At 59.8% G+C, this 57,671-nt stretch carries 44 protein-coding genes and 1 pseudogene (1 of these 45 running past the window's edge); 10 read left to right on the top strand and 35 right to left on the bottom strand.

All coding sequences use genetic code 11. The annotated features are described in order from the left end of the window. Both FFS21_RS13690 and FFS21_RS13685 read left to right on the top strand, forming a co-directional pair. A protein-coding gene (locus FFS21_RS13690; protein WP_137925359.1) for a DUF6538 domain-containing protein crosses the window boundary here: on the top strand, positions 1-298 show its end. 407 nt of this gene lie to the left of the window's left edge; only the last 298 of its 705 coding nucleotides appear in the window; the start codon falls outside the window, past its left edge; the stop codon is at positions 296-298. A 440-nt stretch (positions 299-738) separates the two neighbouring features. After that, a complete protein-coding gene (locus tag FFS21_RS13685; RefSeq protein ID WP_137925358.1) occupies positions 739-1,827 on the top strand; it encodes a hypothetical protein in 1,089 nt (362 codons plus the stop codon). Between the two features lie 45 nt (positions 1,828-1,872). Here FFS21_RS13685 and FFS21_RS13680 read toward each other — a convergent pair whose 3' ends face one another. The 3 genes from FFS21_RS13680 to FFS21_RS13670 all read right to left on the bottom strand — a co-directional run bounded on the left by FFS21_RS13680 (position 1,873) and on the right by FFS21_RS13670 (position 7,805). Next, positions 1,873-4,524, bottom strand: a complete 2,652-nt coding sequence (locus FFS21_RS13680) for a bifunctional diguanylate cyclase/phosphodiesterase (RefSeq protein WP_137925357.1) — start codon at positions 4,522-4,524, stop codon at positions 1,873-1,875. 69 nt (positions 4,525-4,593) lie between these two features. Continuing rightward, on the bottom strand, positions 4,594-7,107 hold the full coding sequence (locus FFS21_RS13675; protein ID WP_249359369.1) for an EAL domain-containing protein: 2,514 nt from the start codon (positions 7,105-7,107) through the stop codon (positions 4,594-4,596). 212 nt (positions 7,108-7,319) lie between these two features. Then, positions 7,320-7,805, bottom strand: coding sequence for a hypothetical protein (locus FFS21_RS13670; RefSeq protein WP_137925356.1), 486 nt, complete (start codon positions 7,803-7,805; stop codon positions 7,320-7,322). A 1,796-nt stretch (positions 7,806-9,601) separates the two neighbouring features. Between FFS21_RS13670 and FFS21_RS13665 the strand changes: the two genes are divergently transcribed. After that, positions 9,602-10,939: a replication initiation protein gene (locus FFS21_RS13665; RefSeq protein WP_137925355.1), complete on the top strand. Its 1,338-nt coding sequence runs from the start codon at positions 9,602-9,604 to the stop codon at positions 10,937-10,939. Positions 10,940-12,076: 1,137 nt separating this feature from the next. Here FFS21_RS13665 and FFS21_RS13660 read toward each other — a convergent pair. Beyond that, positions 12,077-12,868: a ParB/RepB/Spo0J family partition protein gene (locus FFS21_RS13660; RefSeq protein WP_225934791.1), complete on the bottom strand. Its 792-nt coding sequence runs from the start codon at positions 12,866-12,868 to the stop codon at positions 12,077-12,079. Positions 12,869-13,182: 314 nt separating this feature from the next. Continuing rightward, a complete protein-coding gene (locus FFS21_RS13655) occupies positions 13,183-14,307 on the bottom strand; it encodes an AAA family ATPase (RefSeq protein WP_137925353.1) in 1,125 nt (374 codons plus the stop codon). Positions 14,308-14,594: 287 nt separating this feature from the next. Here FFS21_RS13655 and FFS21_RS13650 point away from each other — a divergent pair, with 287 nt between their 5' ends. Next, on the top strand, positions 14,595-14,912 hold the full coding sequence (locus tag FFS21_RS13650) for an ECs_2282 family putative zinc-binding protein (RefSeq protein WP_225934790.1): 318 nt from the start codon (positions 14,595-14,597) through the stop codon (positions 14,910-14,912). After that, a complete protein-coding gene (locus tag FFS21_RS13645; RefSeq protein WP_137925352.1) occupies positions 14,909-15,370 on the top strand; it encodes a DUF8453 domain-containing protein in 462 nt (153 codons plus the stop codon). The genes FFS21_RS13650 and FFS21_RS13645 overlap by 4 nt, the downstream gene beginning before the upstream one ends. A 329-nt stretch (positions 15,371-15,699) precedes the next feature. Here FFS21_RS13645 and FFS21_RS13640 read toward each other — a convergent pair whose 3' ends face one another. From FFS21_RS13640 to imuA, 4 genes are read right to left on the bottom strand one after another with little or no spacing between them, the layout of a single operon-like run. Then, positions 15,700-16,386, bottom strand: a complete 687-nt coding sequence (locus tag FFS21_RS13640) for an SOS response-associated peptidase (protein WP_137925351.1) — start codon at positions 16,384-16,386, stop codon at positions 15,700-15,702. 55 nt (positions 16,387-16,441) lie between these two features. Next, positions 16,442-19,591 carry an error-prone DNA polymerase gene (locus FFS21_RS13635; protein WP_137925350.1) on the bottom strand — a complete coding sequence of 1,050 codons (3,150 nt, stop codon included), beginning with the start codon at positions 19,589-19,591 and terminating at the stop codon, positions 16,442-16,444. A 3-nt stretch (positions 19,592-19,594) separates the two neighbouring features. Further along, positions 19,595-21,058, bottom strand: coding sequence for a Y-family DNA polymerase (locus tag FFS21_RS13630; protein ID WP_137925349.1), 1,464 nt, complete (start codon positions 21,056-21,058; stop codon positions 19,595-19,597). After that, on the bottom strand, positions 20,985-21,689 hold the full coding sequence (imuA, locus tag FFS21_RS13625; protein ID WP_137925348.1) for a translesion DNA synthesis-associated protein ImuA: 705 nt from the start codon (positions 21,687-21,689) through the stop codon (positions 20,985-20,987). Before imuA ends, FFS21_RS13630 begins: the two co-directional genes overlap by 74 nt. 206 nt (positions 21,690-21,895) lie before the next feature. On the opposite strand from imuA, the gene FFS21_RS13620 reads away from it, so the two are divergent. Beyond that, the gene (locus FFS21_RS13620; protein ID WP_137925347.1) at positions 21,896-22,600 is read left to right on the top strand and encodes an endonuclease NucS domain-containing protein; all 705 of its coding nucleotides are present in this window, start codon (positions 21,896-21,898) and stop codon (positions 22,598-22,600) included. A gap of 325 nt (positions 22,601-22,925) precedes the next feature. On the opposite strand, the gene ligD is transcribed toward FFS21_RS13620, so the two are convergent. The 4 genes from ligD to FFS21_RS13600 all read right to left on the bottom strand — a co-directional run bounded on the left by ligD (position 22,926) and on the right by FFS21_RS13600 (position 27,505). Further along, positions 22,926-25,400, bottom strand: coding sequence for a DNA ligase D (gene ligD, locus FFS21_RS13615; protein WP_137925346.1), 2,475 nt, complete (start codon positions 25,398-25,400; stop codon positions 22,926-22,928). A gap of 17 nt (positions 25,401-25,417) precedes the next feature. Continuing rightward, positions 25,418-26,152, bottom strand: a complete 735-nt coding sequence (locus tag FFS21_RS13610) for a tetratricopeptide repeat protein (protein ID WP_171020409.1) — start codon at positions 26,150-26,152, stop codon at positions 25,418-25,420. Between the two features lie 59 nt (positions 26,153-26,211). Then, positions 26,212-27,114, bottom strand: coding sequence for a non-homologous end joining protein Ku (gene ku, locus FFS21_RS13605; RefSeq protein ID WP_137925345.1), 903 nt, complete (start codon positions 27,112-27,114; stop codon positions 26,212-26,214). A gap of 166 nt (positions 27,115-27,280) precedes the next feature. Next, entirely contained in the window at positions 27,281-27,505 is a 225-nt protein-coding gene (locus FFS21_RS13600) for a DUF2188 domain-containing protein (RefSeq protein ID WP_137925344.1), read from the bottom strand. Between the two features lie 170 nt (positions 27,506-27,675). On the opposite strand from FFS21_RS13600, the gene FFS21_RS13595 reads away from it, so the two are divergent. Further along, on the top strand, positions 27,676-28,392 hold the full coding sequence (locus FFS21_RS13595) for a DUF4145 domain-containing protein (protein ID WP_137925343.1): 717 nt from the start codon (positions 27,676-27,678) through the stop codon (positions 28,390-28,392). Between the two features lie 261 nt (positions 28,393-28,653). On the opposite strand, the gene FFS21_RS13590 is transcribed toward FFS21_RS13595, so the two are convergent. The 9 genes and pseudogenes from FFS21_RS13590 to FFS21_RS13555 form a co-directional block, all read right to left on the bottom strand. Further along, entirely contained in the window at positions 28,654-28,830 is a 177-nt protein-coding gene (locus tag FFS21_RS13590; protein ID WP_137925342.1) for a DUF1737 domain-containing protein, read from the bottom strand. A gap of 309 nt (positions 28,831-29,139) precedes the next feature. Further along, positions 29,140-29,270: pseudogene (locus FFS21_RS32915) on the bottom strand (IS3 family transposase); the annotation flags it as partial. A 593-nt stretch (positions 29,271-29,863) separates the two neighbouring features. Further along, positions 29,864-30,361 (bottom strand): hypothetical protein, encoded by a 498-nt coding sequence (locus tag FFS21_RS13585; RefSeq protein WP_137925341.1) that lies wholly within the window; start codon positions 30,359-30,361, stop codon positions 29,864-29,866. Positions 30,362-30,426: 65 nt separating this feature from the next. After that, positions 30,427-30,657: a hypothetical protein gene (locus FFS21_RS13580; RefSeq protein ID WP_137925340.1), complete on the bottom strand. Its 231-nt coding sequence runs from the start codon at positions 30,655-30,657 to the stop codon at positions 30,427-30,429. 169 nt (positions 30,658-30,826) lie between these two features. Continuing rightward, the gene (locus tag FFS21_RS13575; RefSeq protein WP_137925339.1) at positions 30,827-31,354 is read right to left on the bottom strand and encodes a hypothetical protein; all 528 of its coding nucleotides are present in this window, start codon (positions 31,352-31,354) and stop codon (positions 30,827-30,829) included. After that, on the bottom strand, positions 31,351-33,507 hold the full coding sequence (locus tag FFS21_RS13570) for a site-specific integrase (protein WP_137925338.1): 2,157 nt from the start codon (positions 33,505-33,507) through the stop codon (positions 31,351-31,353). The genes FFS21_RS13575 and FFS21_RS13570 overlap by 4 nt, the downstream gene beginning before the upstream one ends. Before the next feature lie 7 nt (positions 33,508-33,514). After that, positions 33,515-34,843 (bottom strand): HNH endonuclease, encoded by a 1,329-nt coding sequence (locus FFS21_RS13565; protein WP_137925337.1) that lies wholly within the window; start codon positions 34,841-34,843, stop codon positions 33,515-33,517. Positions 34,844-34,885: 42 nt separating this feature from the next. Continuing rightward, positions 34,886-36,310, bottom strand: a complete 1,425-nt coding sequence (locus FFS21_RS13560) for a KAP family P-loop NTPase fold protein (RefSeq protein WP_137925336.1) — start codon at positions 36,308-36,310, stop codon at positions 34,886-34,888. A gap of 372 nt (positions 36,311-36,682) precedes the next feature. Next, a complete protein-coding gene (locus FFS21_RS13555; protein WP_225934860.1) occupies positions 36,683-36,994 on the bottom strand; it encodes a hypothetical protein in 312 nt (103 codons plus the stop codon). Positions 36,995-37,379: 385 nt separating this feature from the next. Here FFS21_RS13555 and FFS21_RS32475 point away from each other — a divergent pair, with 385 nt between their 5' ends. Next, positions 37,380-37,544, top strand: a complete 165-nt coding sequence (locus FFS21_RS32475; protein ID WP_225934859.1) for a hypothetical protein — start codon at positions 37,380-37,382, stop codon at positions 37,542-37,544. Between the two features lie 639 nt (positions 37,545-38,183). Here FFS21_RS32475 and FFS21_RS13545 read toward each other — a convergent pair. The 7 genes from FFS21_RS13545 to FFS21_RS13515 form a co-directional block, all read right to left on the bottom strand. Beyond that, a complete protein-coding gene (locus FFS21_RS13545; RefSeq protein ID WP_011514853.1) occupies positions 38,184-38,627 on the bottom strand; it encodes an HU family DNA-binding protein in 444 nt (147 codons plus the stop codon). Positions 38,628-38,650: 23 nt separating this feature from the next. Further along, complete coding sequence (locus FFS21_RS32010) at positions 38,651-38,875, bottom strand: hypothetical protein (protein WP_104670302.1); 225 nt, start codon at positions 38,873-38,875, stop codon at positions 38,651-38,653. 296 nt (positions 38,876-39,171) lie between these two features. Next, the gene (locus FFS21_RS13535) at positions 39,172-40,878 is read right to left on the bottom strand and encodes a M30 family zinc metallopeptidase (RefSeq protein ID WP_104670301.1); all 1,707 of its coding nucleotides are present in this window, start codon (positions 40,876-40,878) and stop codon (positions 39,172-39,174) included. Between the two features lie 191 nt (positions 40,879-41,069). Then, complete coding sequence (locus tag FFS21_RS13530) at positions 41,070-41,366, bottom strand: hypothetical protein (RefSeq protein ID WP_104670300.1); 297 nt, start codon at positions 41,364-41,366, stop codon at positions 41,070-41,072. 3 nt (positions 41,367-41,369) lie between these two features. Further along, on the bottom strand, positions 41,370-43,817 hold the full coding sequence (locus FFS21_RS13525) for a hypothetical protein (protein ID WP_104670299.1): 2,448 nt from the start codon (positions 43,815-43,817) through the stop codon (positions 41,370-41,372). Continuing rightward, positions 43,814-46,483, bottom strand: a complete 2,670-nt coding sequence (locus FFS21_RS13520) for a DNA topoisomerase (RefSeq protein WP_104670298.1) — start codon at positions 46,481-46,483, stop codon at positions 43,814-43,816. Before FFS21_RS13520 ends, FFS21_RS13525 begins: the two co-directional genes overlap by 4 nt. Before the next feature lie 205 nt (positions 46,484-46,688). Continuing rightward, a complete protein-coding gene (locus FFS21_RS13515) occupies positions 46,689-47,651 on the bottom strand; it encodes a hypothetical protein (RefSeq protein WP_104670297.1) in 963 nt (320 codons plus the stop codon). A 787-nt stretch (positions 47,652-48,438) separates the two neighbouring features. Here FFS21_RS13515 and FFS21_RS13510 point away from each other — a divergent pair. Beyond that, a complete protein-coding gene (locus FFS21_RS13510) occupies positions 48,439-50,040 on the top strand; it encodes an ATP-dependent nuclease (protein WP_024569973.1) in 1,602 nt (533 codons plus the stop codon). Further along, the gene (locus FFS21_RS13505; protein ID WP_017513706.1) at positions 50,033-51,103 is read left to right on the top strand and encodes a UvrD-helicase domain-containing protein; all 1,071 of its coding nucleotides are present in this window, start codon (positions 50,033-50,035) and stop codon (positions 51,101-51,103) included. The genes FFS21_RS13510 and FFS21_RS13505 overlap by 8 nt, the downstream gene beginning before the upstream one ends. A 246-nt stretch (positions 51,104-51,349) precedes the next feature. On the opposite strand, the gene FFS21_RS32690 is transcribed toward FFS21_RS13505, so the two are convergent. The 6 genes from FFS21_RS32690 to FFS21_RS13480 all read right to left on the bottom strand — a co-directional run. Further along, entirely contained in the window at positions 51,350-51,481 is a 132-nt protein-coding gene (locus tag FFS21_RS32690) for a hypothetical protein (RefSeq protein ID WP_017513707.1), read from the bottom strand. Between the two features lie 9 nt (positions 51,482-51,490). Then, positions 51,491-52,849 carry a TniQ family protein gene (locus tag FFS21_RS13500; protein ID WP_111733677.1) on the bottom strand — a complete coding sequence of 453 codons (1,359 nt, stop codon included), beginning with the start codon at positions 52,847-52,849 and terminating at the stop codon, positions 51,491-51,493. A 9-nt stretch (positions 52,850-52,858) separates the two neighbouring features. Next, a complete protein-coding gene (locus FFS21_RS13495; protein WP_017513709.1) occupies positions 52,859-53,824 on the bottom strand; it encodes a TniB family NTP-binding protein in 966 nt (321 codons plus the stop codon). Then, positions 53,821-55,782 carry a TnsB C-terminal domain-containing protein gene (locus tag FFS21_RS13490; protein WP_017513710.1) on the bottom strand — a complete coding sequence of 654 codons (1,962 nt, stop codon included), beginning with the start codon at positions 55,780-55,782 and terminating at the stop codon, positions 53,821-53,823. Before FFS21_RS13490 ends, FFS21_RS13495 begins: the two co-directional genes overlap by 4 nt. Positions 55,783-55,971: 189 nt before the next feature. Next, complete coding sequence (locus FFS21_RS13485; protein WP_133258068.1) at positions 55,972-56,649, bottom strand: hypothetical protein; 678 nt, start codon at positions 56,647-56,649, stop codon at positions 55,972-55,974. 516 nt (positions 56,650-57,165) lie between these two features. Beyond that, on the bottom strand, positions 57,166-57,671 hold a 506-nt coding region (locus tag FFS21_RS13480; protein WP_137925334.1), incomplete at its 5' end, for a tyrosine-type recombinase/integrase.

Here is a 57,671-nt window from a genome sequence, read left to right as displayed (position 1 = left end):
CGAATGGTGGAAGTTGTTTCTCGACGAAATCGTGCAACATTCGGGTGCTGCGAGCCACGATCGGCGGGTTCCCTGCCCGCTTTGTGGGCGCGGCGCGGAGACCTCCCTTTCCTCAGCGTCGTCCGGCTTCGTTAATCCAGACGGGATACTGAGGCACCTAATGGGCTATGGAAATGCACACCAATGCCCAGTGACGAAGGCCCTGGAAGATCACGCGAAGACCGATTGGAACGAGAGATTTGCTGCGGTCGACCGAGCTGCAGTGGAAGCGGAACTTCAAGCGCACGTGAACCGTTAGAGACGGAACCTCGCTTTTGTCGATTCGCCTGACGGCACGCCACGCATCTTGGGCGAGATGTCCCCTCATACGATACGGCTCGCGCCCGCGAAGATATCGGTCGCGTCGAGGACCAGCTAAGGGCCATAGGATTTGCTCGGCGGGAGTAAGGTACCCAGTTTTCCTGGGTCTTTGAGGACAACGTTTCCATTGTTTACGCGAATCCCTACTACAGTGCCAAGGTCTTGTTCTCTGTCTATCACTAGCCCAATACCAGGCACGCTTTGATTTTCGAGATGCCTGGACCGACTGGCCTACCAAGTTCGGGGTGCGCCTAGCAAAGGTTGCAGCGTCCTACGGGGGAACGCTTCAGAATTAACTAGACGCTATAACACGTATTGATAAACTAACTGTATCTTTGCTATAGTCAAGTCAATGTACGACTCGACGGAGAAACGGAAATGTCACTGGATACCGCGGCGTTGTGTGCGGACTTGCAGCAACTCAAGATCCCTGCGCCCGATGTCCGCATGCTCATGTCCGTCTACGACATCGAGGGAGACCGCATCACGCAAGCCGTTGCAGATGTAAAGCACGGCAATGAGCAAGCACTGAAGTTCCTTCAAGGCATCTTCTTCTCGATTACACCGAAGCTGAAGCAACGACTACAGCGCCTGAACGTCCGCATCCCTTCCCTACGCGTGTTGATCGAGATCGGCAAGCGCGAAGGTCCCCAATTTGCGGCTCGACTCAAGCGATGGGATGAGACCGGTAACGAGGGGGATGACTCCCGTTACGTCAGGCTGACCATGGCCGAGTTTCTCGAGCTGGAGCGCTCAGGTTTTCGTCGGCGCCGCCAGGAGTCTAGCCCTACTCGACCCTCCGGCACCGGCGCTGAGGCTATCCCGGCTGGGCGGCCGATGGAACCGAGCAGGAGGGAGAGCATTCCCCCGCCGATGAGCTCTCCCTCTCTGTCCGAGGAGCCGGGCGTGGAAGAACCGGCAAGGCAGTCTGGCCAAGGCAAAGAGATCATCAGCCAGCACGTATATGGCGGAAGTGCCGCGGCATGCTTCTCCACTGACGTATCCCGCGCCGGCCAAGCAACTGTTCGTATCGAGGTGGCTCAAACCAGTGGCAATTCTCGGCAATACAACTGGGCAGACAAGGTATCGATTCAGCTGTCGCAGCGAGAATTGCCGCTTGTCCTGGCGACGCTCATGCAATGGGTACCGAAGTTTGAGGGCAAGGGGCATGGTGCCGCAAACGAGAAGTGGTTCACCCTGGAGAATCAGGGCTCCAAGGTCTTCTTGTCGGTCAACTGCAAGGGCAAGGCAGTACGAGGGGTGCCAATTATGGCCGGGGACACCTATTCACTCAGCACGTTGCTCATGCGGCAGATGCTACGGAATGACCCATTCTTGACCCCTGAGTCACTCCTCATGCTTGTGAGAACGCAAGGAGAGATGTTTTGCCGAGTGGCCGATACCGACTCGAGCGGCCGGCACGGCGTGGCAGCAGGCACCACAGGTGCCGCGCGAGGACTGCGATAGGACCCCACGGGCTCCAATGCTTCGACGATACGCAGTCTTCGTAACTTACCCCCAACTCGGATTCAGGATTGCCGACGGCTCTGCCGGTCGCCCATAGAGATAACCTTGCTGGAGATCACACCCGTAGGCGATCAGAACTCTTGCTTGGTCGGCCGTCTCGACGCCCTCGGCAACTAGCTGAAGGTCCAGGCTCTTTGCCAGAGCGATGATCGCCTTTGTCAGGTTCTGAGTCTGCGAATCTTCCGCCAGGCCACTGACGAACGCTCGATCGATCTTGATAGTGTTCAGAGGGAATCTGGTCAAGTAACTCAGTGACGAGTAGCCAGTGCCAAAATCGTCCAGCGACAGGCCGACACCCATCTCTCGCAGCGCAGCGATCGTTTCGAATGCGGTCTCATCGTCTGAGATCAGAATACGTTCCGTGAGCTCCAACTCCAACAGATGAGCTGGAAGCCCGGATTCATCAAGTGCCGAGAAGACGCTGTCGACAAATCTCGGATCGTTGAACTGCTTTGCGCTGACGTTCACGCTGACGGCGATCGGCTCAGGCAAGTCCCTGGCCCATAAGGCGGCAGTCCTGCAAGCCTCGGACAAGACCCAATCACCGATTTGCGCGATCGTGCCGTTCTCTTCGGCCGCAGGAATGAATTTGTCGGGAGACACGGACCCGAGACGCGTGGACTCCCATCGCGCAAGAGCCTCTGCCTTAACAACTTTGCGGGCAATAGGATCAACGATCGGCTGGTACAAGACGCGCATCTCATTGCGCTCCAGTGCGCATCGAATTTCACCGTCAATCTGCAGCATCTCGTGAACGCGTACGTTCATCTCATTGTTGAAGAACCGGAAACCGCTCCTGCCGCCAGATTTCGCCTCGTACATTGCGGTATCAGCGTGCTGCAGCAGCAGATCTGGCTCGGCTCCATCCCCCGGAGCTACGGCTACACCAACCGACGCTGTAACAGAGACCCGCCGGCCTGCCAGCTCGAACGGCGTCCGGAACTCCTCGACGATGCGCTCAGCGAGCAAACGACATTCCAGCGGTGAGGTGACCTCTGCAAGCAAAACAACGAACTCATCGCCCCCGAAGCGGGCAATCGTATCGCCATCGCGCACAAGGGACGTAAGCCGCTCGGCCGCGGCAACGAGGAGCTGGTCGCCGGTGCGGTGGCCCAGCGTGTCGTTCACTCTCTTGAAATGGTCGAGGTCAACGAACATTACGGCCACGTTCCGACCATCGCGCTTCGCACGGTGCAGGGCATTCGAGAGTCGATCCATGTACAGCCGGCGATTCGGCAAACCGGTGATCTCGTCAAACGTCGCTTGCTTTACCAGTCGGCTCTCGTACTGGCGCCGTGCAGTGATGTCGCGCATCTGGCCAAGTATGTAGTCGACGCCACCAATCTCTACGGCACTCAGCGTGTACTCCATCGGCACCATTCGCCCATCATGGGTTTCCGTCTCCAACTCAAGGATGTAGGGTTTCCCACGCGACGAGAACACCTGATCATTGAGGCGTGCGATGGACTTTGAAGTAGCTTGGGGGTTGATTGTCGCCAGGTCGGCACCGACCAGCGCCCTTTCGTCAGACGCGCCGAAGAACGTCGCGAACTGCCGATTGGCCACGAGAAGCTTCCCTGCCTTGTCGCGTACATAGAGGCCATCGGTAAGACGCTGAACAACGCGGTCGAAGCGCTGCTCACTTTCGGTTACCGCTTCTGTCCGGTGCATGAGCTGTCTCAGCTGGCGATGCATTACAACCAGGAGTAGTGCAATCACGCTTAGTGAAGCGTAACCGATACCTATGATTCGCTTCGCATCAGCGTGCCATTCGCTATTGACGACTTGCTCGTCCATCGAGGTAACGACCAAAAGTGGGTAGTCCTTGACACGCTCGAATGCCATCAGCCGTCGGACACCGTCAACAGCGCTCGCGCCAACTGCCACCCCCGAGTGCTTGCCCGCCATCTGCGGACTGATCTCCGTCTCCGTGTACTGTTTCAAGTAACGGAGGACGCCGGGATCTGGTAGGCGCGCAACTAGGTTTCCCCTCTCGGCTCCCAGCACCGCGACGGTCACACCATCTTTGCGAAGAGCCTCCTTGCCAACAAGTGCGATCGAGGAAATATCAAGGGGTGTCAGTACAGCCCCGAGAAACGCGCCTGTTTGGTCGTTGATTCGCTTTACCGCATACACCTTAACCCGGTCGCCCGAGTCTGACAGTATCGGGCCAACGATCTCTGTGCCCGCAGTGCTCTGATACTCAAGCTTCTGCACGGCGAGTTGACCTGGCAGAAATGAGGCCGGAACCGGATCGTCGTACGTATGCAGCACAGGGACGCCGGCCTTCCCAACAACCACGATACCTTCGATTGCGGTGCCGACTGCGGCTGCACGAACTTGACTGAGCGCGTTGTCCGCGCCTCCAGGGCCCGCCGTCAGCAGTGATTGACTCGCCAAGCCCGCCGCCGATAGCACTTCACCTATCGAGTCCAGATAGCTCTTTAGCTGTGCTGCAGAAGCAGACGAAAGGACAGTTAGATCCCTGGACGCATCATTCAGCGCCTGCGTTCGACTGTCGTTGATCTCGTACGCTACGAGGCCAGTCACTAGTGTGCCGATGACGGCGCCAACATAGACGAGCGGCAAGAAGACCCGCGTGGTGGCCTTTTTGCTTCGACCGTGTCGTTCTGTCATGGAAACACTGGGCATGTCGATTCGAGGGTGAAAGTTTGCGAAGGATATTACAAGTACGTGTTATGAATTCTAACGCGCATTCGTCGTTTGTGACTCTCGAATCGCAGGTTCGGGTAGGACTGGTGCCGTGTAGCTGGTCCCATAAAGGGGACCGCAGGCGTACGACACTCCCATTTTTGCTAGCATCGAAGCGACTTCAGCGTCCTTGACGCCCGTGGCCACGAGCTTGATGCCGAGATTAGCCGCAACGGCCGTGGCGGCGGTAACGAAGGCGAAGGCATCGTCCTGCCCAGCCATAAACGGCGCTTGGGATCGGTCGAGGATTGCGCCTTGTACTCCGGAAGCAATGAGGCGCGACAATGACGCTAAGCCGTTGCCATAGTCAGATAGGAACACCTGGACGCCGAACGTCGCGAGATCACTGATCGCTACCGTGGCCTGTGTCCAGTGTTCTGATTCAACGGGTTCCAGAATGCTGACGCCGAGCGCCCATTTCGTCGGAAGAGCGTCGACCGCTTCTCGCAATGTGTTGAGAAATCCGGGCCTCGTGAAGCTATCGCGGTGGACAGGCACGATCAGCAAGCGTGGGGCGGGAATAGCTTGGCAGGCGCGAAGATCTGCGAGCAACGATCTCAGCACGCACCCGTCGGCCAGGGCAGAGATGCGCGTCTCTTCAAGTATGGCGCTCTGACGAGCGAGTGGGATGTACCGCCCATTGCTGCTGACCAGTGGCGTTACGATAGCGCCGACGATGACGTTACTCTTCAGACAGACCATCGGGGCGTAGTTCAGCTTCAAGTTGTCGGCGCCGAACGACGTTCTCAGGGCATCGGCTTGCTCGCGCAAACTTTCGAGTTGCCGTGAACAAGCTTCATTCGCATAGACAAAATGCTCGGCGTTTGCTGTTGCCGCGGCCTTCTTAGCCGAAGCGACCAAGGCGTCACTGGTTTCCGCATCGACGGGGAACAGCGCGATGCCTGTCCGTGCGCGAAGCCGCAGCGTCTCTCCGCCTGGCGTAAGCGGCGCTTCATAGCATGCAGCTATCCGACGTGCAATGATCGCAACGTCAATCGGCTCGGACACATTTCTTGCCAGTACAAAGAAGCGACCGCCGCCCTCCGAAGCGACTGAGTCGGAATCGCGAATGCTCGTGGTCAATCGATCTGCCGCCAATGCGCAAATCGAGTCATCAAGCGGTGCACCTTGAGGAGCGGAGAGCTGCACCGCCAAAACGGCGTGGAATTGGTCGCGATCGCTCTCGGACAAGAATAGTCGATCAAGTCTGTCGCGAAACGCGTGCATGTTTGAGACGTTCGTGACCGGATCGATGGTAGCCGCCTCAACAACTCGAGCCTCGAAGGCCTTTCTCTCGCTGGCGTCATGAATTGTAATTACGAGACCATCGGTTCCGTGGAGGCCGTTGCCGCAGATGCGGACTTCGGCATCGAACGAAGATCCTGCAAGGGTTGGCAAGGAGCCCGCCCACTCGTGTGATGCCTCTTGGCGTGGATTTCCGCCCGTGCCTAAAGGCGAGCCCTTCCATACCTCAGGAGGGAGCAAGGTCTGAATCTGCTGGCCAATCAATTGATGCTTTGAGGTGGCAGCTAGAGCAATAAAGGCATTCGAGTTCGCAAAGCGAATCGTGCCCTTTGTGTCGGTAGCAATGACGGCATCACGTAGCCGCGACAAGACGTCGACGAACATGGCTTCGCCGCGTTCCGCGGACTCGGCGACACGTTCTGTTTGCTTAACCTGGCGGAGGATTGTCGCAATGATAAGCCAGATCAGGCCCATGCCGGCTGTTGAAAGTACAGCGAGGTACGATGCGCGGCGCCGCCAGGCCGTGTCCACTGTCTGCGTCGGCAATGCGATCTGTAAAGCAAGCGGTGCGCCCTCGATCCGTGTTATGACGCTCTCAACGCCTGCGCCGGCGGGAAGCTCGCGACTCGGAGCGTGGCTCGCGGCTTTGCCCCATGCATCGAACGCTCCTTGGCGAATCTCCTGGGAATCAAAGCGAGCGGACTCTGGAAAGCGATAGAGGATGCGACCGTCTTCAGTGGCAAGTGCGACTTGGTAACCGGTATCGCGTGTGATCGCGGCCACTGTCTGCGCGAAGGGGTCGAAGTCAATCCAGGATGTTGCGAGCCAGCGGTATTGGCCGTTGCCGCCAAGTAGGCCTTCAGAGATTGAGATTTGGTACGGCAGACCCGGAACTGGTCCATCGACGATGTAGCTGACTGCTTGAGTCAGGAGCTCTTTGCTCGGCCCGAGAGGAGCTTGTGGCTCGGGAGTGCCTGAGGTATCGAGCTCAAGTGCACCAGTCAAGGTGTATAGGAAGAGTCGGGCAACGCAGGTGTTCGCCGTTGTGGCCCTTGCGATTGCAATGCGCTCGTGGACGTTGGAAGCATTGCTGTCGCCATTCAACGTACGAGCCACCTGCCTAACTACTGTTTTTTGGCTCCGCAGGATTTCTGCCGCCTGTCGGGTCAGGGCGGATGAAAAGACGGCCAGGCTCTCTCGTGCTTCAGCGTATTCCCGCCGCCTGAAGTCGATCACTTCGTGGACGGAGATGCTCGTAATCAATAGGCTCGACAGGACGCCTGTAGCAATGGCAAGGCGTCGCGCCGATCGGCCGTACCTGCCTTGTGATGGTCTCTTCTCCTCCACTGTCCGCTCTCGGACCTCTGGCCCGCCCTCAAATGGTGAACGCGCGATTATAGGTATGGGCTGCTTCGTTCGATCCGTGGAAAAGGGGAAAAAAAAAGCCCCACGAAATGTCGTGGGGCATGTTGCGGTTAGATGAAGTCAAATCCAGGGTGTCCGGTTGCTTCTTGCGACGGGGCCGGTTGCCTGGGGGGAGCCTTTTGCTCCTTGGCGGCTGCCGGCGCTTGCGCAGGTTCACTGTTCGCGGCGGCCTTCTTCTCGACTACCGAGATGCTGATGTAAGGGTTGTCGCCCTCCTTCGTTTTCTTGCGCCAGCCGGCGATTCGCATCTCTCGGCCGAAGCCAAAGCTGCCGGCGTAGTCAGGGCAGCTTTCCGGCCTGTCCTGCTTCTCTTCCTTGAAGAGGGTGGCAGGAATACCGCCGATGGACAGCGAGTAGAAGTCTTTGCCGCCGTTACTTTTCCGCCAGACAGCGACATCGAGGCGGAGGGAGTTTTTCTTCTGTTCGTCGAGGGGAAACTCCATCCACCCAAGGAACAGCGGGTCCTTGTCGGACGTCTTTGCGTGGTTCGGGAAGATGGAGCCTTCGCCGGCTTTGAGGATCAATGCGATTGACATGAGGTTCTCCTGGGAGCTCTAAGGTTGGCTGTCCGAGGCAAACTTGCGGGTTGCCCTGGTACTTCGATATGGCTGACAACAACGTGTATCACTGATTACAGTTCCGCGGCCGGCATACCGTGGTAGCTTCACTTTTCACAGTGAAAACGAAGACGCGTTCATAGGTGAATACCCAATGCGCATTGCGCATTGGGTATTGAGCACTGCCCAGGGCGCATTACCTATTGCGCAGTGCTTCGGCCAGTAAGACCCGCAGGAACGCTGCCGAACAAGGCGGTTGGTGCAATGCGCATAGCACGTTCGAGAAACGTGTTTCGCCCCCTCGTTCAGTCGGTAGGCAAGCGAAGATCCGATCCCGAACTCGCCTTCCCCCCCCGCACTGATGCTCGGGGCTGTCCAAGCCTCGTGGCTGCGATGAAAGGTGTAACCATTTGGCCCGCAGACCCGCAAAAGTTTGCGGAGGTGCGCCATGAAGCACTACCTAGGGTGATGCGTTTTGGGCCGCAAACGTGCTCTCGCGGGCAAGGTGCATCGGTTTGGTGGACCGTAGCGCAATTGCGGAGATTTAGTGAGTGCTTCCTATCGCTGCATCTCTTTTGTTTTTGTCAGAGCCCTGCCCGCTGCCACCCGCTGTGAAGAATTGCGGGCCAACTCATTGCACCTTTGCGGAGGGCAGGTGCTGTAAGAGGTACGGAAAACTTGTGGCCAAGCTTTGCGGACCAATTCATTGCACCTTTCGAGGCGAGTGCATATTTTTCGTCACATTTTGCGGACCAACACCTGCCACCTTTTCGCATTTGACCCTAGGCAGAGCTGCTAACGGCGTTGATTCGACATGGTTGCGGACCAATCCACCGCACCATAGCCGGCGTTCGCGCGGTTGCGGACCAATCAGTTACACCATATTGCCTGAGCGATAGTCGGGGACGCACTAGCGTTTCTGCGGACTAACGAACTGCGCTGCTAGGTTCTGGCGTCTTGCGGACCAATTCGTTGCACCATAGAAGGTCGCGTTGCGGACCAATCGACTACACCATCGCGTGAGATATCTTCTGCGGACCAATCAACTGCACCATGCGCCTAGCCAACTTGCAGACCAGTGCGTTGTACAAGGGCGGTAAGCGATCGGCGAATTGCGGGCCAACCAATGGCACCGTTCCGCTGGGCTTTGCGGGCCAATGCATTGCGCCACGAGATCATGGAGGAACGTTTGCGTCGAGTTGATGCATCTCCGTGTGCGGGACCCTATGCGGCCCAACTGATTACACGGTACTGCGATATGGGTCGGGGTGACAAAGTCGCAAGTGCCGATGGCTGTGGATAAGTATCGGTGGTTCTGACGTTCCGCATTTTTCTGCGGAGAGCTAGCAGCTTTGTTTACGTAAACAACCCACGTATACGGGCCTCGTTTTACCCAAATAATTCAATGACTTACGAGCAGCAAAGTGTTAACTGTTGGTGCCAAGGTGATATCTGTTGGGGGATTGGTGTACCGCATTGGGCCGCAAAGGTGTAAGAAATTGGCTCCGTATGGTGCAATTCATTGGTGCCAAGGTGCAATGAATTGGTGGAAGGTGTTAACCGTTGGCCTGATGTGCGCATATCCCAGAAAGCCGCGCCCAATATACGTTTCCGGGGAGAGGCACTCAGTTATGGTGGCATCAGTTGGTCCGGCGGTGTCATTGATTGGTGCCTCGTGGCAACGGTGTTCCGCAAAGGTGCAATCGTATACTTGACTCGTTACACCATTACGGAGATATTACGCCAGTCTCTTAGTGCATTGGGCGCACTCTGCCATGTCTAACCTCCCAAAAAACATCCAGGAGCAGCTGGGTTTCGATATCTTCAACGCTGTCCGCGAGGAGCTCGGGCCTAATACCGCAATAACGGAATCCACGCGCGACATTGGGTACCGCAAAACCAATGTTCTGATTGACGTCACCCCTATGTCCCTCGTGGCAAGGCGGGCCATCAACGCGTTGTGGCTCACGGTGTCGGAGAACCCGGATCTTGAGCATTACGATATCGAGCTCGGCTATTTCAAATGGCTTGCTAAGTTCGAAACATCGAACAACGTCGCGCACCTAAAGAAGGCCCTGCGCGAGTGCCAGAGCTCATCGGTTCAAGTCTCGGTTGAGCGCGATGGCGGCGGCGACCCGCAATGGGTGTCAGTGCCGCTTCTTGGTTCCGTAGGGATCGCAGGCGGGCGCGTTGTGTTCAAGGTCGACGAGATGATCCGTCGACAGCTCAAAGATCCGAAGCGCTATACCTATCTATCCTTGCGCATGTCTGCAGCACTCAGCCACTACGCGTACATCCTGTATGAGCGTTTGGGCGCTCTTCGATTCATGGGTACTACGAATTGGCTTCCGATCGAAGACGTCAGGAAGTGGGTCAATGCTGACGCTGTCAAATCACTCACCGAGTACAAGCAGTTCAAGCGGTTGGTCCTGGATAAGAACATTGCCCAAATCAATGAACTGACCGATCTCTACGTTGAGTACGAAACGAAGACCGCGCAGGGCTCGCGACGCGTCGCAGCGATTCGATTCAAGCTTAGGGACAACGCAGAGGGCAAGCTCGTTTTGGATTTTGCGCAACCACATGAGCTGAAGGATCTGTATGAGACTCTCGTGAAGGGCTTTGGGCTGAGCACCAGGCAGATCAATGAGATCATCAGCAATCGCGAAGTGAACACGGATGAGCGAATCCGTGCGGCGATTGAGCTGGTGAGGTATCGGGTCAAAGTTGGAGGCGTGAAGTCGCCCGGTGCCTACCTCATGACCGCAATCAAAGAGGGCTGGGCACTTAGCGAAATGGAGCGCGAGGCGGCGTTAGGTAGCCCAACCGAAGCGGTCCGGAGTAAGCCAATGGTTTCAGTCGCTGAGATCGAGTTTCAGCGCAATCTTGAGCGCGACATTGAACAGGGTCTGGCTATCTTCGCCTCGATGACGGACGAGGAGCGACTTGCGGTCCTTGATGGACTGTACAAGGAGACGACGTTCCAAATGGCTGCGCGGCGGCAGAAGGTAAAGGCTAGGCCGGATGAGGCGGCAATTATGGCGCGTAAGGCATTGAAGGTCGAACTGGCCCAGTACGTGAAGCGACAGGCAGAGGAACAGAACGCTGCCTGACCTCCCCTCCTCACGCATGCGAAAGACCGCCGCCAGAGTGCGCGCAGTTAGTTCGTCGAGCTTGCTAGTGCTTCCCTACGCGAGGCCCGAAACCTCCCGCCTCTTTCTCGATATGCCAGGTGTTCACTCTTGGTGTCCTTGTTAAGTGCAACCTTGGCAGGCCGACATCTAATCTCGAGCGGATCACGCTTGACCGACTAGGCTAAGGTGGTCGGAGTAGCGAGCGAGAAGTTACTCCCGGCATTCGCGAACCGCGCTGCGCCTTGCAATTGCATAATCACTACACAACACGTAGCAATACGTTGGATGTATGCCCGTTGCGCGAGCCCGAGCGTTTTCACCGTGAAAAATAATGAAGCCGTCGATTTCACCGTGAAAACGCAGTGTCGCCAGAGTGACGCAATGTGTAACTATTGTGAAGTGAGCTGCGTGCAGAGCGATGGCGTGCTCAAAGTGGGCGCTGGAGTTCGATTGCTGCGCGACTCAGTGCTATGAACGGTTTCGTCTGAAACGGTAGGAGTTTTCGGGGTCGCTTTGACCTGCTTGCGGGAACGCTCCGAAGAATCCGCTGCAATCAATTCGCCGTTCCTGAAATGCTTCCCTGGCCACGGGGACATGTTTGCTCTGTTGCCTTTTGACTTTTCACCGTGAAAACAACACTGTTCGCACCGAAGGTTGGCGATGGTTTCAGACGCTGAGGCGCAATTCACAGCGATGGTTTTCACCGTGAAATCCGCTCCAATGGACGACTGGCCCTCGAGGACGAGGCTGTTCACCCGGCGAAGTATTAGTCGGAAATCCGGGTTCAACCAGTGTTCTGAGGCTCCTCGTTACTGTGTTTGAGGCTTCCGCTCGCGGCACCGTCGCGGCAGATTTCACCGTGAAAAGCGCTCGGTGGAGCGAGCGGCACGAATGGATACCCGCACCAGCCAGTTTTCACGGTGAAAAGTCTCGCGAATCCCACGGCGTGTTACCGTGAGTTCACCGCTGCGCTTTCCCCTGGGCGCTCGGGATAGTCTTAGTCCGTTCTAGCCCAGGATTTCGGAAATGCACTCGTGCTCTAGTCACCCTGCGGAGTTAGTCGAGAGCAAAAAAAAGCCCGCATGCGCGGGCTTTTCACGGTGAAATCGAGCCAGGCTATGCCGCCTCTTCAAGGTCATCCGCAGCAGCTTCGGAGAGGAACTTCTCGATCGTGCGAAGTAGCAGCTCCGGATTGACGTCTTTCGGACACTTCAGAATGAGGTTACGCCCGTCGATCTTGGCGTCAGCGACTGGTTTCCCGGACATCTGCAGGCGGCGTGGTATCACGACAGCCGCCGGGTTCTTGAGCTTCCGGGCCTCGGCCTTCAGCCAGTTCAGGGCGTTCTCTTGGGACAAGCCCTTTTCTATCTTAACAACGGCCGCGGTCACCAGTTCAGTGCATCCCTGTTCATGGAACGCGACGAAATCGGCCACAACCTTTGTGCCAATCAGCCGTGGGTTTTGCGTGAGCATGTCGATCACTACCTGCGGCAACTTGAAGTAAGCCAAGCACCGACTGACGGTGGCCATGCTTCGACCGACGCACCGGGAGATGTCCATTTGGTTGAGGCAATGCCCCAACTTCAGTAGCCGCTGATAACCCAGGGCGCGTTCGAAATCAGACAGGTCTTCCCGGGCATCGTTGTCTGTCATTGCGAGGATCGCGGCTTCCTTCTCGCTAAGGTCACGGACAAAGCCCGGAATATATGACTCGTGCTTCAGTTGGAAAGCCCTGAAACGACGCTCGCCGGCAATGAGCTCAAAACGACCGCCTTCCTTGCGTCGGACGGTAATCGGATTGTTCAGCCCAACGAGATCAATGGTGCTTGTCAGCGAAGCTAGGGCGTCTTGATCAAAGACTAGCCGAGGCTGATGTGGGCCGACATCAATCTTGTCCATCGGCAGCATCTGCTGAGATCCGATGGGGATGTGCAGAGCCTTCTGGGGGGTGGTTACGCCCACGGCACCCCCGGAGAGGGGGGGCGTCTGAGGCGAAGGACCCGGAGCGGGTGCAGCGGATGGTGCCGGCTTGCTCTGCAGCGGGGAAGGGGGGGCAAGGGGATCTTCGTCCAAGATTCCCTGTTCGCGCAGAATCTCTGCCATCGGCCGATTCAGATTGGCCGATGGCATCTCCGCGGGTACAACAACCCCCTGGATGTGCTGAGGCTGGGCCTCAGCGGCTGGCGGCCGCGCTGCATCGTGGCCGAGGCGTCGGGATTGTTTCATTTAGCGACCTCCGTAACTGCGCGGATGCGCGCGACCAACTCCTCGAAGACTTCCCGCATTGCCCCGAGCGAATTTTCAGTGCCGGGGCGCCAGAGCGACAGCGGAACGCCGTCCTCGAGGCTCTTGGAATAGTCCTCCGAATGGTACAAGCGGCTCTCAGTGACCTTACCGGGAAACAGGCTGATGAGGCTGGCCATGTTCCGCTCAACACGCGGCCGGTTGCGAACGTACATTGTGGGGATCGCGACAATCTCCGGCGCACGCTTGAAATCCTTGGCGAACTCACCCAGCCGGAATGCCAGACGGGAGAGTGCCCGGAATGAGAACTTGTCCATGCGAATCGGGCAGATCAAGAAGTCCGCAGCCACCATCGAGTTTCGGGAGAGCAGCGAACCCGCCGGCGCGTTGTCCATGATGATCACGTCATAGCTAGACAAGTTGCAGTGGGGCAGGGTGCCAGTGCGAGCCTGCTCGAAGAACAGCGAATAGCGGAAGTCCGAGCCATTGGCGCTGCGCAGAGCAGAGTCCATATCGTCCAACGAGTCTTCCGCGGGGATTAGGTGCGGGCCGTGCTCACCAAAGGGCTTCTTGACCACCTCTTCAAGGGACATCGGTTGGTAGAAGTTGCCAACGCGCATCAGGTTGCCGATGTGCCCATTGATGGACCTATCGCCAGGGATACCCATGTCAATGAGTTCTTCAGCCGTGAGGTCAGGGTCATAGCCCATCATGGTCGACACGTCAGCTTGCTGATCATTGTCGATCACCAGCACCTTCAAACCCATCAGGGAAAACTGAATGGCCAGGTTGCAAGTGGTGGTGGTTTTCGCGGTACCGCCCTTCGGGACGAAGACCGAAATGGTGATGGGCCGCGCGAAGCCCTTGATGTGCTTGCTCTCTCGCCGGATTCGGGCGATCTGAAAGATATCGTTCAGCGAATAATTGCGGACTTCGACCGACCCCCGGGGCACCCGAGAAATCTTCAGGTCGTTGTCGCGCTCGATGATCTTGAGTGTTTGTGGGCTAACCCCTAGTGCTTCGGCAGCAAACTGAGGCGGGTATGTCAGGCTCGCAAAGTCCGTATAGGGATAGGGATCGATTTCTACCTCAGTTGCGGTCATAGGCAACCCTCCTAGTATGAAACGTCACAAAATGCAGCTTGAGCCGATTCTAGGGGCTAGATGGTAGCGGTGCAAGGAAAAACGTCACTTTCTATATGGTTTGAGCGGAAAAAACTATGCAATACCATATAGAGCAGGTCGCCCAGCTGGCTACCAAGTGAAAAAGAGGGCACTTGACGAGCCGCACTGGTTTTGATCTAGGCAGGTGGATCTGACGAGGCGACCATAAAGCAGAAGCAACGCGGTCAGGTCGCTGTCGAGCAAGTGTCTGCCACGGACCTTCTGGTATGGTTGTAGTGCCGTGCAGGCCGACGAACTACACCACAGAGGGATCAGAAATGTTGCAAGAGGGAAAATACGACAGGACAGTCCAACTGCAGTGCCCCACATGTGGCGGCACTGACTTCGCTAACGTTGAGAACGCGCCAGTTCCGGAGCTGCTGAAGTGCACGCGTTGCGGACGCGAGATTTCCCGCGAGAACCTTGTCAGTGAGAACGGTGCTCACATACAAGCCCATGTTGATGAAGTGAAGGCAGAGGTAGTGGCTGACATCAAGAAAGAGATCGCCAATATCTTCAAGGGGTCGGGGTTCAAGCTGAAATGACTGAGAGCGACTTCATCGCAGCCGCGGCGCTGATCGTTTCCGTTGTCGGTACCGGCGCGTCGGTGCTCTTCAACCATCGGCAGAAGGCCGTCAATCAGAGCCAGAAGATGCTGAACGAGCGCCTGCTGGCCAGAGAGGAGGCGGAAGCAGCGGCAGAGAAAAAGGCTGACGTCAGCACTGCGTTTGCCATGCGCGGTGCCAACGAAAGGCGCTTCAAGGTCTTCAACCGGGGCCGGGCCGCTGCCAGGAACGTGCGCATCGAGTTCGTGGACGGCAATAGCATTCTGGTCGAGTCACAGGTGCGCAGCACCTTCCCGCTGGAGCGGCTGGAACCGCAGTGCGCGGTGGACCTGATTGCAACTGCCCACCTAGGGCTCGCGGAACGGAAATTCCAGGTGAAGATCTCCTGGGAGGACGAGACTGGACCCCAAGAGAAAATCGAGTGGCCCACGCTCTAGGCGTCGACGGCTTTCTTCCGAGTGGGTACCGGCGCAGTCTCCGCCGCCTTGGCATCGGCAGGATAGAGGCGAAGGAAGGTACGCGCCTACTCCGGATCGCGGCAGGTCAGCCAATCGTCCCACTCGAGTTGCGCGGTTGATCGCATCGGTACCGAAAGATGAGCAAAGCTCTACGAGCGCTTGTACGTCGACGAGCGTGTCTTGCGCCTTGAAGCGGACGTCAGGCTTGGTATAGCTGCCTTCGCCATACTTGGCCTCAACCGACGCGGCATGCAGATTCTCAAAGTCCTAGTAAGGCGCGACGAATCACCCGTTCCCTTTGTCTTCGTTCATGTGCCGGTTTTCGAATTGTCTGTTTCGCGACCAGATGGTGGCGCGATAGCTGATTTGGGTGGAATTGGGGCGGGCTGTGCAACTAGCAGGTCGGAGGGCATGAGTCGCAGGAGCGTCCTAGCTACCTCTGGGTCTCTGCAATGCAGCCATTCATCCCAATCGCCTTTAGGCAATACAACCACGGCGCGCTTCTCGCTTCCTGGCTTATGGAATCGGCGAAGCAACGGGTGGCTATCGGCATTGAGCGTTGGCATCGTGAACGACACCGCGCCATCGGGCCACTTGCGCCAGAGCCCGGCAATAGCGAATGGTTCACCGCCAGGAACACTAATCTTCCACCGAACCGCTTTGCCAGTCTCCCAGTTGGGCTCGAAGAACGCAGTTGCTGGAATGAGGGCGAATTGACACGCACGCCAGTGCGACGCGAACGAGCGTAGCTGGCCGATCGTCTCCACTCTCGCATTGGCGGTCGGGAAATAGCGAGTGCCTGATGGGATCGCCTTCTTTGGCACCATGCTGAAGGACGCCAGCACGCTCTCCCACGCATCCGAGTCATTGGCCCGGCGGATGATGGGTGCTGGATAGTCAGGCCAGGCTTCGGATCGCCACTCGCCCGGCGGCGGCTCGACCCCGAAGATATCGCGAAGGATCTGCCTTTGGACGGGGGCGTAGTTCACACACATGTGGGTCTCCGTTGTGCGCCATCCTATCAAGGCGCATGGGTATTGATTCGCCGCTTCAGCAGAAATTGCGGCTGCGGGTATCCAGCGCACCGAGCATGGGAGAAAGGTCGACGGCGTATTGCGCCACCAGATGCCGGACATCCCCATCGGCTTGCCATTGGCCGTAGACGCCCAGCAGAGAGGCGTTGAGAATCTGCTTCCTAAACTTTTCGAGGACTGACGGCCACACGATGACGTTCACGTTGCCGGTCTCGTCTTCGATTGTCAGGAACAACACGCCTTTGGCGGTACCGGGCCGTTGCCGAACCGTCACAATGCCGGCGCCGCGTGCGAGTTGCCGATCGGCGTAGCTAGCAAGCGTCGCAGCGGTCTCGAACCGTCTACTGGCCAGCTGGCGGCGCAGTAGCGCGAGGGGATGCCGTTGCAGCGTGAGTCCCATAGATCGGTAGTCGCCGAGAATGGTCTCGCCTTCGGTCGGCGGTACCAAAGCGGGAGATTCCTCCGCCAAGTCGGCGACCTTGAGCAGATCTTTGTCTGGTACGGCTGCCGACGCTTCCCACAATGCCTGACGCCGATTCCCAGAGAGGGTGCGCAGTGCGTCGCTGGCGGCGAGTACCTGCATGTCGTGGCGGTCCAGCTCGGCTCGACGCGCCAGATCGGTGACGCTGTCGAAGTTGCGCACCGCGCGGCATGTCTCGATGCGACGCGCGGATTCTTCCCGCATGCCGCGCACCAACGACAGCCCGAGGCGCACGCGAGGTCCTGTTTCGTTTGACTCCAGCGAAGAATCCCAGCCACTTACAGCGACGTCTGCCGGCAGCACGGTGACGCCATGGCGCTTGGCATCCTGCACCAGCTGCGACGGGCTGTAAAACCCCATCGGCTGGCTGTTGAGCAAGGCGCAGAGGAACGCGGCAGGCTCGTGGCATTTGAGCCAGGCACTGGCATAGACAAGAAGGGCGAAACTCGCGGCATGGCTCTCGGGAAATCCATACTCGCCGAAGCCCTGGATCTGCTGGAAGATCGATTCGGCGAACTCCCGCTCGTAGCCGCGCTCGAGCATCCCGCTGACAATGCGATCGTAGTATCGCTCCAGCCCGCCCTTGCGCTTCCACGCGGCCATCGCACGGCGTAACTGGTCAGCTTCGCCGGCAGAGAAGCCGGCCGCGAGCATCGCTACCTGCATGACCTGCTCCTGAAAGATCGGCACGCCAAGCGTCCGAGACAGGGCCACCTCCATTTCCGGACTGGGATAGCTTACCGGTTCCTTGCCCTGCCGGCGCCGCAGGTAGGGATGCACCATGCCGCCCTGTACCGGGCCGGGGCGCACGATCGCGACCTCGATGACGAGATCGTAGAAGGTTTGCGGGCGCAGGCGCGGAAGCATCGACATCTGCGCGCGGGATTCGACCTGAAATACGCCTACGCTATCGGCGCGGCACAGCATTTCGTAGGTCTCCGGATCTTCGGCCGGGATGTCCTGCAACTCGAACACCTCGCCGCGTTGCTCGGACACAAGGTCGAGGGCCCGATGGATCGCAGAGAGCATGCCGAGGGCAAGCACGTCGACCTTCAGTAGTCCCACGGCATCCAGGTCGTCCTTGTCCCACTGGATGACGCTGCGGTCTGGCATCGCGGCATTCTCGATGGGGACGAGCCGTGACAGCTTGCCCCGGGCAATGACGAATCCGCCGCTGTGCTGCGACAAGTGGCGCGGGAAGCCGAGCAGCTGCGTGGCCATGCTTGCCCAGCGCTGTGTGAGTTCGCTCTCTGTGTCGACGCCGCTCTCTTCAAACCGTTTCAGCAGATCCGCCTTGCTATCGAACCAGTGATGCGCCTTGGCCACCATGTCCACGATCGCGGGATCGACGCCGAGCGCCTTGCCTGACTCGCGCAGCGCACCACGTGGCCGGTATGTCGATACCGCGGCGGCCAACGCGGCCCGGTCGCGGCCGTACTTCGAGTAGAGATACTGGATGACCTCTTCGCGTCGCTGGTGTTCAAAGTCCACGTCGATGTCGGGCGGCTCGCCACGCTCTTTCGAGATGAACCGCTCGAACAGCAGATTGCCCCGCGCCGGATCCACTTCGGTGATGCCCAGGCAATAGCACACCGCCGAGTTTGCGGCCGAGCCGCGGCCCTGACACAGAATCCCGTTGGAGCGGGCGAAGCGTACCAGGTCGTACACGGTCAGGAAATACCGCTCGTAGTCCATGTCGCGCACGAGCGCGAGCTCATGCTCGATCTGCGCCTGCACATTGTGCGGGATGCCTTTTGGGAAGCGCCGGTGCGCGCCGATGTAGGTTTCACTGCGTAGATAGTCCGCCGGCGATACTCCGTCCGGCACGACTTCCTCCGGGTATTCGTAGCGCAGCTCGTCCAGGGAGAACTGGCAGAGATTCGCAATATGGAGCGACTCGGTCAGGAGCCGGTGCGGGTAAATGTTGGCCAAACGAAGACGCGATCGCAGATGTCGTTCAGCGTTCGGCGAGAGCTCATAGCCGCATGCCGGTACCGGCTTGCCAAGCCGGATTGCAGTCATGACGTCCTGCAGAGGCTTGCGTGACCGGACGTGCATGGCCACATGGCCAGCGGCGACGAGGCGCAGATGGTTCGCCGCCGCTGCCTGCTCGACGGCTGCGCGATGCAGATCGTCGTAGGGCCGATAGTGCAGCGTCAATGCCATCCACGCGCGCCCGGAGAACGTGCGGGACACCCACGCCGCCTGCGCGGCGATCATTTCGGCTGGGGCGGCGTACTCGGGCACAAACAGCACGAGGCAGTCGGGCATCCCACGAAGATGGGCGTATGGCTCGTCAGGGGCTTCCAGATCGCGAGGCGTCAGCCAGTACGCGCCTTTCGACGCGCGCATTCTGGCAAGCGTGATGAGCTCGCAGAGGTTGCCATAGCCCTCACGGTTGCGGGCCAGTATGACGATGGAAAGGGCAGGGGAGCCATCCGCGTTGACCAGACGGAAGGAGGCGCCGACGACGAGTTTCAGTCCGTGGGCCTTCGCTTCCGTGTGCGCGCGGACAATACCCGCGAGGGAGCACTCATCTGTGATGGCGATCGCGCTATAGCCGAGTGCGGCCGCGCGCTCCACGAGTTCTTCGGCGCGGGACGCGCCCTCCAGGAACGTAAAGTTCGAGAGGCAATGAAGCTCGGCATATTCGGGCAGTACGCCGCCGGCGAGTGGGCTCGACATGGCTCATCCAAAGAGGCCGTGCAGATACCATCGCGACTCGTCGCCCTCGCGGCTGCCCATGCGCTCCTGATAGATCCAGTAGAAGCTATGGTCGCGGCCTTCCGCAACGTAGTAATCGCGGGTCTGCAATTGCCCGTCCCACCAGCCTGCCTCGATGCGCTCGGGCGGCGACACGATGCGCAGCGGCGAGCCGTAGAACGGTCGGTGGTCACGCATGAGCAGAGCGATGGGCTTGTCCAGCAGCCACGTAGGGCGGGGCAGGGGCGGCAACGCCGTTGGCCGCGGGGGCTTGCCAACTGCCGGCACCCAGCTGTTGGCGACCTCTGGCCGATAATCCGGTACCGGCTCCGGGCGAAGGATATTGTCTGCGCCCAGGCGCGCCGTCAGCAGTTCCATGACGCGGGCATGATCCTCGGGATTGCCGCCGGGCTCGGGAAAAAGCGATTCGCTGGGGGGAGCCAGTGGCTGCACATCCGTCACCGTGAGTCGGACAGCGATCGTCGGTGCAACGAGCTCCAGCCGACCTAGTCGCTCGCGCAACAGACGGACGAGGTGCCCATCGCTCCAGCTCGGTTCTGCGAGCGAAACATCCATGACCGTCGGCGCGATCGCCTCTCGTCCTCGCTCGTGCTCGAGCTCGAACTGCAGACGGGTGACCGCAAGGTGCTGTGACACCAGCCACCCGATCAGTTGGGCAATCAGACTTTGACCATAGGCGAGGATGGTGTCTGCGTGCTCGATCCGGTCGGGTAATTCCACCCGTGCGGTGAAGGTCGGTGGCGCTTCCAGCCAGTCGAACACCTCGGCGGCTTCGCCGAGGGCGCGGTCGAGCGTTTCGTTGAGAGCTTTGCCGCATCGGCGCTGCAGGCCAGCTCGGGGCAGCCGCCGCAGCTGCGCGAGCGTGCGACAGCCGAGCCCGTCGAGCCATTCTGCGATGGGGCGGGCCGGAGGAAGCAATCCGACAGGCAGCTTGTCCATCCTCCGCGCGAAGCGATCAATCTTCAGCGATGTGCCGCCGCCCGCCCGCGCATGCAGCCAGGCGGCTTGTGCCGTCGGTGCGCAGCCGATGTCCGCCGAGAATCCCATGGTGTGCGCGGTATCGCGAATACGCGATCGCAGTCGCCGAACACCGCCGAACAGGCGCAGACTCGTCGATACCTCGACCAGAACCGATTCCTCCTCCGCCTCAATCAAGTTCGGGGAGAACTGCAGCAAGGCGATCGCAACACGCCGAAGCGCCTCCGCTTCTTTTTCTGGTGCCCGATCAAGCATCAGGGTGTGGGGCGCAACCGTTTGCACGCCACCGCGCCGCATGTTCATCCGCACGCCAGCGGAAGCAGCGAGGGAAGTGGCAGCGTAGACGCGCTCTTTTTCCATGACCGCGACGGCCAGCTCAGTGGACCAGCTCGGCCGGAACACTTCGAGGGACAAGCGGGGCAGGCGCAGGCAGATCCACAGGTACGGCATGGCGATGAAGCAGGATCGGCGACGGTGTCAGGGGGACGAAAAGCGGCTCGTCTCGTTGCGGGCCGCGGCGTTTGATGAAGGTGAGCTCGACGCCACCGGCAGCGGGAGCAACGGCGACACGTAGTGGGGCAGGTGAAGCATCGCGGGCGCAGGCTAGCGGCCGCACCATGCAGAAGAACGTTTCACCGGACTGCGCTGCGAGGTTGAGTCGGCGCAGCGCGTCGTTGCGGACGTGCTGCTGCCAGAGAAGAACGGCGCTACAGGTTCCGGCGCGAAGCAGCTGCTCAGTCGCCCACAACACATCGGCAGTGCGCTGCGCGCGAATCCACATCAGACGCTCTGGCGCGATGCCCCAGTTCGCGAGCGCGTGTGCTTGCGGAGTATGAGGCGGCATCACGAGCGCGATCGGCCGCGTGACGCTAGCCAGCAGAGCAGGGCGCAGCAGACTCAGTTCTCCGATGCCCGGCTGCTGGACCAGCATTTCGACCAGCGTTCCGATCGGCCAGCCGCCACCGGGCAGTTCCAACGACAGGGATTTGTCGCCGGCAGGCACTGTGCGTACGGAACTGCGAGCCAACTGAGCGGCTCGCCAAAGTGCAGGGTGGATTGCTTCGGGTTCGACGGTTAGCATGATGGTCTCCGTCCGGATAAGTGTACTGTATATCCATACAGTATTTCCACCTCTTTTGATAGAAGAGACTGACTGGACACGTCTCGGTAAGCCCGAGTGCGGCCGCCTTAACAATTCGCGGCTCGAGCCGATGACACCATTAGGTGCCGTGCGGCTCTTAGATTTTGATCACCCTTCTGACAACTTCGAACGAATCAGGAATTCCCATGACCACCATGGCAGGTGCTGTCCGCCACTTCGTTGAATCCTCGCCCACCGGTGTCACGTCGCGCGAGATTCGCGACCATATCAACGCTGCATACCCGGACAAATGGACACCCGGCACGCTAACCGCGCATCTCTATGGCTGCGCCGTGAATCAGCCGAGGGCATATCTGCATCACAAGTCGGCAGAGAAGTTTCTCTATCGCGCCGACGATGGGCGCTTCTTTATCTACGACGAGAGCAAGCACGGTCCCAACGTGTGGGCACCGGTTGGTGAAGACCCGTTGATCGAACAGGAAGTCGAAACCGTCGATGCGATCGAACAGCGCATCGAGGCTTCTATAAGCTTCGAGCGGGATGTGGAAGAACATTTGATTCGCAATCTTGGCACGCTCGAGAAGGGATTGCGATTCGTGGAGCGGCAAGTTGTGATCGATGTCGGCCGCGTGGACATCCTTGCGGAAGATGCAAACGGCCGCCGCGTCGTCATCGAATTAAAGGTGGGGGATGCCAAAGACGCCGCGGTGGGGCAGATCGCCCGCTACCTTGGCTGGTACGCTCGCCAAGACAAGAAGCCGCCTCGCGGGATGCTCATCGCCGGCGACTTTCCGGAGCCGGTTCGCTACGCGGCGGAGGCCGTGAAAAATCTTGAGCTGGTCCGGTATCGCGTCCAGTTTGCTTTTGATTCCATTGCTGTCGACGATTAAACACCCGGCGTCTTCTTCGTCGTGGCAATCACCAGCAACGGGTGGAGCATTAACAATGGATCATGTCAAGCAAGTTCGCCGTGTGTCCGTGCTTCCAATTAGAGAGAACTGGCACGCCACGCCGCTGTTCGCGGACGGCACTGCTGGCAGAAGTCAGCGCTTCACCGAGGCAAGTGCGGCGTGGGATTGGGCTGTCACCATCTACCCCGGTGTACCGGTCTCGTTTCAGACCGCGATGCGCCGCAGAGTCTCGGCGGCACGGCAGAAGTAGGCTGCCAGCAGAAAGGACCGCCGAGGGGAAGCCGCCTCAGAATGCGACGCGCCCTCAGCGCAACAGCTTGATACCTCTCGCCACCGATTGTCTTGTCGACCAAAAGTCTCGCCAAGGGTCCTCGCGCTCGAAGCTCAGATACTCACGGGCGTTGCGAATATTCCAGTTGGCTCCGCTTTTGATGTCTTGCAGCCCTTCCCACGGTATAGGTATCGATACGCCCATGCCGGGCCTAGCCCGTGCGGAGAACGCAGCGGCCGTCGTCTGAGCATGGCCATTCCGCAAGTAGTCGACGAAGATCTTGCCCTTGCGGTTGGCCGGCCCCGATTTCGAGCTAAAGCGCTCCGGTAGAACAGACGCGATGTGCAGCACGATGGCGCGAGAGAAATCCTTCACCGTTTCGTAGTTCTGCCGCCCCGTCAAAGGGACGACCACATGCAGGCCTTTGCCACCGCTGGTCTTCAGCCAGGAACGCAGGCCCAGCTCGTCGAGCAGCGTCTTAACGAGCAGCGCGGCTTCCTGCATCGTGAGCCAGGAGACCCCTTCGCCCGGGTCTAGGTCGAGAATGAAGCGGTCAGGGGTATCGATGCGACGTGCAACGGAGTTCCAGGTGTGGAATTCGATCACGTTCATCTGCGCGGCTGCGACAATCGCTTCCGGGGAGTTCGCAGCGAGCAGCGAGCCGTGGCCGGGCCACAAGGACGCCGGCAGCTCCGTCAGTCCGGGAATAGCGGTCTCTGCGTGCTTCTGGAAAAACTGTGGTTTTCCGATGCCTTCAGGCGCGCGCACCAGTGAAAGTGGGCGGTCCTTCAAGTGCGGCAGCATTCTTTCCGAAATGCTCTCGTAGTAGCGCACCAGCTCGAGCTTCGTGATCCCGCTGCTTTCGTCAATGACACGGCCGGGACTTGTGACCTTCACCGAAGTCACACCCTGCGGCGCCACCGCGGTCTGAATGGCCTCGCGGCGGATCTGCATCGGTGGCTTGTCCTTGCGAACACCCTTGAAGGACGCGTGACGGACGTGACCCTCGGGAGTCCACTCGGAGAATTCGACCTCCACCACCATCTTTGGCTTTACCCAGTGGACCGGGCCATCGCCGCCACGGCCCCAGCGCTTGGCTTTCGTGTAAATGTCGAACGGCATGTCCGGTACCACAGACTTTTCCAGACTCCGACGCAGCTCTGCTGCAGTCGCGCCGTCCCATCCAGTACCAACTCCACCGACGTAGCGAAGCTCCCTGCCGTCGTACACGCCCAGGTAAAGCTTGCCCACTTCGTCGCCCCCGCCTGACCTTTCGGAGTAGCCCCCCACGACGAACTCCTGCCGGAGCTTGCACTTAGCCTTGAGCCAGGTGGGTGTGCGGGCAGATACGTATGGCGCGTCGGCGCGCTTGAACATTAGTCCCTCAAGTTGCAGTTCGCAGGCAGCCTTGAACATTTGCGGCGCGGGCGCATCGAAAGCATCGCTGAACCGTAGCCTACTGGGGCACTCAGCAAGAATCGTCGCAAGGTGTGCCCGTCGGGCGTCTAGGCGCAGCTGCCGAAGGTCGCGGCCGTTCCAGTATGGAATGTCGAACAGGAAATAGACGATCTCGTCGTTGCGGTTCGCGTTGATCGCGTTCTGGAGGGCGTTGAAGTCAGGCAGGTCGTTTCGTAGCACCACTATTTCGCCGTCCAGCCACGCCTCCTCGATATGCAGCGTCGACAGATCCCGCGCGAGCGTCCGGAACTTGCTGGTCCAATCGTGACCGTTTCGCGTGAAAAGTCTCACTACCCCATGCTGTATGCGGGCCAAAAGACGATAGCCGTCGAACTTTGTCTCGATGATCCATTCAGGCCCGACCGGTACGGTGGGCGAAAGCGTTGCAAGCTGCGGCGCGAGCTGGGCAGGAAGCCCGGAACGCGGTGCGTTCTGGACGCTGTTGCTCGTGTCGCCATTCGCTAACAGCGTGAGGGAGGCGAGATCTGGCTCCGCCGACACGCTATCGGGCATGGCGGTCAGTACGTCGAAATCCGATAAGGGGCGCGCCCAGGCGTCGCGTTTCTTGAACAGGATCCATTGCTCGGATTTGTCGCCGGGCTTCGCGATGCGCACCAGTTCCCACCGCCCAGCCAGCTTGCGGCCATGCAAGTCGAAAAGGAGCTTGCCGTCCACGAGACCTTGGTGCGGATCGCCGACTGGCTGCCACGTTCCGCGGTCCCAGACGATGACCGAGCCGGCGCCATATTGGCCGCGAGGAATGTCACCCTCGAACGTCGCGTAATCCAGTGGGTGGTCCTCGACATGGATCGCGATGCGCTTCTCCGCGGGGTCGAAGCTGGGCCCCTTGGGTACTGCCCAACTGAGCAATACGCCGTCAAGCTCTAGCCGGAAATCGTAGTGAAGGCGTCGAGCCCAGTGTTTCTGGATAACGAAGGTTAGGGCGCGTGCCTCGCTTCGGGTGCGCCTGGCGCGACCGGACGGCTCGGGCGTGATTGAGAAGTCGCGCTTTTGGTCGTATCGGTCGAGGGTACGCGTGCGGGATGTCATGCCCTCGACTCCCTGTCTCAGTTCGTGATCATCCGATACTGGTTATAGTGGCGCAAAGCCTCCTGAGGGCGACCCGCGCAGTCGTACAGTCGGCCCAGGTTGAAATGGGCATCGGCATTCAATGGGTCTAGACGCAGGCAATCGTGGTAGGCATGCTGCGCGCCAATGCAATCACCGAGGTCTTCCAATGCCAGTGCCTGATTGAAGAGCAGTGCGGTACTTTCCGGAAATCGAATACGTGCCTCTGCCAGCAGCCTTAATGCTTCTCCACAATTGCCATGGTCGCAAAGCAAAGCACTGAGGTCTACCCACGCCGCGTGCAATGAGGGATCGAGCTTAAGCGCCTTGCGGTAAGCGTCCTCAGCCTCCGCATGCCGCGCTTGCCGTTCGAATAGCCTGCCGGCCTCGTAGAGCCGGTATGCTTCTGTCGCGTCGTTATCCCGATGCGTGACGACGTCAGCGGGTTCCCGTGTTTGCGATAGCTGAAACCGCATTTGCCCGGAGTCTGCCAGCCACTCGTCGCCTCTGGCGCGGGCTACGATGTTTCGACCTTCGGCACGCAACGACGCAGCAGACGCGCTGTCGGTGATAGCTTTGGTACGAAGCAACGACTCCTTGATGCGGCCTGCGGAGATATGCGATTTCCGTAACGCCGCGGCGGTCCGCAACACAACCAGATCGCGGAAGCCAAAACAATACTCGCCATGTCCGCCTCGCTCAGGCGCGACCACTCCGGCGGCGACGAGGCCCATTACAGCGCTTCGCGGTATGCCGATAAGGTCAAGGACCTCGCGTAAGGAGTAGGTACGCATCACGCTTGCTTCCTTGTCTTCTTTGCCGGTGCAACTGGCGCGGGCTCCGCACGCTTCGCGCTTCGACGCGCCGGGGCCTTAGTGGTTTCCTTAGCCTCGCTCTTCGCGGCAGGCGCCGCCTTAGTGGAGCCAATGCTCTTTCGAAGCGCATCCATCAGATCGATGACCTCGGCGCCGGTAGCGGCCCCGGGCGCTTCGGATGCCACCGTGATGTCCTGGCCTGCAATCTTTTTGTCGATTTGCGCGAGGATGCGTTGCTTTTCCTCGTCGGTGTACTCGGACGGCTCGTATCCGGCGACCGAGTTTTGCTCAATCAGTTGTTCGGCGAGCGAAAGTTCTGCCTTGGACACGCCGACGGTTTCAACGTGCAGATCCGCCATCGAGCGAACTTCGTCTGCGTAAAGGAGCTGCTGCAGGATCAGACCATCGTCGCCGACGCGGATTTGCACCATGTATTGCTTGCCCTTCCAGTTCCATTTAGCCAACGCGCATTTGCCAGTCGCGCGCAGCGCTTCCGATAGCAGGCTGTAAGGCTTGCCGCCGCGTTTGTCTGGCCCCAGGTAGTACGCCTTGTCGTAGTAGATTGGGTCGATCGCAGCCAACGGCATGAAGGCAATGATGTCGATGGTGTGCTGAGTGGCTTCTTCGAGGGCTTTCAGTTCATCGGGCTCGAAGATGACGTACTTGTCCTTCTCGAACTCGTAACCTTTCACCATGTCAGCTCGATCGACCACCACACCTTCGCGCTGGCAGATGTACTGTTGCCGCAACCTAGATCCACACCCTTTGTGCAGGAGGTTGAACCCGATCGCAGCTTTGCTCTCGGTTGCGGAGAACACCTTTACTGGTATCGAAACGAGACCGAAGCTGATCGACAGCGAGGCGATAGAGCGCGCAGCCATCTTGCACTCCTGAAATGGGGGGATACCAGCAGAGTAGTCAATCCAACTGTCGCCGACAGTAGGCGAAAAGCGCATTACCTTACCCGCCACCCACCGACGTAGCGCATCCGCAGAGGCGGGCCGCCGGGGAACTCACCGGCAGAAAAGTGTTGATCAAGGGCTTAGGTTAGCCCGGGATATTACGCGGGTCGTTGCCGAAGGAGTTGCGCTCTCGAATCTGGCCGTCGCGGCCGTGGATAAGCAGTTCAACCTTGTCGGCCTTGGCGCGCTCGGTGCCGGCCTGAATCGCGGCTTCCTGTGTATCAAAAGTCTCACGCCTTCCGCCCCCAGCGGCCTCGACGGCCCAACCTTGTTCACCGGCGGGTACTACATGGATGTTTTTTCCGGACATGATCGCCTCCGCTGTCTTGATAATGGAATCTTCGGCGTCTGAAAGGGCTCGCGGTATCGGCGCTGGTCCTACGGTGGATGTGATCTGTGCGACGCGGTGTCTATAATGTTCGCCGATCCGAACGTCGCGTGCACCCAGGCTTCGTCTAGAAACACTAGAGAGAAAAACTAATGTCCGTCGTAGAAACGATAATCAAGGGACACTGTCCTGAATGCGGGGCAGGGAAGAATGCCGAGATCGTCGCCACTTATCAACATAAATGGCAGGACGATGAACATCCCATCTGGGGGCAAATTGACTATCGCATTCTGAAATGCCGGGGTTGCGACAGTGTTTACTTTCAGAGTGCTGAGGTCTTCTCCGAGAACGTCAATTATCACTACGATGCCGCCGGCCATCTACAGGAAGTTTACGAGGCCGAATATTCGTACTGGCCATCTCCCTTGAAACGCATCCGTCCTTCGTGGCTGGACGAGCTAGGCGCCATCGACAATGTCCTGCACAGCATCCTACAGGAGGTGTATTCCGGCTTGGACGCTGATCTGCCGGTTCTCTCTGCTACAGGAATGAGAACAGCTTTCGACCGCGCGACAGAGCTTTTGGGCATCGACCCAGCTAAGACTTTTCAAGAGAAACTAAACGCTCTTTACGTCTCCGGAAAAGTGGGGGAGGCGGAGAAAGAGGCGTTGGCTATTCTTGCCGATGCCGGCGGTGCAGCAGCACATCGGGGTTGGAAGCCGCGGCCAGAGCAACTAGCGACGATGATGGAGATCGTTGAAGCTTTCTGCCACCGGAACTTTATCCTCGACGGCCAGGTTGGCAAGCTGAAGCCGCAGATCCCTGTAAGGCAAAAGCGCCGAGGTGCTGAAGGCGGTGCACCGGCTTGACCCGCGGAGGGCAGCTTAATAGCGCACAGCCCCAGAGCAAAGGTGGCAGGCGGCGATGCAGGCAAAGGCGTTGACCGGCGTTGCAGTCTACAAAGCGTAAGCACAGATATTATTTAACATAAGCTCTCACAGCCTGGAAAAGCGTGTTTGCCGCCATGCCGATAAGCACAGTTATCGGCAGGGGCGCGTGTCGTAAAAAAAGCCGCCTTACGGGCGGCCCTACCGTGACGCTCGCTGCTGGCGTCAATTGTGGCGGTTTGCTCAGTCCTCGCGGACCATTGCTTGGCAGCCGACTGTGACACCGCCAACCATCGTGATAGAAACGCCGCCTGTAGGCTTCCAGCCGTTGGCAGTCGCGGCATTTACGAGCTTCATCAACTCGGTAATAGCTGCATTCACACCCATTGGCTCGCCCACCTTCACGATCTGGTACTCCATGCTGCTCCTTTGTGTCTTCCGGCTTGCCGGCCGGTGCGGGACGCGCATGCGCCGGTGTTGTTGTCAGCGCGGGTCGCGCTGGATGACGTAGCCGCAGTGGTCTTGCACCGCCACTACGGCTTCAAGATAAAACATGCAATCCCCGTGAACCCCACCACGGCCATGGTACTTTGAACAATGCGGGCGGATTTGGTATCGGTAAGCACCGCTCCAAATGCACACAGTGCAAACGCTAGCAACATCATCAGTCCGAAAAACCAGTTTGGAATGACTGGAGTTGCCCCTGTACCTCAGGACACGCAGACACCGCTAGGTTGATGACACTGCAGTCCGTCTGAACTCGCGCGGTGAGCGATATTTCAGGGCTTTGTGCGGGTGGCGCTCATTGTAGGTTCAAACGCAACGGCCAGGCGAGAGAGTGCCGTTGGCACGTCGGCCTCGTCCTCGAATTTAACGTAATAAATGTTATGTATCCAACAACTTGTAGGGGCTAAATCAGGAAGTCCGCTTGGACATTTCAACTTAGCCTAGACAACAACAATAGATCACATGAGGATGCCGGGCTTCATGGTCCAAGTTGAAGCTTCTACAAGCACAAGGAAGCCTCGATTTCAGTGCGAAGAGCGTCAATCGACGCCGGGCCGTCCGTGGACCGGCCGAGGGGCTAGCGGCGGGTCCGCCTACTAAAAAGCGTAGTCGGCGATGGCCACACACGAGGCGAGGCAGCTGAGGACGACTAGGACGTTGCCGCCCCGCCTCTTGATCGCCCTGGCGGCGAACCGCACTGTCCTAGCAGTCCAGTGATACTCCCTATACGCTGATGGCCAGATGGGAGACGCCGTGTCGCCGACTAAGGTACCCGGTTCAATAATCCACTCACCTACGTACCAGCGCTTGATTCGTTTGAGCATTGGGTGCTTCCGTTGTTTGTTGGATCTCCATTTTCAGCCCTTGATCTTCTTCCTCAAGAGACGGTTTTCCTAACGCGTGACGTCGTCTGGCCGGTGAACTTATACACAGTTAAGGGCGCTGCTTAGTCAAGCGGGCGGTGAGCGGTATCGTGTTTGGCGATGAATGTTTCCATGCCAGGAGACAACGGCCTTTGGATGAGGAAGTCTCCGTATCGCTGACGGAGAAACGGCCAGACTTTGGCCAGGTGGCCGCGATGCCGGAAAAACGGGTGCAGCCATACCCATTGCATTTCCCACCGGGGCTCGGTTTCGTTCTCGAAGGTGGCGTGTCGTAGTCCACATGCGCCGAATACGCGATTAGAAACGGGACCGTCTTCCTCTAGGAGGTCGTACGCGGTCTCGTGAAAGAGGTAGATCTCGTATGGCGCAAAGCTGGAATGCCCCCTTCGTTCGCTGGCTTCCATCGGAGGAAAATCGAACCCCAGTTCGCGCTTGAAATAGTAGCCCAATTGCTCTGACGCGTTCCTCGCCCACTCGGGCGAGTCGACCGTTACCAGCATCGGGGATGATGTGGTGGCGAGCTCCTGGAAAACGGGAAGTTCGAGCGAGTAAAAAGACATGATCGGGAGAGAGGCTTCAGCACCGCCCTATCTTGCCGCGTGGTGGTAGAGCGGTTGTTTTCGACTTAGCGAACTACGAAGACGGCGATGCCGATAACGCCTTCGCCGAGCTTTTCCAGGTTCATGGACACTCGATCGACGAGCCAGGCAACTGGTGCGTTCTTGGGGCGCACCGTATTGCCCTTGTCCAGGTGAGGTACCGGCACGTCCGTGGTGATCTGAAGGAGCATGGTGGCGGTTTCGGGTTCGCCCTCGACAGCGTGGGTCATGTCCATAAAGGTGTATTCGTATTTCATAGGTTTCCCTGTAGTTAAAGAAGGTCAATCCTAGCCGGTTTCCTCGCAAGGTTCCACGCTAAGTAAACGGCTTGCCTAAGCCCGTGCGCGATCCCATCTACCTATTCGAGGTGGGGAAGCTCTAGCGTGCTGGACACGGATGACCGTTCACGTTGTCGAGGTGGCGAACTTATAGCTTATGTTGCAAGAGATTGATATCAGCCTGGTCCTTCGCCATCTGCAGTTCGGCCTGGTGGAGCTCTTGCCCATGCCATTCAGCTTTGTCGATACGCTCCTGCGTCGAGGCAATTGCGACTTGTTTCGTTCGCAATAGATCGGCGGCACTGGGTACGCGGAGCGGCATAGTCCCGATGTTTGCCATATTGCTTGCGGCGTAGACAGCATCGAAATCCAGCTCGCCGATGGAAGTCAGGATGTCGATCTCAGGATTTGCCGCGTCAGGCATCGCCAGCCGTTTCAAAGGTTCGTGTAGCGGCCCCAGGAAACGATCTGCACCTGGCCCGCACATGCCGCATAAAACTTTGTGAATCCGCTCTGGATTGTCACCTGATCGACTCACCCACACGTCGAGGTCATGGGTTCGACGATTGACGCCGTGAGCTCGCAACGCCCAGCCGCCAATCACCAGATACTTCACACCGACGTCATCCATGGCCTGGAGGAACCGCATCTGCTGGTTGTTCAGGAGCAGGGTCATGCATTGTCTCCTTCAAAGAAGCGTTTCATTGCCGCCATACGCCGCGCATCCTCGGTAGTGACGTACCGGGTGGTGGTATCGAGCGAAGCGTGGCCCGCGTTCTGCTTGACTGTCTCGAGTGGTGCGCCGGCAGCCAGCGCATGGGAAATATGGGTGTGTCGCATCCAATGTGTGCTGGCCGCGGCCAGGCGGGTGGCGCCCCGGGGGTCGACCGCTTCCAGCTCCAGTGCACACGCCTGGAAGAACCGCTTGATCTGCCGGTACAACGTGGTCGCCGCCAATCCCGCCTCGGCGGGGGCCGTGTCTACCTTGGCCCACCCCCCTGCCCGTTCCGCTTGGTCGGTTGCGTGGCCCAGCAGCGCCACACCGCGGCACCGGGCTGGATCAGGGTCGAACCCCCGGGATTCCAAGTATTTGCCCAACGTCTCGACCGTGGCATCCGGTACCGGAACGCGGCGCAGCTTGTTCCCCTTGCCGATCACGCTGAGCCACCAGCCCTCCTCTCGATCGCCGGTACCGGGCTGGGCCAGGCAGACCCACTCCAGGTCGTCTGTTCTGGCGGCGACCACCTCCGACAGGCGCAGGCCGGTCGAGTACAGCAGCGGCAAGGCAACCTGCAGCCGCCGATGGATGGACGTAGCCGGCAGGCGAGCGAGACATCCTTTGACAAAGGTCCACTGGTCCTCGGTCAGGCTTCGGCCTACGTCCAGCTCCGGTTTGGCGCTGGTCGGCACGTGGATGCCCTGCCACGGGTTGCCGGCCAGGTAGTTCTTGGCGTTGAGGTAGGCATACAGGTTGGCTAGGACGCCGATCGCATAGCCCTGGGCGCGGGGATTCAACGGTCCCTCGAAGGGCCGCCAGAGGGGTGTCCAACGCTCCCGCGAGCGCGGGCCGCACCATTCCTCCGGCGGGTCGGCCAGAAAGTCCCGGTACGCCATGCAGTCATCCGTGTCCATGGAGGACAAGGGCTTTCCCCTGGCCAGCATCGACCACAGCAGGAAGCGCTCCGCTTCCTTCCGGTACGCGCGCTGGGTGTTTGACAGGTAGTGCAGCCAGTCATAAGGCCCCTGCCCCGTGCCGACATCCTTGCGCTTTTCCCGCAGGCCCAAGATCTGGTCCGGCGCCAGGCCGGGTTTGGAGCGCAGCCAGGACAGCACCGCCTCGTAGTCGTTGTGGGCGTTGATTAGGCAGCGGGCCTGCGGCAGGCGGTAGGCGCCGTCCCGACCGTCCAGATGGGCGGGCAGCACAAGCTTGTCGAGCGGGACCAGAGCGTTTTCCTTGCCGCGGGGGACGACCATGGCTAACTCGTGCGCGTAGCGCTTGCGGCGCGGGACGGTCACGTGGTTGCCGACCGACCGGCGCAGCGTCTCCGCGTGGGTGGCCAGGAAAGCTTCGATTGCCCTCGCCTTGCCGGCGCCGATCGCCGGCAGGCCGCGCGCCCAGGCGGCGCCCAGGCCGTCGATGCGATCGAGCAGATCTTCCAGCGTCCGGACGCCGGCCGCCTCCAGCCGCTCCGCGAGGGGTTCCGCCAGCCACGCGCGGCAGGCGTCGCCCGTGAGGACGGGCTGGGCGTACCGTTCCTCGAGCCAGTCGATGGCCTCGAGCTGGCGACGCATCATCCGGGCACGCTTGGACTCCCGCTTCAGGGCGTTGCCGTAGCGCTCCTCGTAGGCGGCCAGCTGCTCGGACTCGCCAAAGCCGTCCATGCCGGTCTCGGCCACAAACTCCTCGAGCGACGGCAGGCCCAGCCCCTTCTGGCCGAGCCTCCGGAGGTCCTTGGCCTCCAGCTTCAGGCGGCGAGCGGTACCGGGGCGCTGGGCCCGGGTCGCGGCGGCGACGAGCTCGCTGCGCAGCCACGCCGTGACCCGGCGGACCTTGGGATGGGCGGCGAAGGCGTGCGCGGCGGGATCGGTGTCGCAGTCGGCCTCCTCAACCTCCGGGGAGCGTGCGAGCAGTTCCTGATCGGCCTCGATTTCGCCCTCTTCCATCAGGTACCGTTCCCACATGGCCCGTGCGTGCAGCCCCTGAATGATGGCCCGCAGGAATCCGAAATGCCCGCGATGCAGCTGCCGACGCGTGACGGAGCGCCGCCGCCGGCGCGGGCTTCGCTTGGACGGGGCTGTTTCCAGGTCCTCGATGGCGGCGGTGCCCATGGCCGGTTCAGGCTGATGCGGCATCGTCGTAGCGGTACTTGGCCCGGTGCACGGCCAAGAATGCGGCACGCCGGGCAGCATCCCCCTTGGCGTCATCCCGCAGGCGCAGCTGACCCAGGCCGAGCTCGCGCACGGCATCGTCTGGCAGTCCCTTGCCGACCAGCAACGTGCCGTCGTCTGCGAAGCTGATCAGTCCACGGTCGAACAGCGCATCGAGGTTGGCCACCAGCAGCAGGCCGTTGTGTGGGTCCAGGCGGTCGTCATTGTTGCTGGTGGCCCACGGCTGGATGTGGCTGGCTCGCAGCACCGCGCGGACCCGCACGCCCGTCACGGCGCACGCTGCATCCCAATGGCCCTCAAGCTGGCTGCGAAAGCGTCCTTGGCCCAAGCGTGCGTCTACCAGGCGCTGCTTTGTGGTGGCGTCCAGCGCCCGGTCAGCCTTGACCGCTTCGACGTCCGCGGCGGCTCGGCTTTCCCGATCCCCGTCGCCAGCCGGCGTCTCGCCCTTGCGCAGGACCGGAAATCCGAGCGCAGCCAGCTTCTGATACCACGGCCCGTTCATGGTGCCGTAGCCGTATCCGGTGGGCGGCGCCAGGCCCAGCGATTCGGCGGCCAGCAGCCCGATCGCCTTGGGCGGATAGGGCTCGCCGTCGATCCAGACGTTGTAGCCCGTGGAGGCATGCGCCTGCTGGAATGCGGCGTCCTTGGCATCCCAGGCCGCGGCGCCGGCGCGCACGGCGTCCACTGTCAGGTCTTCGGCGGTGGCTTCAGCGCGGGGCGCGATCGCAGGCCCTTCGCGCTCCTCCACGCTGAGGCGAAAGCCCAGCTCGCGCAGCCGATCGCGCCAGAGGCCACCCTGTGGTTCGGTGAGGTTCGTATCACGGATCTCCGGCAGCCCGGCCCAATGAGCGGCCCGGCGCACCAGATTCCGGTATCCGTACCAGTGATCTCCAACCTGCACGAGCCACCGGTTGCCGCGGAAATCGAAGGCTTCGGTCTGGCCGGCGGCAAGCAGGTCGCGGGCGGCGGCTTCGACGTGCGCAGCTTTCACGGCCCGCTTCGACAGGCGGCGATCAAGCTCGAAGCCGAGCGCCTTCAACCGGCGGCGGGCGGCATCCCCGGCGAGCGTTTCGCGAGTCAATTCGCCAAAGCCCGCCAGTTCATGGGCGACGCCGGTGATCGCCTTGGTGGGGTACCATCCCCCGTTGATTTCCACGTTCCAGTCGGTAGTGGGTCGGAGCGAGGCCGCTCGCCGCCCCGCCCGCCACGCGTCGGCGGCGGCGTGAAAGTGAGCGCGGGTCAGTTGCTGCAACGTTTGAGGGTCGCGGAAGGCCATGGGTTGTGGTGGTGGTTTGCGTCGGACGGGAGTCGTCGCAAGTTACTGGACGTCCAGGTCGATGGCGCTCAATGCCCGGGCGAACGCGCGCTCCGGCTCACGTGGGCCGAAAATGCCGTGCATGGCCTCGTTGGCCTTTCGGGAATCCTCCTCCGTCATGGCACCACGACGTCCCACGAAAATGCCGTGAAAGCAAAGCAGGCCATCTAAATACGACCCGAGAAAGCCCAAGTCATGCCGCGCCACGGGTTTCTGCCACTGCCTGCTCAATTCCCGGACCAGCCTGGCCAATTCTTCATCTAAGAATGCGGAGCATTCGCGATGCGCTCCATCTGCGCCAAGAGGATCTTTTAAGCCGTGATAAAGGTCGGGGCGCTTGAGTTTGAGCGCGATCAGATAGGGTCGCAGCGCCTCCTGTCTACCGTCGGTGAGTGCAAAGAGGGTGCAGCCGCGCTCGATCTCGCGCAGGGACAGATTGAATAGGACCGCAGTCGCCGCGAAGTAAGCCACAAAGTCCCCGTCTCGAAGACCAAGATCGGCCGCGACCGACCTGACAAATCGGCGCGTTGGGTGATCCGTGTTTAAGTCGCGCTCCTGTACCTTGGGCAGACGCAACGACAGGTGCAGGAATTTGCCCAGATAGGCCGTGGCGTCGGTCTCGGCTCCGTACACGCCACGGATGGCCTTTTCCAGTTGATCGCGGTTCATCAGCAGGACAAACACCAGGTGCGGCACGTCGAAGAAATGCTTAATGCGCTCCAGCAGCGCTACAGCGAAGGCGGGTCGACAGCGGTCGAGTTCGTCCACGACGACGACGACGGGCTTGCCCGTCTCCTTGAATGTCCGCTGGGCAAACTCCGCGAGGATCTGACGGAACCCTTCCACGCTCCTCTGCTCGGCCTCCCATTGACCGAGACGACGTTTCACCCACTCGGCGGTCACGTCGCCAGCCTTGCCGCCGGCCTGCTTGGCGACCGCCGCGAATTCATCACCGTCGACGCTCAGGCCGGCTACCTGGTTGAGTGCGGTCACCATCGCCCCGGCGCCGAGGGCGGTGGCGGCGAGATGGATGGCCGCCTTCGTTGCGACCGGCAGCAACGCGCGCATGACTTCGCCGGCGCGGCGCTTGACCTCCTCGACCGTTGTGGCGTCTTCGGCACAAAGCTTGAGGACCGCCGCCGACAACACCATGAAGGCATCTTCCGCGTAGTCCTGCCCAAAGGCATCGATGAACGCCAGGCGGTGGCCATCGTTCTCCAGCTTCTTGGCCCAGTGCCGGCCGAACCAGGTCTTGCCTTCACCCCAGGGCGCGTCGATCGCGATCACGGCCCCCACCTGAAGGCGCTGCAAGTAGGCGGTCAGCCGATGAGCGACCGGCCCGCGCTCTAGTAGGTCGCCTTCGAACGGTACCTTGATGTCCGCCAGCGGCGGGCGTTGCACAAGCACGGAGGTGGCGACTTCAGCCATGGGGACCCCTGTCAGGAATAGCCGTGCGGCCCGCCGGCCCAGCGCCAGCGCGGTACACACGCGAATGGGTCACATTATAGGCGGGGGCGTGTGCTGAGTGCTAGGTGACCCGTACCTTATTTTCCGTGTGCTTGATAAGTACGGTTATCATGCACAGTGTAAAAGCATCAAAAACAAGCATAAATGCCTTATAATGCATTTTCTGGCGACTTGTACGTACCAAGAAAAACGGCCAACGCATGGGGCTGCTAGTGGTTTCCATGTCGCTTTCCAGTTCGGGGCCGGTATGAGCCCAGTGCCGGGCGGCGTGCGACGCCCGAAAAAAAACCGGCTGACGCCGGCCAGCTTTTTCCCAGTAGAGCGTGGCCCTCGTCAGACGACTGTCACCGGCAGGTTGCCCGAGATCTGCAGCATGTCATGCTTGGTGAGGAATTCCTCGCCCGTGACAAGGATCTCGGCGATGTGAGTCGTGCTCTGCTGCGCAGCATCTTTCTGGGCGTCGAGAAACGCCCGGGTTCCGGCCTGCACCAGCGTCGGCAGCGAGTGCTGAACGACGTTGGACCAGCGGGCGCTGATGATCTGGACATCGACCCGTGTGATCGTGGCGCCGCCGACCCGCGGCTGGGGCAGCAGCTCGGCCATCATGCTGGAGCCGTTGGCGTACTTGAAGGTGATGAGTTGCATCGCGTCCAGCGATGTGTGTGGGTAAATTGGATTAACCATGTTGACTTGCCTTAAATAGTGCGTCGGCAGGATCAGCCCGACCGAGTGCAGTGATCGTGCCGCGCCCTGAGCCAAACGTCAAAATGCGAGCGGCCGTAATAAACCCCGCGCGCACCACGTCAGTGGTGCGCCCGTGGGCGATTTCACGCCCTATATATATAGAGAGGTCATGGAACATGCGCGGCGCTTCCCTGAGAGTTCCCCCGAAGCAACACGTCAGGTCAGGGCTTCTGCGATCGTAAAAAGTCGAGGTCAGCAGCCGGAGCAGGCTCGCCCAGATCTCCTAGATGAAGCGTTGCCGGGCCCGCAAGGGCTGAGTGGCTTGCCCGCTGGGAATTCAGGGAGGATGGCCGTGCCGCTGCACGGCCGATCGTTCTTCATGCTCCCTGTCCCCATCCACAAAGAATTTCGCCTGCTCTCGTCGACGCCACACCTGACCTGGCAGAAGAAGACGCCGCCTGCCTCCGGGGCACACGTCAATATCTGGTGGCTCTATTCGGCTATGCAGTGAGCCAGCAAGCTCGGGCTCACGCTGGGCAGGCCCGGACAGGAGACCGTGCGAGCTACCGCAGAGGCCGCATTGTCCGTGTGTGCCTGGGATGGCACGGCTATTCGGTGACGCCAGCGTACTCCCGCCTCAAGGATTAGTGAATCCATTCATGCCGGGCACCCTGGATCATTCTCGCGAGCCGAATCTGGGACAGCTTTTCCCTCAATCTCCTTTTCACCGAGCCACGACCATCAGCCCGTCGCGTCGCACGGGAGCTGCGCGATCGCCGTGCTCTACTGGGATGGGATGATCAATCCGAACCTGACGTTGTCTACCCGGGCCCGCCGCAGGTTGTGGTCCAGCCGGACTGCAGTTGGTGGGAGCGACAATCTACTGTCGCTCCGGCGTGCTACGGCAAGTGCTCAGGGGGCGGGTTGTTGATGTCGTCGATACGACGGAACGGCGTGTGAGATCCTGGGCGGGAGGCGGGCAGCAGATGATCCGATTGGAAGCTGCCGACGGCGTCGGACCGATGGTGCGCAAGATGTTTGGAGCCCCTGGCTCCTAAAGCCAATCTGGAAAGGCTGGTGGAAACACGGCCTCCACAAAAGCGAAAAAGGGCGACCATCGGTCGCCCTGTTCTGAACGTGCTGCCTGTGATTAGGCTGCGGCGTCCTTGAGCTTCTTCAGCGGACGCACCTTCACCTTGACCGATGCCGGCTTGGCGGCGAACCATTGGTCTACACCAGTGAAGGGATTCTTTCCGAAACGCTTTTTCGTGGCAGGAACCTGGATAGCGGCCACCTTGAACAGGCCCGGCAAAGTGAACTCCCCAGCGCCCTTTTTGTGGATGGCGCTCACGATGGTGTTCTCGAGATGAGCCAGCACAGTCTGCACGGTCTTCTTGTCCAGTTCAGTCTGGGCGATCAGGTGGGCGAGCAGACTCGACTTGTTAAACGTCTCCTTTAGCGGCTTGACCACCGGTGCCGCAGCGGCGGCCTTCGGTGCTGCCTTCGCAGGAGTCTTCACAGCAGCCTTCTTGGCCGCAGGCTTGGCGGCCGGCTTCGCAGCGGCCTTGGCAGTCGTCTTAGCTTTGGTAGCCATTTTCGGTTCGTAGTCTCAGAGGTTTAGCGTGCCAACGCACTGGCGATCTGCTCGGGCGCGACACTGCCCGTGATATTGCCATGATGACGCGCGTTTTCAAGGCCTTTTTTGAGTATACGCGTTACAGGATGTCCCGGTGTTGTCGTGTCCATGCATCGCAAGCAGAGCTTGTTTTCGTGCTCGGAACTTTCCTTTGGCTGCGCTTGGGAGTAGGTTGGGAGTTCCACCAGTGGTTGATCGACGATCATAGGCGGAAGGCACGCCAAGGGAGTTTACAGCCTCCTTGTGGGACTGATCGTCGGGTCATACCTTTGGGGCAAAGTATGTCGCGGACTGGAGCGCATCCTGCGCCGGATTAGAGGTGGTAGGAGCCAGCGGAACGTTGTGGTGAACGCAGCGGCATGACGTGGTTCCTCGCTGTACGAGGGGAATGCGTTGAAGCGCCGAAACTTCCCCCCTGAAGCACAAAGGCCCCACGAACCGTGAGGTCGTGGGGCCTTTCGACTTCTGAACGCCAGTCGCTAGCTGCTAAGGCTTCCTGCTATTAATGGATCACAACGGCAAGAGTCGTGCCGGCCGGTACTTTAACCGTCTCGGTGTATCGACCCTTCACAGCTTGCCGCACGACGGGCAGGCTCGCATATGCCTGGAGCGTGGTGGGCACCGTCTGAGTGAGCGTCCGGTACGGCGCGTAGGCCGTCGGATCGATGGCCGGAATGTTGTACCCGTTGTCGGAGCGAGCCGGGAAACCAAAGCCGTTGGGGCTCGTCGCTGCAGGAATCAACGCTCCCGCCGTTGCCGAGAATCGGCGGAATTGCCCCACGAAGCTCGTGCCGGGGAAATTCGTCTTGATGACGGTATCCAGCACGTCGACCGAATTCGTCGAACTCATGTTCCCCAGCAAGGACTTGTAAAGGCGTAAGCCAAGTTGGCGATTCAAGAACCCGCCGAACGAGCCAGACACGGAGTAGCTATCGCACGATGCGCTGAACGGCGTCCAGTCCAGCAGGCTGCAGTTGTAGCTGCCGCCCTTGTACTTGACGTAGTCATAGAAGCGAACGTCTCGGATGGGGTTGTGGCCGGGATCGAGCGTTGCGCTGGCGAAGTCTTCCATCATCATCGCAGTGGCTTCTTCCAGCCAAGTCGCGAACATATACTGCACGCCGCCGAGAACGCCACGCCGATAGAAATTCTGAGCATGGGTGCCTTCATGCGCCATCGTCATCACCACTTCCGTCAGGCCGGTGGCTCCGTCTAGGTACAGCGTTTCCGAGTCCAGATACAGCGACAGGGATTCGTTGCTGTACGGGTTCGACGCGCTCTTAGCAATGGCATTTCGCGCGTAGAAGTAGCCTGTCATCCCGTACGGGGCGTTGTTGTGATCGAAGTTCAGAATGACGATATCGATCGGCTGGCCAGTGCCCGAAATAAGGTTCGAGTAGTTGTGCGAGCCCCACAGCGGGCCGCCGACATCCTTCAGCATGTCGTAGACCTTGCCGGCAGATGCAAAGCGGTCGGCGAGCTGGTCGATGATCGCTGAACTCACTTTCGTCGGGCCGTTCTCGGAGTTCTCCACCCAGAAGTTCACCGTGACACCGTCGGTCGTCGTTGCCTGGCGAACCAAGGTTGTTGATCGGACCGAGTTGTCCTCGTTAAACCAGTCGCGCGTGTCATTCACAACGGACTTGCTCGGCCCGCTGGACATCGAGTATCGCGGTCCGGTGCCTTGGCTACCGGCAAGGGCTGCCCAGCCGTTTCGGTTGAACTCGCCGATGCGTTGCTTGGCATCGGTGGCGGGGTCTTGCCAACGCAGCTGGCTTGCTGCGACCGACGGGAAGCGGGAGGCCGTCAGCGAAATCGCAGGCATGGGCTGCGCGACGCCGCTCTCGTTCGTGAAGACAAGCGTCACGTCCTGACCGGTTAGGCCATCAATGCTGACGGGCACATCGGCGGCAGCTGAGGTGGCATTCGTGGCCTGCCACACGCCGACGCCGGTGCCGGCGTACGTACTCGAGTCAACCGCGCCGCAGTTCAGGCAGGACGGCGCCACCAGGCTGGTGGGTTTGCCCGGCGTGACCGGCGTGGTCGGTGACTCCGGTGTGCCGGTCGCCGGTGAGTTGGGAAACTGCGGGTTGGCCTGGGCCTGAGGCGTTTCCGCGCCATCACCACCACCACAACCTGCGAGGGCAGCGACCAAGACGGCCAGTGCCAGAGCCCCTTTCTTGTTTGACAAAGTACGCTGAATGCGCATAGCGACGACTTCTCCTGTTGTTATATGAACCGACTTCTTCCCATTTATGCTGAATTTGGCAGATGTGATAACGGCCTCCCGTCATGACTCCAACACCCCCGTATGGGAGGGGGCCGCCTCCTGCCGGATGCCGCATGTCCACTTTGCGTCATCTGCGCGAAGCATAACACGTACGCACACGCCTAAATAGTCTAAATCGATTGTTGGGGACGCACCAACGCCCCGCTATTCGTGGGGTTGTGGGAGCTCTCGTCCGAATGAACCTGCCGCTCCGCGGCCTTCTGGCGTCGTTCGTACTCGAGCAAGGCATGCGGGGGAGGCGTGCCGACGACGTAGCCATTCTCGATGGCAAAGAACGATCCGTTACGAAGCCCCGTTTTGATCGACGCGTCGATCTCTTCCTTGCCGAATGTCTTCCGCAGGGAATCGATGAACTCGGTAACCGAAGGCATCTGCTCGCGAGCGTTGGTTGGCTTCTCGAGATCCATCTGCTACTCCGGAATTCCAACCATTTTCTTGCCAGCGGCCGGCTCGGCGGTGGGCAGTCCGCGCGCTTTGACAAGTTGCTCGAGATCGATGGTAGGTGCGACGTCCGCGACGTCCGAAACCAAGACGTAGGCGTATCCGTTCATCCGCCCGCACACGGGCAGCTTGCTGCTTCCAATAAGCGCGAGCATGGTCGTCAGCGCGTCTTCCGAATTTTCTCGGCGGGCTGCACGCTTTGACGTTCGTGCGGCGAACGTCGGTGGTGCGAAGTTATCGAAAGCGGCAAGGGCTTCTTTGGTTTCCTCGGTGGTGCGGCGTTTCATGGCATTCGGTCGATCCTTGTCGGGAATCGCGACACCGGGTCTGTCAGCGATGATGGGCCGCTCATCGCCTTCAGGCATGGGTTGACCAGGCGCCGCACTCTCGTTGTCCGCGGCCGGTTTTGGCGCCGCCGGAAAGTCGGCAAAGTCGTTGCCATCAAATACGGAAGCGTCACCATTGTTTCCGGCGCCTGGTGAGGAAGGTAGCAACCCGCTGAAAGGATCAGCTTCGTCCGCGCTTCCACCAATCTCCGGGCATGCGATCGCGCCTTCGAGCGCGGCAGTGTCCTCGAGCGACGGGATATCGTCCGCATCCACATGTTCTGTTGCCGCATCGTTCCTAAGCGGCTCCGTTGGAGCTGGCGGCGACTGATTCTCCGTGATGACGCGAGACCGCCCGGCAGGTGCCAGCTCTTGCTCCGCCATTGACGGCTTGAGGGCTGCAGAGGAGGATTCTGCCGGAACTGCCGCAAGGCTTGTTGGCGCCATCGGTTCGAGTCCTTCAGGTTCGCCGCCTGCCGTTTCGACCTTCTGTTCTCGAACCCTTGTTTCCGTTTTAGTTTCCTGGCGGCCCGATATGTAGATGTTGCGGGCCACATCTTCGCCAAACGCACGCCGCACCAGCTCGCGCAATGCCTCAGCATCGCGAATACCAGGGTTGTGCGTGTAGATGGGCTTGTTGATCACCATTCGTGAGCCAAAGTTTGGCAGACCACCAAGTTCTGCGAACTCCTGCGTCTTCGTCAGCGGTCGGAAGATGATGACGGGTTCCCACGTAGCGATATGCTGACCGTTCTTGCTGCTGCGGAACGACACCGAATGCATGGGGTGGTAGCGCGAGAAGTCAATTCCATTGTGCTTGTCATACAGAAGCCCCTTCTCGCCCAAGGTGTACAGCAGGCTCATGGTTACCCGGTAGCGCGAGTCACTGTCGTCCAGCGATATGCCCAGCTTCGCCAAGATGAGTCGACGCAACTCAAGCTCCTTCACGACGATCAAGCCGTCGTGCTTTTGGGCGATCTTCAAACTGGCGTCGGTGCTCTTATTGCCGGTGCCATTCACGCGGCCAAACTGGGTGATGACCTCGACAAAGGCCTTGTAGATCGACTCCGATTGCTCCTCGGTAATCTCGTCGTCCTCTTCGAGCAGGTCGCGGCCACTTTCCTGCATACCCGTCTTCTTGTCGACGTAGATCAGGAACTCCATCAGCGCGGACATGCGATCGTCAAGGGCGAAGCCGTTCGCATCAACGGGGAAGGCGCTGGGGTGGTGGTAATGGCCAATCACAAAGTTAATGGCTCGGCGGTCTCGTGGGGGAAGCTGCCAGTACTCGGGAAGTCGCGCGAGCATCCGGGCGCCAAGGGAATCGTGAAACACGCGATCGTCGTCGTGATCGGTGCTCGACCCTTCCTCCAAAGTAACGATCTGGCCATCGTCCCCAATCTTATATGCCTCGAGCTTCCCGAAATCATGCGCAAGCGCAATGATGGGGATAAGTGGGTCCGCTGCGTCGAACTCGTACTCGGGATTGCGCTTGCTGAGAAGCAGTATCTTAGCCTTACCGCGCTTTTTCACGTACACGCCATCGTATTTCCATGTCGAGCTCTCTACGAAGGCAGTCTCGGTAACGGCTAGACAGTGCTGCCAGAGTTTCCGGTTCGCGTGGCCACCCTTCCTATGCGTAGCGGGATGCTCCTTGTTTGCGGAGTAGATATCCCACACTGCAAGGAAGAATGCCGCATGCTGAGGATGATTGGTCTTGGCGAGCTCCAGCCAATCCTTCACCGCCTTGCTTTGCATTGGGAGCCGCTTGGATTCGCTATCGATGCGTGCTGACGGGGGGGCGAGCATTGGGACCAGTCCGAGCGTTGACTGGATGCCATTGATAGCGTTTCCTCCCATGCCTTTGAATAGGCGGTTCACCGCCTGGACCCGCTCAAACCAGATGAGCCAGATCCCGAGAGCCAGGCCGCCAATTGAGCCAGCGAACCAGTACCCAAAAGAGTAGGAAACGTATCCCCAGTTTCTGATGACTTCTAACGGGGCGCCACCAAACTCCAAGAGGGTGAAGACCATCCACCAGAAGCCGAAGACGAGCACAGCAGCACGAAAGATCCGGTTCTTTGAGTTCACAGGAATGTCCTATCGTCTTGGATACCCCGAGCGGTGGCCTTTGGGACCGGTTTCCCGTCTCTGTCTTCGAGCATGCAGCTGCAGCCGCTACCGTCTTTCTGGTAACCACTGCATCCCCAGAAATGACCTTTCTGGTTGCGGCGCTGGCGGCGATACATGGGCTTCGAACAGTTAGGGCAAGGAAACGACTGTGCCTTCTCCACCGGGACACCATCCTTGTCGTCCATGGTGTGCTTGCATTGCTCCCGATCTGAGCAAGCCCAGAAATGGCGCTTCTGCCAGGGAATGCGGTTCATGTCGTGACCGCACTTTGGACACGGCCGGGCAGCGGCATTGGCCACTGGGTTGCCTGCCTTGTCGTCTAAGGTTGTCTTGCAGTTCTCACGATCTGTGCATGACCAGAAGAAACCGTTTGCTCCTTTGAACCTGCGCATCAGTCTTTCGCACGAGGGACAATGCACCGGCGCTCCGGACGCGTCCTTTGACTGCGCGGTCTCATCGAACACAAACTTCAGTTTGAAGTCCTCCGTGAGCGTTAGCCCCGCCGTGAAGCGCTTCTTGCTGGAGCTGACGAACCCCGAGAGGTTTTCGACCGTCCCTTTGGCAAGAAGAGCTTCAACCTCCTGAGGCTTCAAGGGGCGTCCGGCGATCTCACGCCAGAACCGGAGTCCGCAGCCAGACTCGCAGTCGAACGATCGGGCGCCAACCGAAATTTCGCCACCACAGTTCGGACACTTTCCATTGAGCTTTTTCACTACAACCTGAGCGGCCTGCTCTCTGATGGCTTTGATGATATGGCGTGTGAATTCGGAGATCTCCGAATTGAAGGCCGGCCGCAGGTACTCGCCTCGTTCCATCAGGCGAAGCTTGTGTTCCCATTCGCCAGTCAAAGCCGGCGACGTGAGGCGGTCGAGGCCATTCTCTCGCAGGAATGCGATCAAGCTCATTAGCTTCTGGCTCGGCACAAGGGTCTTCCCGTCTCGTCGGAGATAGGGCTCCATTGGCCGATCGCGGCCATCCCTGGTCGCAAGAAGCCCCTCAATAATGGCGGAGCGTGTTGATGGCGCTCCCAGCCCGCGCTCCTTCATGGCCTCCCGGAGTTCCTCGTCGTCAACGAGTTTTCCGGCGCCTTCCATAGCACCGAGAAGTGTGTCTTCGGTATAGCGCACAGGAGGCTTCGTCTTGAGAGTCTTCAGCTCCATGCCCTCGGTTGACACGGACTCACCTGGGACATACTTTGTCAATGCCGGGATCTTCGTGTCATCATCTTGGATCTGGGTGCCGTAGACGGCGAGCCAACCTGGATGGACCAGAACGCGGCCACTGGACTTGAAGTGCTGGCCAGCGACAATCGTAAGCCGCGTCGTTACTTCGTACTGAGCCGCTGGGTGGAAGACGCTCAAGAATCGCTTCACGACAAGGTCATAGACCTTCTCTTCATCGGGGGAGAGCCCTTCAGGGATCTTGCCGGTCGGGATGATCGCGAAGTGATCGCTGATCTTCGAGTTGTCGAAGATTCGCTTGTCAGGCTTGACCCAACCGTTCGAGAGGATGCGAGTAGCATGGTCACGGTATGGCGTCTCTACCAGGGCCCCAATGACAGATGTGGCCTTAGCTATGTAGTCCTCTGGCAAGAAGCAGGAATCTGTTCGGGGATAGGTCGTGACCTTGTGTTTCTCGTACAGGGCCTGCGCGATAGTGTCCGTCTGCTTCGAAGTCAACCCGAGTTTCTTGTTTGCCTCGCGCTGAAGCAGGGTCAGGTCATAGAGTTTCGGGGAGCCTTTGGTCGCCGGCTTCGATTCTTGCTTTACGACGGACGGGGCAACGCCGGTGCAGCGAGTGAGGATTGCTTCTGCCCTGCCCTTCTCAAAAAGCCGATACTGGTGGTCGAGCTCGGCCTGGCCATCTGAGCCGCCTTCCGGCGCGTCAGGCGGGATTTCACGCTCCGGTGCGATCCATTTTCCGATGTAGCTGCCGGCTGCGACACGGAACTGTCCGTGCACTTCCCAGTAGTCCTTCGCTTTAAAGGTCCGGATCGCCACCTCGCGATCGTATACAAGCGCGCCCGTCGGTGTCTGGACCCGCCCGACCGAACGGATCTCGGCTTTCGACGTCTGACGCTCGTACAGGCGGGTAACACCTCGCGAGCCGTTGATCCCGACCAGGTAGTCGCCCTCAGTCCGGCAGTAGGCGGCGTCCGCCAGGGCATCGAACCGAGAGGCTGGCAGCATCCCTCGGTAGGCGTCTCGAATTGCTTCGCTCGTCATCGAGTTGAACCACATGCGCATGACGGGCTTCTTGCATTCGGCCAGGTCGTAAATGAGGCGGAAGATCAGCTCTCCTTCTCTCCCGGAATCACAAGCATTGACGATGCGGTCAATATCGTTGCGAGCCATCAAACGCTTGATCTGCTGAAAGGCTTGCGGCTTGTTCGCTAGTTCGATGACGCGGAGCTCGAACTTCGATGGAATCACCGGCAACGTCTCTAGGCTCTTTCCTGACGTCGCCATCTCGCTTGAGAACACCTCGACGAGATGGCCTTGCGCGGCCGTAATGACGGCCTCGGGGCTCTCCAGCCAGTTCTCAACGCGCCCGAACCCTCCCAGGGAGAGGGCGATATCTTTTGCAACTGAAGGCTTCTCGGCAATGATGAGGTGTTTGCCCATCGGCTGGTCTGTCCTGTGAGCGGCGCTTGAGGTCCGCGAGTGAGTTTGGTGGGCCAGGTGACCCAGATTTAGGTCTCGGAAGGTCCTGCTAGTGACGGGAACGGGGTTGGGCCGCCAGGCGAAGCAATGAGCGCGGCTCATCTCAGATCGAGCGATCGGAGAGGACGCCGCGTTGCGCGGCGCCCGTGCGGCTCACATCCCCCTGTCAGGTTGCAGATGGTTGAATAGCGGCGAAAAGCGCTTGGCGCTCGGCGTCCGATGACGTGGCGCTGGCTTCGACTTCGCGTTGCGTGGGGCGTTCGAAGAGTTCAGCGGCCCAGCTGGGAATGACCCGAATGAGATCGGAACCCGGTGCGACAGGGGAAGGGAAATCCTTCGCCTGGATGAATGGAATCGACGAAACCGGTGCAATGCCGCTGTCCGGATCGGGCGGCGCAATGGCCTTCACGTCCAGTCGGAACTCACCACTCACGGAAATAGGGATACCGCGATGCAGCTTCTCGGCCAAGGGCCGCAGGTTCTTGCTGTACCAGCGGATCGCGATCGACTTGTCCGGGTCCTTTGTCTGGCGAAGCAGGACGACCAGTCGATCGTTCAGGGGCTTGCCATCGGGGCCGACACGATTCTGCTCCAGACTTTTGGCCTGAATGAAGCCGGCGAGCCGGACGGTGTTGGTAGCGTTCTTATTCAGCCCAAGAACACGCCAGTCTATGCTGTCGAGCCGAGCCTGAGTATCACTCGGGCGGCCAAACTCCTCTTCCAGCTTGCGAATCGAATCCGGGGTGCCTGAGTCCTTCGCCGCGGCGTGGACGAGCGAACCCCATTTGCGTAGCAGGTCATCGGCGAAGCGCTTGTCCAGGTGCATGGTGTTCGGCTGTTCGAACGAGATGCTCTTCATGTGGACGATGCGCTGGTCTTCCTTGCGCTCACCCGAAGCGTGGCAGATTGCGAAGATCAGGTCCCCTTCCTGAATGTTGCGAGGAAGCGGCGTTTTCTTTGGGTCGAACGCGATCGGCAACATGTGATTCTCGTTTCGGGTCTGCTGGATATAGCAGATGCCGTTGACAGGATCTGGGTTGCGAAGCACGCCGCCGACGTATCCCGAGTTCAGCATCCCATTGGGATACGAATAGGAGTCGGCGTTCTTTTTGGCGTCCATGGGCAGCATGGATGACCTCCTTGTTTGGGTTGATCGGGTACGTCTACGTCTGTGCGCTGGAATTATACATAACACGTACACTGAAGACAATGAGACGCAAAAACATACTGTGAGATTGCGTCCAGATGCCGCCGACACTTTCTCCGTAAGAACCATCGACGCAGCACGGTCCCCATCATGGCGAATTGATGCGCATCTCACCACCCAGCACCCAAGCCTTCTCGCCACGCTAGCCGCGCGCAAATTTGAGCACTAACTCTGAGAATCGTTGCAAGGTACCTTGAGAATTTGGGCCATTACTCTGAGAATGGACAATTGTCTGTCCATTCTCAAAGACGCCGCCAACACGTTCCCCATAAAAATCAAGGCATTGCGAATCGATGAATCACTGAACTCACTAAGGATTCTCACAAATCCTTGCCACATTGGGACTGTCGTATCAAAGAAAGATGCAGATTTGGGAAGATCGATTAGCCGTGGCTTCTCGTGGACTCACAAGTGGCCGTAGGTAACCCACAGCGAAACTGCGCTGGGGCCGAGGAATGCCGTGAGCACCCGGGCCTTGATGACACGATGCCGCGCAGTCTCCACAACCCAGCGCCCTATGCACCAGCACGCGAGCAGAATAGGACGACTTATCTTGCAGTGATTTTGAGTTGAATGGACTGCGCCTGACGTCGGTTCGCCAAAGGTTCAGCTTGCTCACGCCTGCCTCCAAGTGTCCATGCAAACGGGCGATCACCCCGTCGGCATGTGCCCTATAATCCTCCCAACAAACTTCGAGGCGGGGTGTCGGTTGATTACCAAAATCAAGATCCGCGGATACCGTATCTACACGGACTTCACGCTGTCGCCCAACCCAAAGCTCAATCTGATAGTGGGGGGCAACGAAGCCGGCAAATCGACACTGATGGAAGCCATCGCGCTCGCCCTTACCGGGCGCATCGGTGGCCGCAGCGCAAGCGAAGAGCTAAACCCGCACTGGTTTAACGCCGGAGTGGTGGCCGATTTCGTTGCCAAGATCGAGCGCGGTGAACGGCCTCGGTTTCCCGAGATCCACATCGAACTGTACTTCGCGGACAAGCCCGAGTTGCAACGGCTTTGCGGCGCTATCAATACCGACGTGCCGACCCTGGCCTGCCCAGGCCTGTCGCTGCGGATCATGCCGAATCCCGACTATGCGGACGAGCTGGCCGAGTGGATGGCCAAGCCTTCCTCCCTGTTGCCGGTCGAGTTCTACCTTGTTGACTGGCGCTCCTTCGCCGACGAGCGCATCACCAATCGCCCCCGGCAATTGGCGGCGGCCATTATCGACTCGCGGACCGTTCGCTCCTCGAGCGGCGTTGACTATCACCTGCGACAGATCCTTGGCGACCATCTCGACCCGCCGGAGCGTGCCGCCGTGTCCCTGGCCTACCGCGAGCTGAAGGCGACTATGTCGACCACGGCGCTGGACGCGATCAACAAGCGCATCGGCACGATCCACGCCTCCTTGCACGATCAGCCGATCTCGCTGGCCATGGATCAAAGCGCGCGAACCGCCTGGGACGGCGTGGTGACCCCCCATGTCAACGATGTACCGTTCTCGATGTCCGGACAGGGCCAACAGGCCGCGATCAAGATCTCGCTGGCCCTGAACCGCAATGCCGGCCACGCCGCGTTCGTCATGATCGAGGAGCCAGAGAATCACCTTTCCCATACCAGCCTGACCACGCTCCTCTCGCGGATCGAGGCGCTCACTGGCGACCATCAGCAGCTGTTCATCACCACGCACAGCACCTTCGTTCTGAACCGCCTTGGTCTCGATGCCATTCTGCTCCTGGCACACGGCAAGACGTCGAAGATTACGACGCTAGATCCCGAAACCGTCTCGTATTTTCAGCGCCTTCCCGGCTATGACACGTTGCGCATGGCCTTGGCCAAGAAGATCGTCCTCGTGGAAGGGCCCTCCGACGAGATCGTTTTCGAGCGATTCTTCAAGGACCTGTTTGGGAAGCGCCCTATGGAATTGGGCATCGACGTGATCAGCATGCGGGGATTGTCGCTGGCGCGCTGCCTTGAATTCTGCGCCGCGCTGGATAAACCGGTGGCCGCCATGCGCGACAACGATGGCACGGACCCGGCCGAGCTGTCCACAAGCGTTGATGCGTGGCTCAGTCCGGGAAGGCGTGAGCTGTTCATTGGGGAAGTCGCCCACGGCCACACCCTGGAACCGCAAATCATCCACCACAATGGCGAGGCGACATTGCGCAGCCTACTTGGCATCACGGCGAGCGCAGATCTACACAAATGGATGAGCCGGGAGAAAACCGAGACGGCGTTCCGCATCGCCAACGCAACGAGCAAGCTTACGCCACCCAAGTACATGCGCCAGGCCGCGGCGTTCATCCATGGCTAACCAGCTCACTCTGGCCGTTGCTGGCTCGCGGAAGACCCAAGGTATCGTCGAGCATTGCGCACGGCTTCTTCCGGAGCGCCGCGTCCTCGTCCTGACCTTTACCCAGGCAAATCAGGAGGAACTCCGACGCCGGCTCGGGCAACGAGCGGGCGATCACCTGGGCATCGAAGTCATGGGATGGTTCACCTTCCTGTTACGACATTTTGCAAAGCCGTTTCTCCCCTTCAAGTTTCCCGGAGCGCGGGTTCTGGGGTTCAGTTTTGAGGGGCGACCGGACAGGTACGCGAAAGGCTTGTCGCGATTTCTCGACCGCAGCGGCGCAGCCTACGCATGTGAACTCGGGCGCCTCGCCAACGAACTGCTAGGTGCCAGCAAAGGCGCCTTACTACATCGATTGGAGAGCTTGTACGATGAGATACTGATTGACGAGGTGCAAGACTTGAGCGCGCATGACTGGGAGATCGCCGATGCGCTATTGCATTCGTCAATTCAGATTCGGATGGTCGGCGATATACGGCAATCAGTTCTGGCCACGAACCCCCGTGGTACCAAAAATAAGCGGTATGCCTATGCCGAAGCGGTAAAGTGGTTCCGAGAGAGAGAGACACTCGGGAAGTTGACCATCACTGAAAGTGTGGAAACTTGGCGGTGCCACCCGAAGATCGCGGAATTTTCAGACACGATTTTCGATGCAAACTGGGCGTTTCCTTCGACCGTGTCACGCAACGAAGTACAAACAGAACACGACGGGGTATTCCTCCTCATGAAAAAGCACGTGGGGGCTTACGTGGAGCGATTCGCACCTCAATGCCTGCGGAGCATGGCAGGATCCGGCAAGGAGTTCGATTTGGATTTCATGAACTTCAAGGTCGCGAAGGGATCAACGTTTGATCGTGTGCTCATCGTTCCGACGGCCGGCATCACAGCCTTCGTGCGCCAGGGATCCACTCTAGAGCCAGTCCCTGCAGCGAGTTTTTACGTGGCCGTTACTCGAGCGGCGCAAAGCGTGGCCATCGTCATGGACAATGCGGGCGCGTCAGCATTGCCGTATTGGACTCCATAGCGGCGGACTCAAACTTCAATGCGGCTCAAAATAAAAAATGCCAGATTGCGTCGGCTTCTTCCCGGCCCGCAGTGCTGCGGCTGCCGTCTATCGAGGCTAACTTTGACCTTCTCAACGGACGAAATCCGCGAGCATGTGCAGATTTGTAAGGCATCCAGCAGCGGCCTATGCTCGAAGCACTTTCAGGATCTAGGATGCCTTGACCAGTTGTGCAATAGCGGCTGGACCGCCCGACAGTGCTTCCAGTCATTTCGCCTCGATCGAGTTCGCGATGCCGGCTTCCTTCTTGACGCTAGCCAGTCGCAGTTGGAGGTGGCTCACGATCTGGCCCTCGTTGAATGGCATCTCTGCGAGCACTTTGGCGAACGACGATAGCATCCCCGACGCTCAGGCGACTGGTCGATCTTTCTTCTTGCTTCTTACGACGGTGAACCGCTCCACTCGTAGCTGCTTGCGCGCCGCTACGACCGCCATGATGGCAGCCCGTGTGACCAGAAACTGGCATCTTCCGGCGCAGCGCCAGATGACTACATCTGCGCTGCTCCGCGCGCCGTCACTACACAATAACTGGTCCAGGTGTGCAACCGAAGCTCGCTGCGCTCTCGCCTCGTCGTATGTGTAATATTGGGGATGCGCGTCGCCTTCGTGCCACTTGAATTGATTCTGCAGGTGCTCGACATCCGCCGCCGAGAATGAAGGAGGCCCCCACAGTCGTCGCACCCCATATGCCCGCAACAACTTTGCAACTTGAACTGCCGGCAAGCCCCACCGTTCGCGTAGTATGGGGATTGACAGTCGCTCGATACAGCGACCTCGTACATCCAGCACTTGGCGGAGCGGCACTCGTGTCGCCTTGTGGCACGCCTGCTCCCTCGGAATGGCAAGATGTCGGCGCAGGAACTTTTCATTCACGATCGGGTAACTGCAGAGGATATGCGGCACCCAGCAAAGGTACACCCGGTCATCATCATCAAACCCATCGGGATAGGCACTCCAGTGACGGACCCGCTGAGCAAGTCGAGTGGAAACCTCGCGTTCGATGATCCGAAACAATTCCGATGCCACCGCACGGTGGGTTTCGCCACCATCGGGATCCAGAGCGGTAGCGAATTGACAGAACAGGAACTTGACAGGATCAATACCCGTACCAAGTACGGCACCGGCGGCGTCGGCAATAGCTTCCCATTGAAGCCCCACTAAACCGCTGCCCGATTGCACGACACCTTGCATCGAGCGCCGCGCCATACCGAGTACACGCACCAAACGACACCGGCCCTCTAGGTCCAACGTTACCAGCTCCCGGGCGGGTTGTTGCTCACCCAGTACAAAGCGCGTCAAGGCCAGTGCCTCGGCAGACGCGGCCACTGGACGGCAGCAGAACAGCGGCATGCCGCACAGGCAGTTGAAACGCCCGTTGCGCCGATGCCAGTCAAGCAGACGCCCGCAGGCCGAACAATGACTCGTAAGGTAGCAATCATGTAACAGGCAGGCTCGTACAGCACGAATCTCCCATTCAGCACGCCAGTATGATTTTTCTGCAAGGCATAGTGGGCAACACTGCCCCCCCATCTGCTCACGAAAAGCCACACTCAGCGACTCGACCTCCCCGACCAAGCTGGTTGCGTGCCTTTCGCCCGGCGGCATCGATATGGCGCTGGATCGGACGCCCCGGACACGCTGCCGAAAGCTGCTGTCGGTTTCATCCGGCTGCACAGGAAAGTCATAGACAAGATTGACGGCTTGCATGCTGCATCCTCACCAGTCGCCATCCGGCGCAAACGGTTCCCCCGGTCCATCGAGTTGGTCTTCAAATTTAAAGTGCGGGTTGAAAGGGTTCTTGCTGCCGACGCCATCACTCCAGATATCGCGTGTGAATACCGCCTCGAGCAGTTCGCTGGAAAGCAGCCGCTCATCACGCTGGTGAGCCAACTCGACAGCACCGATGAGTAACGGTTTGATGTAACCCAGCCGACCTTGCGCCGCCGACAGCATACGTCGGCCCAGCTCAGGGCCATACAACTCGCTTGCGTTCGGAAACGGCAACACCCGCGTCAAGGCCCGCAGCACGTTGAGAAAGTTCCGGAACGACACGTCGCGAACGTTCGCGTCTGCCACGTTGTCTAGCATCGCCTGGCCGAGCGCCCCCAACTCTCGGGTCGCCGTGAGGCGCCCTCGCAGTTGTTCGCACGTGGCGGTGATGCGCAGCAGCTTGTGCAGGCCCACGACCACGTAAGAGACTGGCTTCGTGCTATTCATGAGACGTTTGAGCGAATTCGCCGCGCGCGCCAGGTGCGTCACGCCCGCCCGCCCCTCCACAAAATGGTGGAACTCGTCGATCAACACCAGCTTGAGCCCGCATTCCCGGGCGATTTTGATGAACTGCGTGGACAGCTTGACCTCGGTGCCATCTGCACGCTCGTTCCCCAGGGCAAAGAGGAGCAATTCGACAATGGTCTTCTCCGTCGGATTGGTGGGAATTTCGATCACCAACGCCCATACTTGACCTGCGGGCGCGCGTGCATTCAGTTCCCGACAGACCAGACTGGCCACCGTCGACTTACCCACGCGGCTCTCGCCGACAATCTTCAAGCCGCGCTGAATGGGCGACTCCGCAAAGCGGATGACCGCTTCTACCACATCCGTGAAAGGCTGGTAGGCCACGATCACGTCGTCAATCGCCCGACTCACCGCATCGACCTCACTATAGTCGCGTCTCTTCATAGTGGCCCCACATCGTCATCGTAGAGACTGGTCGATCCGTCGACCGTCTGCAACTCGTCGCCGAGATCGGCCGCATCGAAGGGGACGTCGTCCGACCCCGGGGTCCGCGTAGACGCGGCGGAGGGCGGAACGTCGTGCGCCTTTGGAGACGTAGGCCGTGCTGCGGCTGCGCGCTGCCTGTCGCGCATGCGCGGGCTGGCTGCCAGGTCGGCGAGCACTGCTGCGAGGTCGGCACGCGCCTTGCTGGCATCACGCTCCTGCGCCAGATCGCGGTTGCGAAAGAGCTTCAACTTGCGGGCCAGGTCGTGCGCCTTGAGCGTGACCCCTTTGGCGTAGGTGGGGCAGACATTGGATACTTCGTATTCGAGTCCAGTGCCGGGGTGTTCGACCCAGACATGGCCAATATCCTCGGTATCCACCCGCACGACTACCTTCAGTTTCGCCCCATACTGATGACGCCAGGTATTGAGCTCACGGCTAGCGTAGCGCTGGTTGCCAAACATCCGCAACCCACTCTTGCTCAGGCTGTATTGATCGGTCGGCCGGGTTGCGTGGATCACCGCTGCCGCCCCTACCGGCTGCGGGGGATGTAGCCGGCAGCAGCGTTGCCACGCCGTGAGCGGCGACGCCTTGTATAGACCCTCATGCGGCATCTGCGCATAGACCCGGTTCAACCACCGCTCGAACTCACGCTGGAGCTCTTCCAGCGTGAGTCCCGTGTCCTTAACCTCGACCTCCTTGCCTCGGATGCGGATCGATAGCGTGGCGCCCGGCAGAGTAGCTATAAACGTTTCCTTGACCGTCTTGAAGAACCGTTCGATATGGGGCTTGAGTTCCGGACGCCTTGCGGGACAAAGCTCGTAGGCAATCAGCAGGGTATCGCACGCCTTCTCGACCTCGGGAGTTTTCATCTCGCTGGCACGATCGGTGCGCCAGAACTCGATCAAGCCCTGACATGGATTGACGCCAAGTTCTGCGATGACCGCCGCATCCTTTGGGGTCTTGTCCAGCATGGCGTGGCGCAGCGTCTGCAGAACCGCGTCGGTACGCGGGGGGCGCAGACCAATCTGCCAGCCGGGCACCATCCGCGTCGTCACGCATATGAGGGCGGTGAGTGTGGGCCTGCCGATTCGCTCCCCAGTCAGCGCGTCGCGCACGATGACGTTCAGCGTCGTGTGATCCAACTCACCCAGTTGCAATGCGCGCTCAGGATCCGTGGCTGGATCGTGTTGCGACATTTGAAACAAGCGATCAGCATAAGCCTTTCCGTACTTGGCGCGGACCTTGTCATACTCGGGGCGTAGCGCATATCGCCGATAAAAGGTCGCAGACGAAACCAGGGGCCAGTCTGCCTCGACCCCGAGAGCCAACCCTTCGGCGTTATGGGCCCGTATCCGCTCGTTGATGCGTCCCAGCACTTCGGTTATCGACTCTTGGCGCAGTTTGGAGTCTCGTGGCGTGAGCAGTTTGTCGATTTCGGCCTGGATCAACGCTTCGCACGCGGGGTGCAAGCGGCTGCCTCCCTTACCACCGCGCTCGTGCGAACGTGAAGCGATGCCCTCAGAGACGCCACCTGATCTCCACCACTTTCGGGCCCAATCGTAGAGGGTATGGTTCGATGGCGGCGACGGATCCTCAAGCTTGGCGGCAATCTGGTCAATGGCCCGTTGCGTGTCCGCGTTGGGCAAGAAGCCGACATTGCATTGCGCGACGCCCTTCAGATACATGTGCACGCGCAAGGTCTCCTTGCGCTGGACGGCACCGCCCACGCGTCGTGCGTGATGCGTGCGGCCTGTGGCAGGGCGAGCCCATCCGGGATGCGCGTCGATCGGATGCACCGCCCGTGCGCCCGACTCCAGGTCTCGCCCCAACAACTCGGACTCGCCCAGTACCGCCTCCAACTGGTATTGCCGACCCTGGTAGTGATAGAGGGAACCGGGACTGAGGGTAGACGACATGAACGGTCTCCGATGCAGGGACGCTGTACCTGCGTTACATGCTTCAATCTCGCCCCCTAATGCGAGCACGAGCGCTAGCCGCAAACGCGAGAAGGTGGCGTGCTGCCGTTATCGGGCGCCATTATTGGGGTGAATGTCCGCTGTCGCACGCCCCTGCGGGGTGGCATCGTCAGTGGTTTGCCGTATTGGCTACGGAAGCAGCGCGTGGGCAATTTTCCGCACGGTTTCGGCAAGCGGCTGCAAGGTGGGATCGGTCCCGAGTCGCGCAACGCGCGAAGGCGTCATGGCCTTGCGCACGGTAGGCAGGATCTGCGCCGCACGGACCTGGATCCGATCGAACAAGCGCGTCTGGTCGGCATCATCGAGCACCAGTGGATTCGGCAGCTCCCGAGTGCAGTGGCGAGGCGTCGCCACGACCAAACAGTCGGGGCGCTCGACACGCTCGAGGAGAAAAGTCACCGGGCATTGCTGGCAGTGGACCGTGTCGCCCCATTCAATCCGGCCGGGATGCGCCTGATAACGCTGGATCAGGCCGAGCACTGCCATAGCCTCGAAGAGTCCTACCAGATCCAGCGCGGGACGGCCACGCAGCCACATACCCCGACCCATGGTGGGCGAAAACCAATGGCCAACATAGCTGGACGCTGGGGCCGCGCTTCGGTCCCAGTCCGTGGGCACCCATCGCAGGGTGCCCCAAGGATCTGTCGCTGAGCGGTGAGCGTGTTCGCTGGGCATGATGGCGGCTCCTTTCCAGGTCGCGACGTCGTAAACGTCGCCTTTTTTTGGGGAAAAAGTTCCCTTGACCTGGGCCGAACCGTCTTCCATACTGAGCCTGTCACGGTTGAGTAAGAAGAAGCTGGCGACCAAGTCGCACGCATGCCGGAATCGGTGTCGTGAGTGTGGAGCTCGCGACGGCGACACAGGCGTTCAGAATTTCGATTCAGATTAGGCTTCATTTTTGCGATAGCAAGAAAAAATCGCCGGCATTTCCATGCCGGCGATTTTTTGTGCGTAACAGTAAAACGTAATTTCGTTGTATCGATTTTAATCTTTAAACAAAAACCGAACTTCGATACAAATAGTTTTAAAAAATAAACTGCTGTCGTATACAACCTTGTACGCCTTGTCAGGCGCGGCATGCGGCGCGCAATGAAATCTCACACGAGCATGCGGAGTGCCCAACGCACGCCCACAGGGACGCCGCCGCGTCGACCTGGACCACTGCACGGCACCACTATTGCGCCGGAAACAGGCAGGAGAGCCGCAGGAAAACGCTGCGCCGCAATAAACCCCACATGCCATCATCTTGCGAGCCCTAAACGGCCGCCCGCTCCCATCGTTGTGACGGGCGACATGCGTTGACGTCCGCGCGGTGGTACCGCTTCAGGGGCGCTGGGTAGACTGCGCGGCCCAAAAATGCGCCATGGCCGCTCGGCGCGCCGCCGCCTCGGTGCGCACATAGCGCGTGGTGGTGGCCAGCGATCGATGCCCGAGGTTCTGCTGCACGACCTCGACCGGCACCCCGGCGGCAAGCGCATGCGAGGCGTGGGTATGCCGCAGCCAGTGGGTACTGGCGCGCTCCAGGCATCGGGCGGCCGGTGGATCCGCGACCGCGAGGGATTGCGCGCAGCCCCGAAAGAACGCCTTGATCTGTCGATGAAAGGTGCTCGCCGCAATCGGCGCGGCCGGATCGACGGTCCGCCGATTGGCCCACGGCACACGGAGGGCCAGATCGGTTGCCCCGCCCAGCAACGCGGCGCCACCGGCCTGCCGCGGGTCACCGGGCAGGCACCGTGTCATCAGGTGCTCGGCCAACTGCCGCATCAGGGTCGCCGGCAGCGGGACCTCGCGCAGGCGGCCGCCCTTGCCCGCCACCTGCAGCCACCAGC

Origin of the sequence: Cupriavidus sp. 2SB (genome assembly GCF_005503625.1) — a bacterium.
Classification (GTDB): Bacteria; Pseudomonadota; Gammaproteobacteria; order Burkholderiales; family Burkholderiaceae; genus Cupriavidus.
Note: the sequence above shows the minus strand (reverse complement) of the source record. Positions and strands in the feature narration are given on the sequence as shown.

Bases quoted from the DNA above. Each gene is read 5' to 3' on its own strand.
- FFS21_RS13685 (WP_137925358.1), top strand. From the start codon at position 739: ATGTCACTGGATACCGCGGCGTTGTGTGCGGACTTGCAGCAACTCAAG.
- FFS21_RS13680 (WP_137925357.1), bottom strand. From the start codon at position 4,524: ATGACAGAACGACACGGTCGAAGCAAAAAGGCCACCACGCGGGTCTTC.
- FFS21_RS13670 (WP_137925356.1), bottom strand. From the start codon at position 7,805: ATGTCAATCGCATTGATCCTCAAAGCCGGCGAAGGCTCCATCTTCCCG.
- FFS21_RS13665 (WP_137925355.1), top strand. From the start codon at position 9,602: ATGTCTAACCTCCCAAAAAACATCCAGGAGCAGCTGGGTTTCGATATC.
- FFS21_RS13660 (WP_225934791.1), bottom strand. From the start codon at position 12,868: ATGCTGCCGATGGACAAGATTGATGTCGGCCCACATCAGCCTCGGCTA.
- FFS21_RS13655 (WP_137925353.1), bottom strand. From the start codon at position 14,307: ATGACCGCAACTGAGGTAGAAATCGATCCCTATCCCTATACGGACTTT.
- FFS21_RS13650 (WP_225934790.1), top strand. From the start codon at position 14,595: ATGGTTGTAGTGCCGTGCAGGCCGACGAACTACACCACAGAGGGATCA.
- FFS21_RS13645 (WP_137925352.1), top strand. From the start codon at position 14,909: ATGACTGAGAGCGACTTCATCGCAGCCGCGGCGCTGATCGTTTCCGTT.
- FFS21_RS13640 (WP_137925351.1), bottom strand. From the start codon at position 16,386: ATGTGTGTGAACTACGCCCCCGTCCAAAGGCAGATCCTTCGCGATATC.
- FFS21_RS13635 (WP_137925350.1), bottom strand. From the start codon at position 19,591: ATGTCGAGCCCACTCGCCGGCGGCGTACTGCCCGAATATGCCGAGCTT.
- FFS21_RS13630 (WP_137925349.1), bottom strand. From the start codon at position 21,058: ATGCCGTACCTGTGGATCTGCCTGCGCCTGCCCCGCTTGTCCCTCGAA.
- imuA (WP_137925348.1), bottom strand. From the start codon at position 21,689: ATGCTAACCGTCGAACCCGAAGCAATCCACCCTGCACTTTGGCGAGCC.
- FFS21_RS13620 (WP_137925347.1), top strand. From the start codon at position 21,896: ATGACCACCATGGCAGGTGCTGTCCGCCACTTCGTTGAATCCTCGCCC.
- ligD (WP_137925346.1), bottom strand. From the start codon at position 25,400: ATGACATCCCGCACGCGTACCCTCGACCGATACGACCAAAAGCGCGAC.
- FFS21_RS13610 (WP_171020409.1), bottom strand. From the start codon at position 26,152: ATGGGCCTCGTCGCCGCCGGAGTGGTCGCGCCTGAGCGAGGCGGACAT.
- ku (WP_137925345.1), bottom strand. From the start codon at position 27,114: ATGGCTGCGCGCTCTATCGCCTCGCTGTCGATCAGCTTCGGTCTCGTT.
- FFS21_RS13600 (WP_137925344.1), bottom strand. From the start codon at position 27,505: ATGTCCGGAAAAAACATCCATGTAGTACCCGCCGGTGAACAAGGTTGG.
- FFS21_RS13595 (WP_137925343.1), top strand. From the start codon at position 27,676: ATGTCCGTCGTAGAAACGATAATCAAGGGACACTGTCCTGAATGCGGG.
- FFS21_RS13590 (WP_137925342.1), bottom strand. From the start codon at position 28,830: ATGGAGTACCAGATCGTGAAGGTGGGCGAGCCAATGGGTGTGAATGCA.
- FFS21_RS13585 (WP_137925341.1), bottom strand. From the start codon at position 30,361: ATGTCTTTTTACTCGCTCGAACTTCCCGTTTTCCAGGAGCTCGCCACC.
- FFS21_RS13580 (WP_137925340.1), bottom strand. From the start codon at position 30,657: ATGAAATACGAATACACCTTTATGGACATGACCCACGCTGTCGAGGGC.
- FFS21_RS13575 (WP_137925339.1), bottom strand. From the start codon at position 31,354: ATGACCCTGCTCCTGAACAACCAGCAGATGCGGTTCCTCCAGGCCATG.
- FFS21_RS13570 (WP_137925338.1), bottom strand. From the start codon at position 33,507: ATGGGCACCGCCGCCATCGAGGACCTGGAAACAGCCCCGTCCAAGCGA.
- FFS21_RS13565 (WP_137925337.1), bottom strand. From the start codon at position 34,843: ATGGCCTTCCGCGACCCTCAAACGTTGCAGCAACTGACCCGCGCTCAC.
- FFS21_RS13560 (WP_137925336.1), bottom strand. From the start codon at position 36,310: ATGGCTGAAGTCGCCACCTCCGTGCTTGTGCAACGCCCGCCGCTGGCG.
- FFS21_RS13555 (WP_225934860.1), bottom strand. From the start codon at position 36,994: ATGCAACTCATCACCTTCAAGTACGCCAACGGCTCCAGCATGATGGCC.
- FFS21_RS32475 (WP_225934859.1), top strand. From the start codon at position 37,380: ATGGCCGTGCCGCTGCACGGCCGATCGTTCTTCATGCTCCCTGTCCCC.
- FFS21_RS13545 (WP_011514853.1), bottom strand. From the start codon at position 38,627: ATGGCTACCAAAGCTAAGACGACTGCCAAGGCCGCTGCGAAGCCGGCC.
- FFS21_RS32010 (WP_104670302.1), bottom strand. From the start codon at position 38,875: ATGATCGTCGATCAACCACTGGTGGAACTCCCAACCTACTCCCAAGCG.
- FFS21_RS13535 (WP_104670301.1), bottom strand. From the start codon at position 40,878: ATGCGCATTCAGCGTACTTTGTCAAACAAGAAAGGGGCTCTGGCACTG.
- FFS21_RS13530 (WP_104670300.1), bottom strand. From the start codon at position 41,366: ATGGATCTCGAGAAGCCAACCAACGCTCGCGAGCAGATGCCTTCGGTT.
- FFS21_RS13520 (WP_104670298.1), bottom strand. From the start codon at position 46,483: ATGGGCAAACACCTCATCATTGCCGAGAAGCCTTCAGTTGCAAAAGAT.
- FFS21_RS13515 (WP_104670297.1), bottom strand. From the start codon at position 47,651: ATGCTGCCCATGGACGCCAAAAAGAACGCCGACTCCTATTCGTATCCC.
- FFS21_RS13505 (WP_017513706.1), top strand. From the start codon at position 50,033: ATGGCTAACCAGCTCACTCTGGCCGTTGCTGGCTCGCGGAAGACCCAA.
- FFS21_RS32690 (WP_017513707.1), bottom strand. From the start codon at position 51,481: ATGCTATCGTCGTTCGCCAAAGTGCTCGCAGAGATGCCATTCAACGAG.
- FFS21_RS13500 (WP_111733677.1), bottom strand. From the start codon at position 52,849: ATGCAAGCCGTCAATCTTGTCTATGACTTTCCTGTGCAGCCGGATGAA.
- FFS21_RS13495 (WP_017513709.1), bottom strand. From the start codon at position 53,824: ATGAAGAGACGCGACTATAGTGAGGTCGATGCGGTGAGTCGGGCGATT.
- FFS21_RS13490 (WP_017513710.1), bottom strand. From the start codon at position 55,782: ATGTCGTCTACCCTCAGTCCCGGTTCCCTCTATCACTACCAGGGTCGG.